At 63.2% G+C, this 57671-nt stretch carries 50 protein-coding genes and 1 pseudogene (2 of these 51 only partly in view); 16 read left to right on the top strand and 35 right to left on the bottom strand.

All coding sequences use genetic code 11. The features are described from left to right. The 3 genes from A5707_RS22215 to A5707_RS22205 all read right to left on the bottom strand — a co-directional run. On the bottom strand, positions 1-482 hold the 5' portion of the coding sequence (locus A5707_RS22215; RefSeq protein WP_197495404.1) for a nucleotidyl transferase AbiEii/AbiGii toxin family protein. Its footprint begins 304 nt before the window's first position; the window shows 482 of its 786 coding nt (coding positions 1-482); its start codon is at positions 480-482; its stop codon lies beyond the left edge, outside the window. Positions 483-532: 50 nt separating this feature from the next. Then, on the bottom strand, positions 533-1546 hold the full coding sequence (locus tag A5707_RS22210; protein ID WP_065016584.1) for a hypothetical protein: 1014 nt from the start codon (positions 1544-1546) through the stop codon (positions 533-535). A 135-nt stretch (positions 1547-1681) separates the two neighbouring features. Further along, positions 1682-2557 carry a universal stress protein gene (locus A5707_RS22205; RefSeq protein ID WP_065016655.1) on the bottom strand — a complete coding sequence of 292 codons (876 nt, stop codon included), beginning with the start codon at positions 2555-2557 and terminating at the stop codon, positions 1682-1684. 243 nt (positions 2558-2800) lie between these two features. Here A5707_RS22205 and A5707_RS22200 point away from each other — a divergent pair, with 243 nt between their 5' ends. Beyond that, positions 2801-3793 carry an Acg family FMN-binding oxidoreductase gene (locus tag A5707_RS22200; RefSeq protein ID WP_065016583.1) on the top strand — a complete coding sequence of 331 codons (993 nt, stop codon included), beginning with the start codon at positions 2801-2803 and terminating at the stop codon, positions 3791-3793. Positions 3794-3866: 73 nt separating this feature from the next. Here A5707_RS22200 and A5707_RS22195 read toward each other — a convergent pair whose 3' ends face one another. The 8 genes from A5707_RS22195 to A5707_RS22160 form a co-directional block, all read right to left on the bottom strand. Further along, the gene (locus A5707_RS22195) at positions 3867-4550 is read right to left on the bottom strand and encodes a response regulator (RefSeq protein WP_065016582.1); all 684 of its coding nucleotides are present in this window, start codon (positions 4548-4550) and stop codon (positions 3867-3869) included. Beyond that, positions 4547-5401 carry a universal stress protein gene (locus tag A5707_RS22190; RefSeq protein ID WP_065016581.1) on the bottom strand — a complete coding sequence of 285 codons (855 nt, stop codon included), beginning with the start codon at positions 5399-5401 and terminating at the stop codon, positions 4547-4549. The genes A5707_RS22195 and A5707_RS22190 overlap by 4 nt, the downstream gene beginning before the upstream one ends. Position 5402: 1 nt before the next feature. Continuing rightward, complete coding sequence (locus A5707_RS22185) at positions 5403-6398, bottom strand: Acg family FMN-binding oxidoreductase (protein ID WP_065016580.1); 996 nt, start codon at positions 6396-6398, stop codon at positions 5403-5405. A 170-nt stretch (positions 6399-6568) separates the two neighbouring features. Next, entirely contained in the window at positions 6569-7069 is a 501-nt protein-coding gene (locus A5707_RS22180) for a hydrogenase maturation protease (RefSeq protein WP_331713175.1), read from the bottom strand. After that, a complete protein-coding gene (locus A5707_RS22175; RefSeq protein WP_065016579.1) occupies positions 7027-8313 on the bottom strand; it encodes a Ni/Fe hydrogenase subunit alpha in 1287 nt (428 codons plus the stop codon). Before A5707_RS22175 ends, A5707_RS22180 begins: the two co-directional genes overlap by 43 nt. After that, positions 8310-9068, bottom strand: coding sequence for an oxidoreductase (locus A5707_RS22170; RefSeq protein WP_065016578.1), 759 nt, complete (start codon positions 9066-9068; stop codon positions 8310-8312). The genes A5707_RS22175 and A5707_RS22170 overlap by 4 nt, the downstream gene beginning before the upstream one ends. Beyond that, on the bottom strand, positions 9069-9923 hold the full coding sequence (locus tag A5707_RS22165) for an FAD/NAD(P)-binding protein (protein WP_065016577.1): 855 nt from the start codon (positions 9921-9923) through the stop codon (positions 9069-9071). Then, positions 9920-11038, bottom strand: a complete 1119-nt coding sequence (locus A5707_RS22160; RefSeq protein ID WP_065016576.1) for a 4Fe-4S dicluster domain-containing protein — start codon at positions 11036-11038, stop codon at positions 9920-9922. Before A5707_RS22160 ends, A5707_RS22165 begins: the two co-directional genes overlap by 4 nt. Positions 11039-11118: 80 nt before the next feature. Between A5707_RS22160 and A5707_RS22155 the strand changes: the two genes are divergently transcribed. After that, the gene (locus A5707_RS22155; protein ID WP_082969625.1) at positions 11119-12789 is read left to right on the top strand and encodes a GAF domain-containing sensor histidine kinase; all 1671 of its coding nucleotides are present in this window, start codon (positions 11119-11121) and stop codon (positions 12787-12789) included. Positions 12790-12816: 27 nt separating this feature from the next. On the opposite strand, the gene A5707_RS22150 is transcribed toward A5707_RS22155, so the two are convergent. The 10 genes from A5707_RS22150 to A5707_RS22105 form a co-directional block, all read right to left on the bottom strand. Then, on the bottom strand, positions 12817-13494 hold the full coding sequence (locus A5707_RS22150; protein ID WP_082969624.1) for a universal stress protein: 678 nt from the start codon (positions 13492-13494) through the stop codon (positions 12817-12819). 171 nt (positions 13495-13665) lie between these two features. Further along, positions 13666-13926, bottom strand: coding sequence for a phosphopantetheine-binding protein (locus A5707_RS22145; protein WP_065016574.1), 261 nt, complete (start codon positions 13924-13926; stop codon positions 13666-13668). A gap of 4 nt (positions 13927-13930) precedes the next feature. After that, positions 13931-15118, bottom strand: coding sequence for a dihydrolipoamide acetyltransferase family protein (locus A5707_RS22140; RefSeq protein ID WP_065016573.1), 1188 nt, complete (start codon positions 15116-15118; stop codon positions 13931-13933). Beyond that, on the bottom strand, positions 15115-16092 hold the full coding sequence (locus tag A5707_RS22135; protein WP_065016572.1) for an alpha-ketoacid dehydrogenase subunit beta: 978 nt from the start codon (positions 16090-16092) through the stop codon (positions 15115-15117). The genes A5707_RS22140 and A5707_RS22135 overlap by 4 nt, the downstream gene beginning before the upstream one ends. Then, entirely contained in the window at positions 16089-17066 is a 978-nt protein-coding gene (pdhA, locus tag A5707_RS22130; protein ID WP_065016571.1) for a pyruvate dehydrogenase (acetyl-transferring) E1 component subunit alpha, read from the bottom strand. Before pdhA ends, A5707_RS22135 begins: the two co-directional genes overlap by 4 nt. After that, complete coding sequence (acsA, locus tag A5707_RS22125; RefSeq protein ID WP_065016570.1) at positions 17063-18862, bottom strand: acetate--CoA ligase; 1800 nt, start codon at positions 18860-18862, stop codon at positions 17063-17065. The genes pdhA and acsA overlap by 4 nt, the downstream gene beginning before the upstream one ends. A 7-nt stretch (positions 18863-18869) precedes the next feature. Further along, the gene (locus A5707_RS22120) at positions 18870-19118 is read right to left on the bottom strand and encodes a hypothetical protein (protein WP_065016569.1); all 249 of its coding nucleotides are present in this window, start codon (positions 19116-19118) and stop codon (positions 18870-18872) included. Positions 19119-19229: 111 nt separating this feature from the next. After that, entirely contained in the window at positions 19230-21503 is a 2274-nt protein-coding gene (locus A5707_RS22115) for a heavy metal translocating P-type ATPase (RefSeq protein WP_232000824.1), read from the bottom strand. Next, a complete protein-coding gene (gene ppsA, locus A5707_RS22110; protein ID WP_065016567.1) occupies positions 21500-23776 on the bottom strand; it encodes a phosphoenolpyruvate synthase in 2277 nt (758 codons plus the stop codon). The genes A5707_RS22115 and ppsA overlap by 4 nt, the downstream gene beginning before the upstream one ends. A gap of 127 nt (positions 23777-23903) precedes the next feature. Next, the gene (locus A5707_RS22105) at positions 23904-25397 is read right to left on the bottom strand and encodes an AAA family ATPase (RefSeq protein WP_065016566.1); all 1494 of its coding nucleotides are present in this window, start codon (positions 25395-25397) and stop codon (positions 23904-23906) included. Between the two features lie 216 nt (positions 25398-25613). Between A5707_RS22105 and ppk2 the strand changes: the two genes are divergently transcribed. The 4 genes from ppk2 (at position 25614) to A5707_RS22085 (ending at position 30770) form a co-directional block, all read left to right on the top strand. Further along, positions 25614-26453 (top strand): polyphosphate kinase 2, encoded by an 840-nt coding sequence (gene ppk2 / locus A5707_RS22100; RefSeq protein ID WP_065016565.1) that lies wholly within the window; start codon positions 25614-25616, stop codon positions 26451-26453. 119 nt (positions 26454-26572) lie between these two features. Continuing rightward, on the top strand, positions 26573-27457 hold the full coding sequence (locus tag A5707_RS22095; RefSeq protein WP_065016564.1) for a universal stress protein: 885 nt from the start codon (positions 26573-26575) through the stop codon (positions 27455-27457). A gap of 10 nt (positions 27458-27467) precedes the next feature. Then, positions 27468-30092, top strand: coding sequence for a cation-translocating P-type ATPase (locus A5707_RS22090; protein ID WP_065016563.1), 2625 nt, complete (start codon positions 27468-27470; stop codon positions 30090-30092). A 321-nt stretch (positions 30093-30413) separates the two neighbouring features. Next, positions 30414-30770 (top strand): hypothetical protein, encoded by a 357-nt coding sequence (locus tag A5707_RS22085; protein WP_156658269.1) that lies wholly within the window; start codon positions 30414-30416, stop codon positions 30768-30770. A gap of 15 nt (positions 30771-30785) precedes the next feature. Here the strand turns inward: A5707_RS22085 and A5707_RS22080 are convergent, their stop codons facing one another. From A5707_RS22080 to A5707_RS22060, 5 genes and pseudogenes are all read right to left on the bottom strand, one after another. Then, complete coding sequence (locus A5707_RS22080; protein WP_065016561.1) at positions 30786-31154, bottom strand: STAS/SEC14 domain-containing protein; 369 nt, start codon at positions 31152-31154, stop codon at positions 30786-30788. 81 nt (positions 31155-31235) lie between these two features. Then, positions 31236-32048, bottom strand: coding sequence for a universal stress protein (locus A5707_RS22075; protein WP_065016560.1), 813 nt, complete (start codon positions 32046-32048; stop codon positions 31236-31238). A gap of 36 nt (positions 32049-32084) precedes the next feature. Next, a complete protein-coding gene (locus A5707_RS24805; protein ID WP_065016652.1) occupies positions 32085-33230 on the bottom strand; it encodes a site-2 protease family protein in 1146 nt (381 codons plus the stop codon). Positions 33231-33466: 236 nt separating this feature from the next. Then, a pseudogene (locus A5707_RS22065) lies at positions 33467-34191 on the bottom strand (universal stress protein). Positions 34192-34248: 57 nt separating this feature from the next. After that, the gene (locus A5707_RS22060) at positions 34249-34995 is read right to left on the bottom strand and encodes an SRPBCC family protein (RefSeq protein ID WP_232000823.1); all 747 of its coding nucleotides are present in this window, start codon (positions 34993-34995) and stop codon (positions 34249-34251) included. 16 nt (positions 34996-35011) lie between these two features. On the opposite strand from A5707_RS22060, the gene A5707_RS22055 reads away from it, so the two are divergent. The 4 genes from A5707_RS22055 to A5707_RS22040 all read left to right on the top strand — a co-directional run bounded on the left by A5707_RS22055 (position 35012) and on the right by A5707_RS22040 (position 40198). Beyond that, positions 35012-35656: a TIGR03085 family metal-binding protein gene (locus A5707_RS22055; protein ID WP_082969634.1), complete on the top strand. Its 645-nt coding sequence runs from the start codon at positions 35012-35014 to the stop codon at positions 35654-35656. Positions 35657-35824: 168 nt separating this feature from the next. Then, positions 35825-37855: an erythromycin esterase family protein gene (locus A5707_RS22050; protein WP_065016557.1), complete on the top strand. Its 2031-nt coding sequence runs from the start codon at positions 35825-35827 to the stop codon at positions 37853-37855. Positions 37856-37881: 26 nt separating this feature from the next. After that, a complete protein-coding gene (locus A5707_RS22045) occupies positions 37882-38865 on the top strand; it encodes a 1-phosphofructokinase family hexose kinase (RefSeq protein ID WP_065016556.1) in 984 nt (327 codons plus the stop codon). Positions 38866-38884: 19 nt separating this feature from the next. Further along, on the top strand, positions 38885-40198 hold the full coding sequence (locus A5707_RS22040; RefSeq protein WP_065016555.1) for an acyltransferase family protein: 1314 nt from the start codon (positions 38885-38887) through the stop codon (positions 40196-40198). Here the strand turns inward: A5707_RS22040 and A5707_RS22035 are convergent. Both A5707_RS22035 and A5707_RS22030 read right to left on the bottom strand, forming a co-directional pair. After that, positions 40173-41456, bottom strand: coding sequence for a phosphatidylserine decarboxylase family protein (locus A5707_RS22035; protein WP_197495403.1), 1284 nt, complete (start codon positions 41454-41456; stop codon positions 40173-40175). The two genes, A5707_RS22040 and A5707_RS22035, sit on opposite strands and share 26 nt — an antisense overlap. Positions 41457-41598: 142 nt before the next feature. Next, positions 41599-42483, bottom strand: a complete 885-nt coding sequence (locus A5707_RS22030) for a universal stress protein (protein WP_065016554.1) — start codon at positions 42481-42483, stop codon at positions 41599-41601. Positions 42484-42703: 220 nt separating this feature from the next. Between A5707_RS22030 and A5707_RS22025 the strand changes: the two genes are divergently transcribed. Beyond that, positions 42704-43684, top strand: a complete 981-nt coding sequence (locus A5707_RS22025; protein ID WP_156658267.1) for an Acg family FMN-binding oxidoreductase — start codon at positions 42704-42706, stop codon at positions 43682-43684. A gap of 22 nt (positions 43685-43706) precedes the next feature. Next, positions 43707-47354, top strand: coding sequence for a trehalose-phosphatase (otsB, locus tag A5707_RS22020; protein WP_065016553.1), 3648 nt, complete (start codon positions 43707-43709; stop codon positions 47352-47354). Positions 47355-47383: 29 nt separating this feature from the next. On the opposite strand, the gene A5707_RS22015 is transcribed toward otsB, so the two are convergent. Continuing rightward, the gene (locus A5707_RS22015) at positions 47384-48790 is read right to left on the bottom strand and encodes a wax ester/triacylglycerol synthase family O-acyltransferase (RefSeq protein ID WP_065016552.1); all 1407 of its coding nucleotides are present in this window, start codon (positions 48788-48790) and stop codon (positions 47384-47386) included. A 107-nt stretch (positions 48791-48897) separates the two neighbouring features. Here A5707_RS22015 and A5707_RS22010 point away from each other — a divergent pair, with 107 nt between their 5' ends. After that, positions 48898-49341: a pyridoxamine 5'-phosphate oxidase family protein gene (locus tag A5707_RS22010; RefSeq protein ID WP_065016551.1), complete on the top strand. Its 444-nt coding sequence runs from the start codon at positions 48898-48900 to the stop codon at positions 49339-49341. 82 nt (positions 49342-49423) lie between these two features. Here A5707_RS22010 and A5707_RS22005 read toward each other — a convergent pair whose 3' ends face one another. The 3 genes from A5707_RS22005 to A5707_RS21990 all read right to left on the bottom strand — a co-directional run bounded on the left by A5707_RS22005 (position 49424) and on the right by A5707_RS21990 (position 52275). Further along, positions 49424-49855 (bottom strand): hypothetical protein, encoded by a 432-nt coding sequence (locus tag A5707_RS22005; RefSeq protein WP_197495402.1) that lies wholly within the window; start codon positions 49853-49855, stop codon positions 49424-49426. Between the two features lie 451 nt (positions 49856-50306). Then, positions 50307-51188, bottom strand: a complete 882-nt coding sequence (locus A5707_RS21995; protein WP_065016548.1) for a 3-oxoacyl-[acyl-carrier-protein] synthase III C-terminal domain-containing protein — start codon at positions 51186-51188, stop codon at positions 50307-50309. Continuing rightward, complete coding sequence (locus A5707_RS21990; protein WP_065016547.1) at positions 51172-52275, bottom strand: 3-oxoacyl-ACP synthase III family protein; 1104 nt, start codon at positions 52273-52275, stop codon at positions 51172-51174. The genes A5707_RS21995 and A5707_RS21990 overlap by 17 nt, the downstream gene beginning before the upstream one ends. 249 nt (positions 52276-52524) lie before the next feature. On the opposite strand from A5707_RS21990, the gene A5707_RS21985 reads away from it, so the two are divergent. Together A5707_RS21985 and A5707_RS21980 are read left to right on the top strand one after the other, a co-directional pair. Next, positions 52525-54171: an NAD-dependent malic enzyme gene (locus A5707_RS21985; protein WP_065016546.1), complete on the top strand. Its 1647-nt coding sequence runs from the start codon at positions 52525-52527 to the stop codon at positions 54169-54171. Between the two features lie 38 nt (positions 54172-54209). Then, on the top strand, positions 54210-55115 hold the full coding sequence (locus tag A5707_RS21980; protein WP_065016545.1) for a universal stress protein: 906 nt from the start codon (positions 54210-54212) through the stop codon (positions 55113-55115). A gap of 84 nt (positions 55116-55199) precedes the next feature. Here the strand turns inward: A5707_RS21980 and A5707_RS21975 are convergent, their stop codons facing one another. Beyond that, entirely contained in the window at positions 55200-55796 is a 597-nt protein-coding gene (locus tag A5707_RS21975) for a hypothetical protein (protein WP_065016544.1), read from the bottom strand. Between the two features lie 157 nt (positions 55797-55953). On the opposite strand from A5707_RS21975, the gene A5707_RS21970 reads away from it, so the two are divergent. Then, on the top strand, positions 55954-56772 hold the full coding sequence (locus A5707_RS21970) for a universal stress protein (RefSeq protein WP_065016543.1): 819 nt from the start codon (positions 55954-55956) through the stop codon (positions 56770-56772). On the opposite strand, the gene A5707_RS21965 is transcribed toward A5707_RS21970, so the two are convergent. Both A5707_RS21965 and A5707_RS21960 read right to left on the bottom strand, forming a co-directional pair. Further along, the gene (locus A5707_RS21965; RefSeq protein WP_065016542.1) at positions 56769-57050 is read right to left on the bottom strand and encodes a DUF1876 domain-containing protein; all 282 of its coding nucleotides are present in this window, start codon (positions 57048-57050) and stop codon (positions 56769-56771) included. The two genes, A5707_RS21970 and A5707_RS21965, sit on opposite strands and share 4 nt — an antisense overlap. A 59-nt stretch (positions 57051-57109) precedes the next feature. Then, positions 57110-57671 carry the 3' end of an AMP-dependent synthetase/ligase gene (locus A5707_RS21960; protein ID WP_065016541.1) on the bottom strand. Its footprint extends 1280 nt past the window's final position, so 562 of the gene's 1842 nt are visible here — the last part of the coding sequence; its start codon lies off the right edge, out of view; it ends in the stop codon at positions 57110-57112.

The raw sequence follows: 57671 nt of genomic DNA, 5'->3' as shown, positions 1-57671 counted from the left end.
ACCTTCGCGAGCAGGAACCCGGCCAGTCCGGTGACGTTGATTTCGGCCTCTCGGCGCGTGCCGTGGTCGTTTGCGCGGATCGTCTGAATCACGATGTCTCGGGCGGCATATCCGGTTCCGCGCAGGTTCGCCGCGCCGAGATGTTTGCAGCCGGTGAACTCGACCGTAGCATTGTTCCGCTCGTCGTCGAGGTCAGCCAGCAGCTCGAACTTGACTGTGGCGCGTACACCCTCAGCGTCGTTTAGCTCCCATCGCCAGACCCGTTCGTCATCGGGCTCGAACCCGGTGTTGAGCAACGCCTCTTCCAAGCGCGCCGCTTGAACTGAGCCACCGGCGATCTCTAGGTTGACCTGAACGTCTACGTCGGACGTTCCCGCGTGCCGCTTTGTCGAGTTCGAGCAGAGCAGTGCAGGTACCAATCCCCCAAGAAGCACAAACTCTGGGCGTCCCCCGTAGTGATGCACCACGCGTACGAGGGCCACTTCAGCGGCTCTCCTGGCCGCGGCGGTCCGGAGAGGTTGTACGTCGTCATTCATAGCGTCATCTCCTCACGTAAGTGTTCAGCCGCGTCTTCGCCGCGCACCCCGCTGATTCGCAGGTCGGCATACGCGCGAGGCCACAGCACGGAACGGAACCCGTCGGCGACCGTCTCGGAGAGTTTTGCCCCGGCCGGTGTGGGGAACGGGCGGAGCACCAGGCGGCCGCCGTCCATCTCTTGCAGGCCAGCCGCGAGCGCGGCTCGGCGAACATCACTCCATGTCTTGCCCGCCACGTAGATCTCCAAAGGAGCCACCTCGGTCTGCACCGGCGCGAGCACACTCGCCGAAAGTGCGCTTGTGGCAGCCCAATCGATACCGGTCGCCTCTAAATACTGACCGGTCTCGATGGTGCCGACGGTCGTGTCTCGCCATAGAACACCGACTCGGATGGAGATCGGTGACCGTAGCCGCGCTGCCGCCGCCGCGTACGCGTCGAGGAACTCGTCGCGATCAGCGACGCGCCGCGCGGCGCTGGGACCGCGGGCAGCAGAGCTGACCAGATGGCCGTCCTTCTCGAGGAATTTCAGCGCCGTCACCGCGCTGCCCATCGATATCCCGGTGGCCTCGATAACCGAGTTGGCGGTCGGGGTTGCCCGTTCCGAGAGGATTGCCTCGCAAACGGCGAGCGTGGCTGGCTTCCATCCGACGCGTGAGTCGAGTGGGACCGGCGGCTTGCCCTTGGTCTCGATGATGATCGTCGTCCCCGAGGCGTCTCTGATGACGATGTCGGCTGCTCCGGATTCGTCCACCCAGCCGACGCCGGCTTTCTTGGCAGCGGTGCGCGCTCCCGGTGACATCCGCGGCGCGGCGATCACGTCGGGTCTGGGCGTATCGTGCAGGGCCGCTTCGACCTGCTGCGGCCAGCCGACCGTTAGCCAGCGGACCAGAAGATCCTTATTGTCCAAAGTCACGATCAGATCGCGGTTTGGGCCGTCAGCGCTGCGCGCGCGCAGCGCGGTACGAAGCACGGTTTCCAGCGCGCTGACGACCCTCTCCTGGTGCGCCATGATTACCCACTATACCTCAATTAAAAGCCGTACCTCACTAATCTAGTGAGGTACGGCGTCCAGCTGAGGTATATTGAGGAGGCTAGCATCTAGCTGTACAAGAGCTTGAGCTCGGCGATCGGCAGTGCGTGGCTTCTATGACTCGCGTGCCACGATCACGGGTACGCGTGCCGAGTGCACGACCGCGCCAGCGACGGAACCAAGCAGCATGCCTGCGAAACCACCGCGACCATGACTTCCGACTACCACCAGTTGGGCATCCGCTGACTGCTCGACGAGCTGATGTGCAGGCTGATCGCAGACTACAACGCGACGAACATTGACATCGGGGTAGCGTTCCTGCCAGCCTGCAAGTCGCTCGGCCAGACTCAGCTCTTCCTGCTGTTTGACGATCGCCCAGTCCAGGCCGGGCAGCTCGATGATTTCCCGGTCGCTCCAGGCGTGCAGCGCTATCAACTCGACGCCTCGCCTGGACGCCTCGTCGAAGGCGATCGCCGTCGCCAATTCCGAGGCCGGAGACCCGTCGATGCCGACCAGTATTGGCGCATCTAGCGACGGTGGGTGTTCGTCATGAACGACGACGACCGGGCAGTGGGCGTGATAAACCAATCCGGAGCTGACTGACCCCAGCAGGTTCCCGGCCAGACCGCCGCCTCGTCGGCATCCCACCACCATCATCTCGGCCTCTTTGGAAAGGTCGACGAGCGTCACGACTGCGCCCGCAAACAGCATGAGCCGTTGGACCTCTGCGCGCCCGGCTGACCGAAGAGTGTCCTCGACGATGCCCGTCGCCTCATCCAAGTATTGCCGCCCGCGCTGTACTAGCCATTCCTCAAAATTCGGTACTGGACCGTGCGGCCACGTCGATAGGGCGGCGTCTACCGCATGAACGAGCGTCAACGGCGCGTCGTGCATCGAAGCCTCGGACGCCGCCCAACGGGCGGCAGCCTGAGAGGCGGCTGAGCCGTCGACCCCGACGACTATTCCCGGACGCTGCATTGGAGATGGCATGATTCGTTCCTTCGCGTCGGCAGGGTAGAAGCATTCATTCACGACGCTAGGGCGATCACCAGCATGAGGCAGGAGCCTTTCGTCACCTACCGTACGGCCATAAGGCCCCGAGAGCTGGGTGTTGCTGCGCCCATCAATCCGCGGGGTTCCGAAGTCCCTTCATCCATGGGTCTTTGGCCCCTAACGCGGCAGCCTTCGCTTCGACAGGGTTAAGGAAAGCCGATCTGAGAAGGGGAAACAGGAATGAGTGCGGCGTTCCCGAGTGCGGAGACCATTCGGACGGCCCTGACGTTGGCGACCCAGGCACCGTCGGTGCACAACACGCAGCCATGGCGGTGGCGGGTCGGTGATCACAGTATCCACCTGTACGCCAATCATGACTTGCAACTGCGCAGCACCGATCCAGACGGACGCGACCTGATGATCAGCTGCGGGCTATCTTTGCATCATTGCGTTATTGCTTTCGCCGCACTGGGCTGGCTCGCCAGAGTGCACCGATTTCCCAACCCTGACTACATCGACCATCTCGCGGTAATCGAGCTTGCACCGTACCCGTCGACCGATGCCAATATCGAGCTGGCTGCAGCGATTCCGCGTCGGCGTACCGATCGCCGGAACTACAGTTCACGGCCGGTCTCCGTAGAAGATGTCGCATTGATGGGCGCTCGCGCTGCACGCGCCGGTGTGATGCTGCGCAAGGTGGAAGCACTGACTCATCTAAGTGAGCTGGTAGCTCAGGCAGCTGCGCGGCATGCCGAGAGCTTGGACTACCTGAACGAATTATCCACGTGGAGCGGTCGCTACGCCTCTCGGGCCGGCGTACCGGCCCGCAACACACCGCACTCGGATCCAGCAGCGGTGATCCCGCGACGCGTGTTCGTCGGTCCGGCTTTACATGAAACATCCACTGCGCCAACTGTCTTCGACAATGCGGTGGTTCTGGCGCTAGGCACCCGTGATGACGACGCCCTGGCGCGACTACGCGCTGGAGAGGCCACCAGTCTGGTGTTGCTGGCCGCCACCGCGTCGGGGCTGGCAAGTTGCCCGATCACAGAACCGCTGGAAATTGCCGAGATTCGCGAGGAGGTGCGCGCCGACGTCTTCGGCACCAGCGGATTCCCACAGATGCTGCTGAGGATCGGTTGGCCGCTGGCCGACGCCGATCCGATACCGGCCACGCCGCGTCGCCCGCTATCGGATGTCGTCACTCGGCTGGACGGCAGGCCGTTCGAATAGCTCGACACGGACTCGGTGCACCGAAGGGAAGTTTTTGCAGCGCAGCGGAACGAGCATCCCGGGTCGGGGAGTGTTATTCGTCGACGTGCCGCGGGCGGTCAAGCTTAGATGCGAACACCGCTGCCTGGGTTCTACGTTGCATTCCGAGCTTCGCCAGCAACCGAGACACGTAGTTCTTTACGGTCTTCTCGGCGAGGAACATCCGGTCGGCGATCTGTTTGTTGGTCGACCCTTCGGCCAAGAGACCTAGCAGCACACGTTCCTGCTGGGTGAGACCCGACAGCGGATCGGGCTGTGCTTCGCCGCGAAGCCTAGCCATCACCGCCGCCGCTGCACGGTTGTCGAGTAGCGAGTTTCCGGCGCCGACGTCTTTGACGGCCTTCGCCAACTCCATGCCCTTGATGTCTTTGATGACGTATCCGCTGGCACCAGCCAGGATGGCATCGAGCATTGCCTCGTCTGAACTGCACGAGGTCAGCATCAGACAGCGCAGGTCCGGTATTCCAGACAACAGATCGCGGCAAAGTTCGATGCCGCTGCCGTCGGGCAACCGCACATCCAGCACGGCGACATCCGGCCGCACGGCGGGAATCCGCGCCAGTGCCTCACGTACCGACCCGGCTTCGCCCACAACCTCCAGCTGGTGATCGGCGTTCAGCAGATCGATCAGACCGCGCCGCACAACTTCGTGGTCGTCAACCAGGAACACCTTGACCGGGCCGACAGTCGCGGACAAACCGGAGTCATCGAGGTTCATAACCACCACTGTCGGTCGCAAATCATCAGAGCGCAATGGGCGGCTTCCAGCGCAGCGCGTCCCGACGGGCTCCAAAGGACGTCTAGTGGACCAGGCCGCACGGGACCTACCACAACCAGTTGGACCGGTGTGGCCTTCCTTTGCAGATGCTCCAAATAGTTGAGCAGACTGCTGTGCTCATCCACTGGCTCGATGTCGAGGTTCGGATGGTTTCTTCGCCAGTGCGTAAATCGGTGCTCAAGCTCTGCTTTCACCCGCTGGCTGCGATCGGCTACACCATCACTCGTGTCGGCGCTCCGAGGCTGCCGCATACTGAAAACACGCAGCGGCGAGGCTCGAAGTAGCGCTTCTGCGACACTTCGCTCAACAACGGTGTTGCTGGCCGGCGATCCGTCCACGACCGCGAGCACCAAACCAGGTCCAGCGGGGTTTGCCGGCACGATGGCCACCGGACAGTGCGCACCAGCCGCCACCGCCGACGCGGTAGATCCGATGTGGCCCGCAACGGCATGTGCAAGGCCGGCAGAGCCAAGACAGACCATGGCTGCCGACCTCGAGGCCTCCAGCAACGCGGTCCGCGGATGGGCATGCACGATTTCGGACTCCAGCTTGACCGGCTTGCCCATCGATTCGATGGTGGTGAAGACGTTGTGAACCGCACGCTCGGCGGAGGCGACTTCGGCCGCGGTGTCGTCGGGATCGTTGCTGACGGATTCGATTGCATATAACAACTGCAGGGGAACATCGCGGTCGATGGCCTCGTCGACGGCCCATATCGCGGCTTGTACCGCCGAGCGTGAACCGTCGATGCCGACAACAACGCATGGGCACGAGGAGTATGGATCACGCATTTCAGTTCCTATCGCTCGCTATCTGAAAGACATCTGCGAGGGGTCGCCGCGGTGTCGGCGGTGGAGCTTGCTCCACGGTGGGGGCCAGCCCGACGCGGACCAGGATTTGGGGCACTATGTCGTCGTCGCCCACGAGCCTCCCGACGATTTCACGGGTAACCCGCAGCTCGGTGAAGTGCGTGAGCGGGCAGGTGGCGAAGCCGGCCATCGTGGATTCCAGCAAAACGGTGGATAGCACTTCGCCGGTTGCCAACGCGTCGCGGCGAGTGTCGGTATCTGTGGATAGCACCAGCACCGTCGCGTGGTCTTCCGGAATTTCGGTGCGCCGTTCGTGGTGATGAGCGGCAGGGAATACCCGTCCGACGTCGACCCGGTCGCGTTCGGCCACCGAGACCAGAGAACTGTACGGAATGCCTTCGGAGAACTCGAACGGTGCTGTCCACCGGGCTAATTCAGAGTGATAGTTCGAGTCGTAGAGCCGCAGCGACTCGGTGAACTGCGAGGCCTGCGCCAATCGTGAACGCACATCGTCGGACAGCACGTCGAGACGCACGTCGTCGCGGTCGATTGCGTTGCGCAGGACCGGTTCGAACGACTCCCAGTTGGCTGGCGGCGCGAACGGCAGCCGGTCACTGCGGCGCTCACCGATCGCACCCGCGCGACGATGATGCCCGTCGGTCACAAAGTCCATCGGGACAAAGTGGACGGATGCCAGATGGTAGGGATTGTTGGGGTTAGGGAATCGCTCGACGATGGCTTGCCAACCGGTCGCCGCCATCGCCACCCGAAGGTGGCCTAATGCCGCGCCGCAACTGATGACCGCCTCCCGGCCGGACCGGTCGGATGGCAACACACGGCTGGAGTCGAGGAACAGCTGAAGTTCACCGATGCTGGTCAGCGTCCACTGCCACGGCTGACTGTTGTGCAGCGACGGGGCGCGACAGGCTGTCCGCACGGCGCCTTTGATGATTTCGGTTTCCACCATGGTGGCAGGCATCTCGACCTCCGCTCTTTATCAATCACCAATCGTTCTCTGTGAAAGCAGGCGGCGGCAGGGCCATTGGTCCATTGCGCGGCGCCATTGGGCCCTGACGAGAAGTTGGAATCGGGACGGTCAGCGGTGTTCGAGCGCGTTGGGGACTTTGGTCCTCAGCTGACTTGGATGGGTCAGCAGCCTTTGCGGCGGTCGAGCACGGCGAGTATCGAGTCGATCACCTTGGGTACCGCGGCCGCGACCGCCGGAGTCAGTCCGACACCGTGCCCGGTATCGGCGACGTCAATGGTGAACACCACCAATTCGCCCGGCATCCGGCCGAGGGCGCGACCCAGCGCAGCGGTCTGCGCCAATCCCAGCGTGTGTGAGCTGACTGCCGCTTCGACGCGAAGATCGGCCGCCGACCAACGCCGGATACGGCCGGGCGTTGCATCCTGGCCGGCCGCCGCATCTACCACCACGGCATGCGCGGCGCCGCTCCAGGCATCCAGCACTGCCGCCGGTTCGCCGGTTGCGGTCATCACGCGCACACCTGGCATGCCGCATTGCGCGATTCGTTCGGCAACCGCGAGGCCCACGCCGTCATCGCGGCGGAAGCTATTGCCGATCCCGATGACTACGGCGGTATCGATCAATGCCGCTCGACCGTCAACGTCAGGAAATGCGCTGAACACGAGATGCAGGGGTCGTAGTTGCGAATCGCCCGCTCGCACAACGATGTCAGCGTGTCATCGTCCAACGCCATGTTGGCGGCTACCAGCGCAGCCATGTCGTGTTCGATGGCGGCCTGGTTCTGGGACGTGGGCGGGATGATCGTCACCGCCCGGATCAGACCGTCGTCTTCGATCTCATAGCGGTGATACAGCAACCCGCGTGGCGCCTCGCTGACGCCATGCCCTACGCCGGCCCGGGCGGGCACCTCGACGAATGGTCGGGGCGGTCGTTGGTACTCGGCGATGATGCGCAGCGCCTCCTCGAGTGCGTATACCACCTCGACCGCTCGAGCGATGATGCTGCGGAACGGGTTTCGACATTCGTCACCCAACCCGGCGTCGTCCGCGGCTTGTCGGGCGATCGGTGACAGTGCAGTCGAATTCAGCGAGTAGCGTGCCATCGGGCCGGTCAGGTAGCGCCCACCGTCCAAGGTGGCATGCAGGGCGGTGGAGTGCGGCACCTGCGACTCAGCCACGTGATCGAGGAATTGGTCAACGGGGAAGGCTGGTCCAGCACTGCGCGCGATAGTCCCGTTCTCGATGGCGTAGTGGTTCGGGTCCGTCAACGCGAGCACTTCGTGGTCGAATTCGAGTTCAGGGAAGTCGAATTCGGCGACGGCGTGCACGGTGTAGAGCGCATTGTCCATCGCGTGGCGCAATATCTCACTCAGTGGTTTGAGCTCGTCGCGTGAAGGAACCGAATAGAACCCGCCCAACCGTACGTTGATCGGGTGGATGGCCCGCCCGCCGAGCTGCTCCATCAGTCGGTTACCAGCCTTCTTCAGTGCCAGTCCGCGTTCGACGAACTCGCGGCGCTCCTTGGATAGGCTGATCGCATCCGGATAGCCCAGAAAGTCCGGCGCATGCAGCAAATAGATGTGCAGGACGTGGCTGTGGATCCATTCGCCGCAGTACAGTAGCCGCCGCAGCGCCACCAGCTCTGGGTCGACCGTCACCCCGCACGCCGACTCGATGGCGTTGCAAGCGCTGACCTGGTAGGCGACCGGGCAGATACCGCATACCCGAGCGGTGATGTCCGGCGGCTCAGTGTAGGCGCGCCCACGAAGGAACGCCTCGAAAAACCGGGGCGGCTCATAGATGTTGAGCTCGGCGCAGTCGACGGCGCCGCCAGTCAACCTGACTCGCAGGGCGCCTTCCCCTTCGACGCGGGTCAGCGCGCCGACATTGAGTGTGCGAGTGCTCACTGGTCGTTTCGCTTCGCCGCGAAGTTGGTGACATTGAACGTCGAGAACACCTGCTCGACGTCGTCGTTGGACATTCCATCGCGGTGCAGCAGCGGGATCAGCGCCGCGGAGTTGTGTGTGGCGGCGGGGCCGAAGCAGCCGTAGCAGCCGCGGTGATACGACGGGCACAACGCCCCGCATCCGGCGTGCGTCACCGGACCCAGGCAGGGAATGCCATCGGCGACAAGCACACAGGTCACCCCACGCATCTTGCATTCGGTGCATACCGTCTTGGCGGGCAGCCGTGGTTTGCGGCCGACCAGCAGCGCGCAAAGGGTGTCGAGCAGCTGGCCCCGGTCGATCGGGCAGCCCTGCAACTGGTAGTCGACCGTAACGTGCGCCGACGCCGGAGTCGAGGTGGCCAGCGTGGCGATGTAGTCGGGGTGCGCGTAGACGACGGAGGCGAATTCCTTGACATCGGCGAAGTTGCGCAGCGCCTGCACACCACCGGCCGTGGCGCAGGCCCCGATGGTGACCAGCACCTTGGACTGTTCGCGAATCTCTCTGATGCGCCGCTCGTCGGCAGGGGTGGTGATTGAACCCTCCACCAGCGACACGTCGTAGGGTCCGCCGATGACCGCGCTGGAGGCTTCCAGAAAGGTGCTTATCTGCACCTGCTCGGCGATCGTGAGCAGTTCGTCTTCGCAGTCCAGGAAGGTCAGCTGACAACCGTCGCAGGAAGCGAACTTCCAAACGGCCAATGTCGGTGGGCTCATCTACAGTTCCTTGATCCGCAGCAGCGGTTCGGCGATGTCGTAGGTCACGACCGGCCCGTCGCGACACAGCAGCAGCGGGCCCAGCTGGCAGTGGCCACACCAGCCGATCCCGCACTGCATGTTGCGTTCCAGCGAGACCCGGATATCGCGGGCCGCCATGCCGTTGTCGAGCAACGCTTGGGCACTGAACCTCATCATCGCCTCCGGCCCGCAGATCAACGCGGTGGTACGCCCCGGATCCAATGTCAGCCGACGCAGCGGTTCGGTGACCAAGCCAACCTGCCAGGGCCACTCGGGTCCCGCGGTGTCGACGGTCAATTCAGCTTCCAGCAGCGGGTTTTGCGCCCACTCGGCTGCCGCGTCACGAAACAGGAAATGCTGCGGTGTTCGCGCCCCGGCGACCAGCACGGCTCGCCCATACCGGTGCCGCTGGGCTAGCACCTGCACAATCACCGGCCGCAGCGGTGCCAGTCCGCAGCCGCCTGCGACGATCACCAGGTCGCGACCGGTGCACGATTCCAGACCCCAGTCGGTGCCGAACGGCCCGCGCACCCCGACGACCGTGCCTACCTCGGCGTCGTGGAGGGCGCGGCTAACCGCTCCGACCAATCGGATGGTGTGCCCGAGGGTGTCGTCGGCATGGGACGGAACACTGCTCACGGACATCGCGATCTCGCCGACCCCGAACGCGTACAACATCATGAACTGGCCTGGCGTCGGTGGCGCCAAGCGTTGTTCGAGCGGCTCCAGGTGGATCGTTGCCGACTCGAAATTCTCGACGACCCGGCTGCGCACGGAATGGGGGACCGGCGCCATCGGCGAAGACGCCGACGGCCAAGCCGCGACCTCAGTCATCGCCCATCATCGGGTCTTTCCTGCCAGCGATCATCGGCCAGCCCCGCGAGTGCGTTCATTTCCTCGGTGATATCAATTCCAGTGGGACACCACGCGATACAGCGGCCGCAGCCCACACAGCCGGTGCTGCCGAACTGGTCGTGCCAGGTTCCGAGCTTGTGGGTGATCCAGTGTCGATACCGCGATTCACCCGATTGCCGCACGCTGTCGGGATGGGTGTAGGTGAAGTCGAATTCGTAGCACGACGCCCACTGCATCCAGCGTTCGGCGTGCTGGTCGGTCAGGTCGGTGACGTCCTCGGTGCTGGTGCAAAAGCAGGTGGGACACACCATGGTGCAGTTGCCACAGGTCAGGCAACGGCCCGCGACGTTCTCCCAGCGGGATGATTCGCGGGAGACGATCAACAGCTCGCGCAGGTCGCCCTCGGGCATCTGACGGCCCATATGTTCCGCTGCCTGGCTGACATCGCATCGCGCCGAATCGATTTCGGCTTGCTCGGCGCCGCGATGGGAGAGGGCGGCCAACACCTCGGCGCCATCGTCGGTGCCGACGTCGACCACATAGTGGCAGCCATCGTCCTCGATGCGCTCGGTGAGCGCGAGATCATAACCAGGCCCCGCCTCGGGTCCGGTTCCCATCGATGCGCAGAAGCACAGCCCGCCCGGCTCGGTGCAGTTGACGGCCACCACGAAGATCCGCCGCACCCGGCCGACAAAGCCTTGGTCGGGATGTGTGCCCACCCCGAGCACACCGTTGAGGATCTTGATCGCGGACAGGTCGCACGCCCGCACCCCAATGAACGCATACCGGGGCTGCTCGTCGGGTTCGGTGCCATCCGACGACCACAACAGCTGCCTGGGCGGGTGCAGGAACTGCTTCCAGGACTGCGGGCCGGCCGAGTGCCCGAACAGCGCGGCATCGTCGCGACGGCGGAGCCGGTAATACCCCGGTGCTACGTCGACTCCCCAACCTTTTGGCAGATCGTCTGCCGAAGTCAGCTCTGCCAGCACGATCGCGTTGTCCGAGAGCGTCGGACCTACCACTCGGTATCCGCGCTCGATCAAGACGGACACCAGTTGCTGCAGCCCGGCGGTATCGATTACCGCGCTGTCCATGCGCTCCATGGTGCGCGCAGCCGGTCCAAAATACGTGGTTTTCGTGCAGCGACAAGGCTGCGGGGACTATTTTTGCGGTCATGGAGCGTGGCGCGGGCGAATCCGCGTTCGCACAGCTGGGCCAACGCGACTTGGTACGCCGAATGCACGAGCAACTCGACGAGTTGCTGGCTGCCCGCGACCAGATGGAATCTTTGCTGCGAACCATTAGCGAGCTTGGTTCTGATCTGGATCTCGAAGTGACATTGCATCGGATTGTCCGCGCGGCGATGGAGCTCACCGGCGCGCCTTGCGGGGCGCTTGGCAGGTATGGGTCCGAAGGCACCGTGACCTCGTTCATCCTCGAGGGTCTTGGTGCTGACACCGCACGATGGCTCGGAGATCTGCAGTTGGGCCAGGCCCTTCGGATCGACGATCTAGTGACGCATCCCCATGCGGCCGGACTCGTCGCGGACGGCCCGACGATACGGGCGTTCCTCGGCGTGCCGATCAGCGTGCGCGAAATCGTCTTCGGGAATCTCTACTTGGGCGACGATCAACCGGGCCGCGTTTTCTCGGAGTCTGAAGAAATGGCGGCGCGAGCATTGGCCTCGGCAGCTGGCGTCGCCATCGACAATGCGCGGCTGTTCGAGCGAGAACGCACAGCCGCGAAGTGGATGAAGGCCAGCCGCGAGATCATGACCGCGTTGCTGTCCGCGGAACCACAAACCCAGTCGCTGCAGCTGATCGTGGACCGAGCCATGGAATTGTCCGATGCCGAGCACGCAATACTGGTGGTTCCGACCGAGCCGGATCTTCCGCCAGACGAAGTCGACACCCTCATGGTCGCCGCTATAGCAGGGCAGTACAACCCGCAGGCGATTGGCCAGCCGATACCGGTGGAAAGGTCCACCATGGGCGGGGTCGTTCGGAGCGGCACACCTTTGATTACAACCTCATTCCGATACCCCATCAAAGGATTCACCGACCTCGGTGAACGCTCGGCGATAGTAATACCGCTTTGTGGGGACGACACGGTGCTCGGAGTGATCGCCGTCGCCCGCAAAGCGGAGAAGCCGCCATTCGAGCACGAATATCTCGAACTCGTCAGTGATTTCGCCAGACATGCCGCAATTGCGCTGACGCTGGCGAGGAGCCGCGAAGACTCCCGCGAACTGGAGATTCTCGCCGACCGCGAGCGGATCGCGCACGACCTACACGATCATGTCATCCAGAAGCTATTCGCCGCGGGATTGGATTTGCAGGGCACCATCGCGCGTGCGCGCTCCCCGGAGGTTGTGGACCGGCTGACGGGTACGGTCGACGACTTGCAAGCCACCATCGAGGACATCCGAGCGACGATCTTCAAGTTGCATACGGCCGGCGCGGCGGGCGCAGATTTTCGGGACCGAATCCAGAACACAGTCGCCGAGCTGACCGACGACCGCGACCTCACCACCACAGTGGAGATGTCCGGAGCGCTGAGGGCGGTCACCGGCGATCTGGCCGACCACGCCGACGCCGTCGTGACCGAAGCTGTCAGCAACGCCGTTCGCCATGCCCAGGCCCGTCGGTTGACTGTGCGCATCCTGGTAAATCATCAGTTGCGCATCGAGGTCCTCGACAACGGCTGCGGCATCCCGCCGGACAATCAGCGCCGCAGCGGGCTGACGAACATGCAGCGGCGGGCGGAGCAGATTGGCGGCGAGTGTCGGATCACTTCGACACCCGGTGGCGGCACCAGCGTGTTCTGGTCGGCGCCGCTGTCCTGATTGGGCGGCGCGCGTCATCAGTCTTATTTAGCTTGCCACGATGACCGGCGTCCGCGCGGCGTGCGCGACGGCCGCACCCACCTGGTCCCAGCCGCCGACAATAGCCAGTTGTGCGGAGTCCGACTGCTCGATGAGCCGAGAGACCGTGTCGTCGGAGATGACGAGTTCGACGCCTCGGCGCGATGCCTCTTCGCGCGCGAGTAACGCAGCCGCTACTGAGCCGCCATACCGGACGAGGACGGGCGCGTTCTCCGGATGCTGCACCGGTCGGGCTTCATGGTGGACGATCGCGACCGGGCACTGGGATCGACGCAGAACGCCGGAACTAACCGAGCGGTGTAGACCGCGCCACCACGCGCGCTGGCGGCGCGAACCCACCACGATCATTTCGGCGTGTGCGGACATGCGAACCAGGGTCGCAACCGGACTTGCGGACGTCACCATTGTGTTGATGCTGAGTGGATCATCGCGTGGGCTAATGCCATCGACGATGGCGAGTGCGTCCTCCATGATCCGACGGACCCGCTGATTTGGGCGTTCGCGCGTGAGCTTATGACAACTCGGCGCCCGAGCGGCCATATGCACAAGGGTCAGCGCAAGTCTACGCAGCTGCGCGTCGCGCGCGGCCCACTCAACAGCGGCTCTCGACGCCGGTGATCCGTCCACACCGACGACGATCCCGAGATTCTTTCTGTGCGATCGCATCTGATCACCTCCGGTCGGGAGTCTTCGTCGTCAACCCTCGATGACACTTAATCGCAGTGCCAACTGCAGGTACTAGAGCCCATAGCCCTTAGCGCCAAGGGCTATGGGTCATATACCTGCACTTGTAACTTCGCCATCAAAAGGGGTTCAACGCCGCGTGGGACTGCAGCCTCACCGGTTCTCGGGCGCCCCGTGCTCCTCGACATAGCGAACGACGTCTGTGAGGGTCCGCAACGACGCATAATCCGCCTCGGGGATGTCGACATGTAAGCGCTTGTGAATGCCGACCAAGAAGTTGAGCCAATCCATCGAATCCAGGTCCACCTGGTCGCGCAGCAACAGATCGTCGTCAAGCTCGGCCGGATCCACCTCCGGGGCGATGTCCGTTAGCACCGATAAGACTTCTGCACGAAGGCTTTTCGTAGTTGTCATGGTGTCATGTCTCCAGGGATTCGGGGTGTTGGAGTAGCTCGTCGATCGCCGCGAGGAACAATGCACCGCGGTGGCCGTCGGTGGCGCGGTGATCCGCTGAGAGTGTGGTTTGCACCGTGGTGACGACATGGATTCCGCCCTCGATGACACACACTCGCTGCGCCGGTTTGCCGAAGCCCACCAGCGCCACCTGGGGCGGGTAGATCACTCCGAAAACCGCATCCACTCCACGGTCCCCGAGGTTGGTCACCGTAATAGTGGGATCCGACATTTCCGAGCTGCGCAGCGAGCCGGCCCGCGCGCGGGCAACCAGATCGGTCAGGTCACCCATCAAGTCGTCGAGCTTTTTGTCGGGCACATCGTGGATGGCTGGCGCGACGAGACCGCCGCCGCGCAAGTTGATGGCCACCCCCGCGTGCACTCCCTGCGCCGGCTGAAATGCGTCGCCTTGCCAGAATCCGTTGAACTCACCGTACTCACGGACCGCCAAGCCGACGGCCTTCAACTGCAATACGGTCGGCAGCACGCGCTCCGTGATGGGTCGCTGGGCATTGCGTTCGGTCAGCCACGTCAGCGCTTTCTCCAGCCGAATTTCGTGGGCCAGATAGTAGTGCGGGATTTCGCGCTTGGACCGGCTCATCGCGGCCGCAATCGAGCGCCGCATTGCCGCAGCCCGATCTGCCGCTGCGGTCTTGGGCTGCTCAGGTTTTGCCGATGCGGCAGCGAGCTCGACGTCGTGGATTGTCACCGCACCTTGCGGTCCGGTGCCGCTGACGGCGGTGATGTTGATACCGAGCGAGTTGGCAAGCCGGCGTGCGGCGGGAGATATCCAGCGGCGGTGAAGCGGTTCGGATTTCCCGCCGACCGGTGTAGGTTTTCGTGCTGGCGGTGCTGTGCCCGGTTGCGCTGCCTTGGCTTTGCGGGCGGTCTTCGTTGGCCGGGCCGGTGCGGATTCGCCGGCTTCCATCAGCGTCGCCAATACCGTGCCCACTTCCACGGTTTGGCCGACGGGAACCATCAGCTCACCGACCACGCCCTCATGCCAGCATTCGATTTCGACTGCGGCTTTCGTGGTTTCGACGACAGCGACGACTTGGCCTTTCGACACTGTGTCGCCTGGCTTGATCAACCACTCATTTAGGGTGCCCTCGTCCATGTCCGCGCCAAGTGCGGGCATCTTGAACTCGATCATGTGCCATCCCCGAACAGGGCTTGCGCGGCCGCGACGATCTTGTCCGGCTGAGGCAGCGCGGCCTGCTCGAGGTGCTTGGCGTACGGCATTGGCACCTCGGCGCTACAGACCCGGCCAATTGGAGCGTCCAGGTCGAAAAACGCATTTTCCACGATTCGCGCGCTGATTTCGGCGGCCAGACTGCCGGTCCGCCAGGCTTCGTCGACCACTAGGGCACGATGGGTTTTGCGCACCGACTCCAGAATCGCATCGGTGTCAAGCGGTCGCAGCACCCGCAGGTCGATGACGTCGCAGTCGATTCCGGCAAGTGATAACTCGTTTGCGGCATCCAACGCTTTGGGTAGCGATCCGCCGTAAGTAATCACGGTGGCGTCCGATCCTTCGCGGCGCACTGCCGCCCGCGAGATGTCGGTGCTGGTCAGGCCGTCGACATCAGCGGAGGTGTTGTAGAGCTGCACGTGTTCGAAGATCACCACCGGATCGGGATCGGCCAGCGCAGCGCCGAGCATGCCGTAGGCATCGGCCACCGTGGCCGGCGCGATCACCTTGATGCCCGGGATATGCGCATACCAGGGTTCCAGGCTGTGTGAGTGTTGGGCGGCCAGCTGCCGGCCCGCCCCGGTGGCCATGCGGATCACCAGCGGCACCGAGAACTGGCCGCCGGACATGTGCCGCAATGCCGCAGCGGTGTTGACCACCTGATCGAGTGCCAACAGGCTGAAGTTGACGGTCATCACCTCGACGATCGGGCGCAGCCCGCCCAACGCAGCGCCGATTCCGATGCCGACGAAACCCAACTCGGACAGCGGTGTATCGCGCACCCGGTCCGGCCCAAACTCGTCGAGCAAACCTTTCGATGCGGCGTAGGTTCCGCCGTACCGGCCGACATCTTCACCCATCAGCACCACCCGGGGGTCGGCGCGTAATGCGTCACGCAAGGCGTCGTGCACGGCGGTTCGGTAGCTGGTTTTCATCGCGCCGGCTCTACGACGGGGGTCAATACATCACGTTCGAGATCTTCAACGTTCTCCCATGTTCCGGCTTCGGCGAAGGCCACCGCTTCTTCGACTTCGCGGCTGGCGGCTTGCTCGATCGTGACGATGTCGTCGGCTACCAAAGTGCCGTCCCGCAGCCACCGCTCGGTGAATGCGGGAATCGGGTCGCGTTTGCGCCACAGCTCGACTTCGGCCTTGTCCCGGTATAACTCGGGATCGAACATCGAATGGGCACGGAACCGGTAGGTGCGAAATTCGATAAAAAACGGCCCCCCGCTGCCGCGGATGTGATCGACGCCGTGCTGGGCGGCATCGCGGCAGGCGATGACGTCCATCCCGTCGGCTGCGATGCTGGGCACCTGGTACGAGGACGCCTTGGCGGTGAGATCGGTTTGTGACTGGGCGCGATTCAGCGCGGTGCCCATTGCGTAGAAGTTGTTCTCGCACAAGAACAATACGGGTAATTTCCACAGCGCTGCCATGTTCAGTGATTCGTGGAAAGCACCTTCGGCGACCGCTCCGTCACCGAAGTAGCATGCCGTCACCCGGTTTCGGTGCAGCATCGAATCTGCCAGCGCCAAGCCAACCGCCAGCGGTAACCCGCCGGCCACGATGGCGTTCCCGCCGTAGAACCGGGTGGCTGCGTCAAACAGGTGCATGGACCCACCGCGGCCGCGCGAACAGCCCTGCTGCTTACCGAACATCTCGGCCATGATCGAGTCCATCGGAATGCCGCGCAACAGCGCGTGCCCATGTTCGCGATAGGTGGCCACCACCGCGTCATCGGGACCCAGCACGCTCAGGGAGCCGGCGGCGACGGCTTCCTCTCCGACGTAGAGATGCAAAAACCCGCGAATCTTGGCTTCGCCGTAGAGCTTGGCGCACTCTTCTTCCATCCGGCGCACCCGCACCATCGACGACAGCAGTGCTCGGGCCAACTCACGGTCGGTCATAGCGACACCTCCTGACCGGTGTGCTCGGCCGGGGATTCGATCGTGGAAGTGTCACCCTCGGGCAGCCCGAGTTCGCGTGCCTTCAGCAAGCGACGCATGATCTTGCCGCTTCGAGTGTGCGGCAAGGTTTCGACGAACTCGATTTCCTTCGGTGCGACCGCCGCCCCGAGGCGCTTTCGGGCCTGCCCCAACAGTTCGCGGCGCAGTTTATCGTCGGCGGTGTAGCCGGTCTTCAACAGCACGAAGGCCTTCACCACCTCGCCGACCGTGGGCTCAGGCTTACCGATCGCCGCCGCCTCGGCGACGGCCGGATGGCTGGTCAGCGCGTTCTCCACCTCGGTCGGCCCGATCAGGTGTCCAGCCGACTTGATCACGTCGTCGGCTCGTCCGACGAACCAGAAGTACCCGTCTGCGTCGCGCTTCACCAAGTCACCGGTCAGGTACAAACCGTCGGTGAAACATTTGCGGTACCGCTCGTCCTCATGCAGGTAGCCGCGAAACATCGATGGCCAACCGCGGGCCAGGGCGAGTTCACCCTCGGCTCCGGGCGCGTCGACGACGGTGACGGTGCCGTCGTCGTTGCGCTGCACTACATACGCGTCGACCCCGGGAAGGGGCCGGCCCATGGACCCGGGTTTGATGTCGAACGCTGGCGTGTTCGCGATCATGATGCCGCCGGTCTCGGTCTGCCACCAGTTGTCGTGAATTGGCAAGCCCAGCACGTCTTTTCCCCAGATGACCGCCTCAGCGTTCAGCGGCTCACCGACACTGGCGATAAACCGCAGCCGCGGGAAGCTGTACTGATGGGCGAGTTCCGGCCCGGCCTGGATCAGCATGCGCACCGCGGTGGGGGCGGTGTACCAGACCGTTACACCTTGAGACTGCAGAATCCGGTACCAGCGCTTTGCGTCGAACTCCGCTTCGTCAACGATCGAGGTGACACTGTGCAGCAATGGGCTGATCACGCCGTAAGACATTCCGGTGACCCAGCCCGGATCAGCTGTACACCAGAAAATATCTTCGTGATGCAGATCGAGTGCGTACAAACCGGTGACGTAGTGCATCACCACCGCGCCATGCGCATGCAGCGCACCCTTGGGTGTTCCGGTGGTGCCGCTGGTGAAGTGAAGCAAGGCGGGATCGTCGGCGGTGGTGTGCTCGATTGGTGCTTCGTCGTCGGCGCCATCCATCCATTGCCAAAAGTCAAGCGAATCGGGTACGGCGTTAGGGCCTCCATAGCCGTCGACGATGAAGATATACCGCACCGAGGTAAGGCGGCTACGGATTCCCGCGATCTTGCGCTGGTAGATCGCCTTCGTCGTGACCAGCACTTGGGCCTCGCCGATACCGACCCGGGTAGCGATGGGTTCGGGGCCAAATGCTGAAAACAGCGGTGAGACAACACAGCCGTCGCGCAGCGCGCCCATGATCGTGATATACAGCTCGGGTGTGCGGCCCATGACGGTGAACACCCTGTCGCCCTTGCCGATACCGAGAGAACGCAGCACGTTGGTGAAGCGCCGGGACAGCCGGGTCAATTCGGCGTAACTAAGATCCCGGGTGGCGATGGCGCCCTCCCAGCTGCTCTCACCGATGAACCGCAACGCTGGTCGCGTCGCAGATGGGCCGTCCGCGTGTCGATCCACTGCGGCATAGGCGATGTTGCAACCATCACCGCCCATGCCTTTGCACAGCGCCGGAACCTGCGACCAGTCGAAAACTGCCCGTGTCTGTTCGTAATCCGACAGATGCGGCGTAATCGTCCAATCGGCAGGTGTCTTGCGGATGATCTTCACGGTGCTCCTAGACAGGCTCTGGCCGAATTTTTTTGCTTCGTGCCGTAGCGATATTGGCCATCACCAGGTCCAAGAGTGTCGCGCAGAGCGTTCCGTCATCGGCGATATTGGTCAAGCCGCGGTGCACCAGGTACGCAGCCACACGCCGGTCAATCGGCCAGTCTGCAAAACCTGGTCCCGCATACCGAGAACCGAGGAACTCACATGCCAGCGCATCCAATTCGGCTTCGAGTGTTTCGGCGGCAGGCTGCGGCATGGCGATTCCTCTCTTTGCGACGACACGTCGATGGTCGTTGTTGATCAGCGCGAGGACCTAGTGCCGAAAGTCATCAAGTCAAAGGGCAGTCGTCCCCTGAACGCAGCAGTCTCAGGCGCTCGGCAGCAGCACGAAGTAGTTCTCCTCTTCTTGGACGAAGTGCAGGGATAGCAGCGCGTGCAGCCCGTAAAGACAGGCCAGCAGATCATCGATCTGGTCGTCGCGAATACGGCCCTCGGCTTGGGCGATCTGGACGTGGGAGTGCAACTTGCCTGCCAGGCGGTCGATCTCGGCGTGCATGCGGCTCATCGTCGCGGTGGCCTCGGGGCTGCCCAACGGTGTGGCCAGTGCGGGATAAAGGTTACGGTCCTCAGCGCGCTCGTGTGGCAGCAAGGTGTGGCGCAGAAACTCGTCGGCACGGCGCAGCGCGGGCAGCGCCGCGCGACGTCCTCCGCTGCTCACCCGCTGGGCGGCGTCGCGAAATATTTCGAGGCTGTCCCGCATCTGGTCGTGTTCGGCGGAAAACCTGCGGATCAGCTCCTCGGCCTCGGAACCTAGGGCCGTTATAGCCTCTGCGCCTCGCAGCGCCCGCAACGCGTTGAGGATCACCGCGACGTCGATGGCCTCTTGCAACAGGGCGCCGAGGACCGGTGCCAGTACGCCGGCCGCCGCGAATGCCATCGCCAGTAGCGACAATCCCATCCCTGCGATGGCGCTTTGCAGCGCGATCCCCCGCGAGCGGCGGGCGATCACCATCGCATCGGCCAGCCGCTCAAGCCGGTCGGTGGTCAAGACGATGTCGGCGGCTGCCGAGCTCGCCGTCGCGCCGTGTGCTCCCATCGCAATGCCGACGGTGGCTGCAGCCAGCGCCGGTGCGTCGTTCACCCCGTCGCCAACCATCACGGTGACAGCTCGCTGTGCCTCCGATCGCACGGCGGCCACTTTGTCAGCGGGGGATTGGCGCGCCCGTACCTCGTCGAGTCCGAGTACCACGCCGACTTGCTCTGCGGGAGCAGGGCGGTCACCGGTAAGCATGATGACCCGGCTCATACCGGCAGCCCGTAGCCGCCGGACGGTGCGGCACGCGTCCGGCCGCAGCGGGTCGGTCAGCAAGATCGCGCCGACGAGTTGGGCATCGACAAAGACCCACGCCACCACAGCGCCATCCAAGCTCGCGCGTGACAGCGCCGCGGCGGCCCATGGCGGCGGCTCGCAAGGAAGTTCGTGGCCGCCCACGCTGACCACGTGTCCGTCGACGGTTGCGGTGACTCCTATACCCGCTTCCTCGGCGACGTCTATCGGCATGCTCAGTGACAACTTCCGTAATGCCGCTTCGTCGGCGATCGCACGAGCGAGCACGTGCGGTGAGAACTGGTCGGCGGATGCGGCCAGTCGAAGCACCTCGGTGACCGTCCAACCGGGAGCTACAACAACATCGGTGCCGCGCGGATGGCCGGCTGTCACGGTTCCGGTCTTGTCCAGCACCAGGGTGGTGGCGCGGCCCAGGCTTTCCAGCGCTCCGCCGCCGCGGATCACCAGCCCGAGACGCAATGCCCGTGACATCCCGGACACGATCGCCACCGGCGCGGCCAAGATCAGCGGGCACGGTGTCGCGACGACGAGCACCGCCACTGCACGGGTGGGTATACCGCTGAACAGCCATGCTGCGCCGGCCACTAACAGCGTCGCCGGTACGAACCACGCGGCGATGCGGTCGGCAAGGCGCACCACGGGTGCGCTTTCCGCAGCTGCCTGCTGGGCCAGGCGCACGATGCCCGCATAGGTGCTGTCTGCGGCGGTCGCCATTGCCGTGATTTCGATGACAGCTCCGGTGTTAATGGCGCCGCTGCGTACCCGCTGTCCGGCGTGACGCTGAACGGGAACTGACTCACCGGTGAGTGTTGACTCGTCGAAAACCGCTGATTCGGAAACGATTTGCGCATCTACCGGCACCATCTCACCCGGGCCGATTACCAGCAGGTCACCGGCCACCAGGTCGTCAAGCGGCACGTTTGTGACACCGTCGGCGGTGCGGCGCCACGCGAACTGTGGTACCCGATCGAGCAGCGCATGGAGGTCTTTGGCCGCCCGGCGCTCTGCTCCGGCTTCCAGCGACCGGCCAGTGGCGAGCATGACGCCGATCAGCGCGCCGGCCAAGTATTCGCCGACGGCCAGCGTGCCGGCCAGTGAGAGCACCGCGATCACGTCCACACCCAGCTTGCCGTGTCGCAGCGTTGCGGCCACCCACCATGCCGCCGGTATAATTGCAATGACTGTGCCCGCAGCCCAGCATATTTCAGCAGCGCTGCGGGCCTCGAGCAACCAGGCGACGCAGCCGCCGATCAGTGCGGCGAGTGTGACTGCCAGCGGAACGCGGATCGTCACCTGGAGTCGCCACCGCGTGCCGATTCCAGCAGCAGACGCTGCTCAGCCGCGGCGACCCCGCGCCGCGCCGCGGCTGCAGCGTCCGGGTTCACCGACACCGATGTGATGCCCAACCGAACCAGGTGTTCGGCGAACATCGGATTGGTAGATGGCGCCTGCCCACATAGCGATGACGAGATACCGAACTTGCGTGCGATGGCGATGATCTGGCCGATGGCATCCAGCACCGCTGGGTCGGACTCGTCGAACAGTTCGGCGCACACGTCGGAGTCCCGGTCGACACCCAGCATCAGCTGGGTCAGATCGTTGCTGCCAATCGACACGCCGTCGACACCCATCCCGATGTAGGTGGGTAGCCAGTACAACACCGACGGAACTTCAGCCATCACCCAGCGATGCAGACCGCGCTGGCGACCGAGTGGGCTGGCGTCGACCAGCGACAAGCATTCCTCGAGCTCCCAGCGGGTCCGCACGAATGGAATCATGAGGTGCACGTTGGGGTTTTGCTCGCGAACCCGGGCGATCGCCTGAAGCTCCAGCGCGAAGAGGTCCGGTTCTTTGACATAGCGGTAGCAGCCGCGGTAGCCGATCATCGGGTTGTGTTCGACGGGCTCGTACTGCTCACCGCCGACGAGACCACGGAATTCGTTGCTGCGGAAGTCCGTCGCACGATAGATCACCGGCCGGGGTTTGAACGCTGCCGCAATGCGGCCCACCGATTCCGCCAGCGCATCGACCAGGCCGGCCTGTTCACCGTGTGCGATGAGATGGCGTGGGTGTCGCCCGGAAAGCGCTTGGGTGAGCATGAATTCGGCACGTAACAGCCCCACCCCGTCCACGTCCTGCGATGCGACTGCCGCGGCGGTTTCCGGCATCGCCAGGTTGACGTAGACCTTTGTGGCGGTGACAGGTGCCGCAGCGACGGGCGGTGCGGTCCGGTCGGCGATCGAGACCTGTGGGGTGGCGGCGCGTCCGGCGACGATCTCTCCGCGCGTGCCATCGACGGTGACCACCGTTCCGCTGCGAAGGGTCGTGGTGGCGCGCCGCGCGCCGACCACACACGGCACACCCAGTTCGCGTGCCACGATCGCGGCGTGACAGGTCATTCCTCCGGTTTCGGTAACCAGTGCGGCGGCCCGGCGGATGGTCGGCAGCCAGTCAGGGTTGGTCATCGGCGCGACCAGCACCTCACCGTCGGTCAACCGAGTGCCCTCTTCCGGGCGGGTCAGTACCCGTACTGCGCCGGAGGCAGACCCTGGCGCGGCGGGAAGACCACGTACCAGAACCTCGCCGCGGCGCGAAGCGCCGGCGGCTGCGCCAGCCAGCACCGTGATTGGCCTGGCTTGCACCAGCCAGGTTTTACCCGACGAAATCGCCCATTCAACATCTTGCGGGCAACCGTTGTGCCGCTCAGTGGCGATCGCCAACTCGGCGATCCCGCGCAACGCGTCATCGTTGAGAACACGGGAGTTGGCTTGTGCCGGGCCAAGTTCGACGACGGCGTCGGTGCCGTCTGGACCGGAAACGATCTTGAAATCTTGGTATCCGACCTGAGAGTCGACGACTTGCAATGTCTGCCTGTCGATGACATAGGTGTCGGGCTGCACCTTGCCGGACACCACCACTTCGCCCTGTCCCAACGCAGCTTCGATGACGATGTGATCAGCGCCGGTGCTGGGGTCGTTGGTGAACGCGACCCCGGCTTGCTCGGGCGCGACCATCTGTTGGACCACCACCGCCATCGCCGGATCGGCGGTGAACCCGCGGGTGGCCCGGTAGGTGAGCACGCGCGGAGTGAACAGCGAGGCCCAGCAGCTCTGCACTGCATCGATGAGCGCATCGACGCCGGCCACGTTCGTGATCGTCCTATTCATACCTGCGAAAGACGCATCGCGGCCATCTTCTCCGGTGGCGGAGGACCGCACCGCAACCACGACGTCGGTGCCGAGCCGCTGGTATGCACTCACTACCTGGTCGCGAACGATGTCGTCCACGCCCGCCTTGGCCACTAGGGCCCGCATGCGCTGACAGAGTTCATCCAGACGGCCAGCGTCGCCGACCCGTGTCAACGCCTCGGTGTGCAGCGCAGCAAGGTCTGCGTCGACGCCGCCGGCCGTCATCGAATCCAAATAACCCACCCGCATCAGTACGAAGCCACCGGGGACCGGCAGCCCAGCTGCCACTAGCTCACCCAGGTTGGCGCCTTTGCCACCGGCGTCGTCGGCGTCGCCGATCCGTAGCGAGGCGATGTCCCGAACATATTGAGTTCCCATGGCTTCTCCCGGACGTGGCGATCAGTAGCAGGGATGACGCTAGTAACGCAGCGGGCTTTGAGCAGCGGCCAGTGGACACCAGCGCGTGTGACGAAAGTCCCTCATAGCGGTCAGTTTGCTGGGCGCACTAGCAGAGGCCACGCCACAGATCCTCGGCGGTGCGAACCGCCTCCGATGGGGCACGGTTGGTGTCGATGCGGTGCGCCTCGGGCCATCGCTGAGCATCGTCGGCCAAAGCGCACGCGATCTCGGGGGTGGCATCGGAAACGCTGCCCGCCTTCCTGGCACCCACCCGTCTTGCGGCGGTACGCACCGGTGTCTCGCATCGCAGCTCCAGGATGGCGGAATGTGTTTCAGCCGCGACCTGCCGCGCCTGGCTGCGGCGACGGGAATCTCGCCAGGTTCCATCGAGGATCACTGACCGGCCATTGGCCAGATGCAGGGCTGCGCGGCGCAGCACCTCCGCATAGACGGCGCCGACGTTCTCCTCCGTGTACAGTCCGGCGTCGAGCATGCGGGTCCCGCCGCTGATAGCCCCCGAACTTTGCATGTCTCGGCGCACTTCGTCGGTAGCGACTACGTACGCCCCGACCTGCTGCGCCAGCCCTTGCGCCAGGGTGCTCTTGCCGGTACCGGGCCCACCCCCGACGATGGCTAGCCGCACCGCGCCGGCGTGCAGATGCTGGAGCGCGATATTGATGTGGCGCAACGCATCTGCATTGGCATCCGGGTGACCCTGGCTAACTCGCACGCCGTCGACTTTGGCTCGTACTAGCGCTCGGTAGGCAATGTAAAAATCCGTCAGCGACTGCGGCGCTCGATCGGCGGCCAGCCGACTGTACTGATCCAGGAAAAACTTGGCGAGATCGTTGCACCCCAGGAATTCCAGGTCCATGGCCAGAAACGCCGCATCATCGATCATGTCGACGTATCGAAGGTGATCGTCGAACTCCAGGCAGTCCAATATCTCCGGGCCGTCGGGCAGGCAGAAGATATCGTCGGCGAGCAGGTCGCCGTGCCCGTCGACGATCCGTCCTTCTGCGATGCGTCCGGCGAACAGCGGGGCGCGGCCGGCCAGGAATTGCGCGGCCAGATGATCGGCCGTATCGAGACGCTGCGGTTCTACGACCGTGTCGGCGAATTGCTGCAACTCCGCGATGTTGGCCTTCCACCGGGCGTTGACAGCATCGACGGTGCCCTCCCCCGCGACGGCTCGGCCGCGTCCGGCGGTTTCATAGAATCGGGCCAGCACCTCCGCAATTGCAAGGAGCGCGTCGGTGACCGGTTGCCCGCGTCGCACCATGCTTGCCAGCCGAAACGCGTCGGGCCGGCGCCGCATGACGAGCACCGGTTCGGCTGCGTCGCCGCAGGGCATCGTCAGGTGCGCGACACCCAAATAGCTTGCGGGGGCTAGCCTCCGGTTGAGTTTCAGTTCACGCTGGCATGCTTGCTCACGGAGTTCCGGCGTACTGAAATCCAGGAAGTCGGTGCGTATCGGTTTTTTGCACTTGAAAGCCAAATCGCCGGCCAGCACCACCAGCCCGGTGTGGGTTTCGCGTACGGCGGCATAGGGCTCAGCCGGTGTCGGTGGCGGTCGGCCCGATCTGTCGGTTTGCCCCATGAGCGCAGTGTGCTCGTTAATGCGGCCTGGGCGAAGTGGTCCCAAGGCCCAGTTAGCCGGGTAGTTCGGCACGACATGAGGGACTAAGGACCCTGGCATCTGTTAACCGGGTCGGCGACGGTCGAGCACAGGAAGGACCGAAGTTTAGAGTTTCGTCCCTTGAAGGTCACGGCGGGAAGAGAAGTGAGCGAAGCAACTGCCAGCGGGGCGCCGGTAATGACGAAGAAGCGCAAGAAGCCGAAGCCGTCGACCCGTAGAATTCCCAACGATGTCTATGCGGCCGAATTGTTCCGACTGCAAACGGAGTTCGTCAAGTTGCAGGAGTGGGTCCGCCATTCCGGCGCTCGTATCGTAGTGATCTTTGAAGGCCGCGATGGTGCCGGCAAAGGCGGCACCATCAAGCGGGTCGTCGAGTACCTCAATCCGCGGATCGCGCGGATCGTAGCGTTGCCCGCACCGACTGACCGTGAACGCGGCCAATGGTATTACCAGCGTTATGTCGCCCATCTGCCCGCCAGGGGCGAGATCGTGCTTTTCGATCGGTCCTGGTACAACCGTGCAGGCGTCGAGAAAGTCATGGGTTTCTGTACACCGCAAGAACACGCGCTGTTTCTGCGGCAAACACCACTCTTTGAACAGATGCTGATCGAAGACGGGATGGTGCTGCGAAAGTATTGGTTTTCGGTGTCCGACGAGGAACAGCTGCGCCGCTTCAAAGCCCGGCTCAATGACCCGGTCCGCCAATGGAAACTAACGCCGATGGACCTGGAATCGGTCTACCGGTGGGAAGACTACTCGCGCGCCAAAGACGAGATGATGGTGCACACCGACCTCCCCGTGAGCCCGTGGTATGTGGTGGAAGCTCATGTCAAAAAGCACGCCAGGCTGAACATGATGGCCCATTTGCTGTCCACGATCGACTATCACGACGTGGCTAAGCCGATAGTCATGCTGCCCACCCGCCCGGTGATAAGCGGCAATTATCAGCGGCCGCCGCGTGAACTGTCGACCTATGTTGATGACCATGTGGCCACGTTGCTGGGCGACCGCGAATAGCTGCGTTGCAGTTCCGTTTAGGTAAGCGTGGCCCGCGCAGATGGGGGCTAACGACCCTTCCGGGACAAGATGAATGTAACTAGCCTCGCTTTTGCACGAGCCGAATGGAAGGAGGCGGGATGTCTGAAACAGAAACCAAATACGGAATTGTGGTCGGCGTCGACGGTTCGGCGGAGTCACGTGCCGCGGTGCGCTGGGCAGCCCGCGAAGCATCGATGCGCCACGAAGCCGTCACGTTGGTGCATGTCGTGCAAGCCGTAATTGTCAGCTGGCCGATCGGAGCACAACAGGCCGCTATCGCGAAATGGCAAGAAAGCAATGCGCGCGACGTTATCGTGCAGGCGCGCAATGATTTGACCGACGCCATGGATAAGCCGCAGCCACTGGAGGTGCGGACCGAGATCCTGTATGCAAATCCGGTACACGCGCTTGTCGACGCCTCGCAGGAGGCTCGGATGGTGGTCGTGGGAAGCCGCGGGAGGGGTGTGCTCGGGCGCCTTCTGTTGGGTTCGGTCAGCAGCGGAGTGCTCCATCATGCGTACTGTCCGGTAGCGGTTATCCACGCCGATGAAGTGTCAGCAAGTGCACCCGAAGGCCCGGTGTTGCTGGGTATCGACGGTTCACCCGCGTCCGAAGGTGCCACCGCCTATGCCTTCGAGGAGGCGTCGCTGCGGGGGTTGTCGCTCGTCGCATTGCATGCATGGAGCGATGTCGCGGTCTTCCCGATCCTCGGCATGGATTGGCGTACGTATCAGGACCAAGGGCAGGAGGCACTCAGCGAACGTCTGGCCGGCTGGCAGGAACGATACCCAGATGTCCGGATCGAACGGCGACTCGTCTGTGATACGCCGGCTCGCTGGCTGATCGAGGAATCTCAGCGGGCGCAACTGGTGGTGCTCGGTAGCCGCGGCCGCGGCGGTTTCGACGGTATGCTCCTCGGCTCGGCTAGCGCCACGGTGGCGCAGTCGGCGAGGGTTCCGGTAGTCGTGGTCCGTACCCGGTAGGGCTATCGCGATGGCAGATAAAACCAGCGCCACCCAAGGGCCGCCCTGGCAACTGGTGCATGGTCGGGTGTCGATCAAAACCGGCTTAGGTTCACGGGAGGCCGCGCGTCGGCTGCAGGTGTACGGTCCGAACGAACTGCCGACTACTGCCACTCGACACTGGTTGCGCAGTCTCATCCGGCAGTTCATCCACCCGCTGGCGCTATTGTTGTGGGTTGCGGCCGTCTTGGCGGCGGTGTCGAAATCCCCTGTACTCGCGGCTGCGATCGTCGGCGTGATCGTCCTCAATGCGGTGCTGGCATTCGTCCAAGAACAACATGCGGCGCGCGCCGTGGAGGCACTGAGCGCGTATCTGCCCCAACGAGCCTGGGTGTTACGTGGTGGACACCGAACCCAGGTGCTTGCCCGCGAGCTGGTACCCGGCGACGTCCTCTTCGTCGAAGAAGGCGACCGGATTCCCGCTGACGCTCGGCTAATCCGGGGCAGCCTTGAAATCGACATGTCAGCGCTGACCGGCGAATCCAACCCCGTCGAGCGGGAGACCGGCCGCGCTGTTTCTACCGAGCAACCCATCGATTCGCCGCTGTTGGTGTTCAGCGGGACGACCTGTGTGGCGGGCTCGGCGGTCGCAGTTGTGCACGGCACAGGTAGCCACACCGAGCTGGGTCGGATCGCGGCGTTATCGCGGACAGTCCGTACCGACATGAGCCCGTTGGAGCGGCAGGTCCGTCGAGTGGCATGGCTGATTGCCGGCGTCGCAATTGCCGTAGGTGTGTTGTTCCTGCCGTTGGGCTTGCTGGCGGGTCTGACTCTTAATGCAGCGCTGCTGTTCGCAATCGGGCTACTTGTGGCCAACGTCCCGGAAGGGCTGCTGCCCACGATTACGCTGGCGTTGGCCGCCGGGGCCCGCTCGTTGGCCCGGCAAGGTGCGGTGATCAAACGGCTGTCGTCGGTGGAGACCCTGGGGTCGGTCGCGACGATCTGTACTGACAAGACCGGAACCCTGACACAAAACCGGATGCAGGTCGTCGAAGTGGCTACGGTAGATGACGATCAAGCTCTGCTCGGTGCGGCAGCTCGGTGTACGACCGCCACGCTGGGCGCCGGCCAGACCGGGGACCCTACCGAGATCGCTTTGCTCGAATATGCGGCTCAAAATGGTATCAACGTTGACGCGCAGGCGCGGGATAGTCAGCGTCGCAAGCTTTTCCGCTTCGAATCCCAGCTAATGCGAATGTCTACTTTGGACAACGTAAATGGCCAATTGGCCCTGCATGCCAAGGGTGCGCCGGAGCGCATAGTGCCGCTCTGCACGCTCGATGGCGAGCAGCGGTCGTCGTGGGAGCGTCGGGTCGATGAAATGGCCGAACGTGGATTGCGGGTGCTGGCGGTCGCAACCCGCGATATGTCCCACGAGAAACCAGACGTCGATCGTGACACGGCTGAGCAGCGGCTGGTGTTTCTCGGCCTGATCGGTATCCTCGATCCGCCGCGGCCCGAAGTGGCTGCCGCCGTGCGGCAATGCCATACCGCCGGGATCCGGGTACATGTCGTCACCGGTGACAACGGGCGGACTGCTACCGAAATCGCACGCCGGATCGGGATCGGCGCGCACCGCGTGGTCGACGGCGTGGCACTGGACCAGATGAGCGAACCACAGCTTGACGAATTGCTCTCCAGCGGAGAAGAAATTGTCTTCGCTCGTGTCTTGCCGGAAGCGAAATTGCGCATCGCCGACGCGCTACACCACCTCGGCAATGTGGTGGCGATGACCGGCGACGGCGTCAACGATGCGCCCGCCCTGCGGCGCGCCGACATCGGGGTTGCCATGGGCCGCAGCGGTACCGACGTCGCCCGCGAGGCAGCCACCATGGTGATCACCGACGACAACTTCGCCACGATCACCGCGGGGATCCGCGAAGGACGCCGAGTCTTCGCCAACATCCGCAAGTTTGTGTTGTACATCTTTGCGCATGCGGTGCCTGAAGTGGTGCCATTCATGATCTTTGCGCTCTCTGGCGGTGGTATCCCGCTGCCGCTCACCGTGCTCCAAATACTGGCGATCGATCTCGGGACTGAAACCTTGCCGGCGTTGGCTCTCGGGCGTGAGCCTGCCGAGCCGGGTCTAATGCACCAACGACCGCGGAGTCAATCAGAAAATGTGATCACGCGTCAATTGCTTTGGCGCGGATGGGGATTGATGGGAAGTCTCTCAGCCGCGCTGGTTATGGCCGCGTTCTTTGCGGTGTTGTTGGACAGCGGTTGGCATTATGGCGACCCAATTGGAGATGGGACGCCGCTTCATCATGCATACCTACAGGCCACCACAATGTCATTCGCGGCGATCGTCGCATGCCAGGTTGGTACTGCGTTTGCCTCTCGAACCGCCTGGGCCTCGCTGCGCTCGGTGGGGCTTACCACCAATCGGTTTCTGCTGGGTGGCATTGCCTTCGAGTTGATCTTCGCCGCGGCGGTCGTCTATACACCGGCGCTGCAATACATATTCGGAACCACGGCGCTCAGTGGCTGGATGCTACTGATGCTCATCCCCATGCCCCTGGCGGTCTGGGGTGTCGACGAGCTCTATCGTTGGTGGTCGCGATTTCGGGACCAAAGACCCGCAGTTGGAGGCTAATGACCCTGCCAACCCACCGGTGGTAGCGCATACCGTCGAAACTGCGCAACGTAACCGAGCGGGAGCGATGAGATGGCGACTTATCCCACCGGACAGCCAAACCTGCCGGGCCGGCCACCGTATGAGCAGGGCGGTGCCCCGGCCGCAGCGGCGCCTGCGCCTGCTGCCACCACATCGCGCCGCCGGGCCAAGTGGATCATCGCAGCAGCAGGCGTTACCGCTCTCACCTGGTTTGCCGGTGGCGCGGCTGGCATCGTCGTGACCAGGGGCGCGGAGGAGCGCACCCCCCCGTCGCAGCCGACCCTGTCCAGTATTACCGCGATGCAGCAATGGTGGTCAGCGACACAGGACGACTTCAACGACATGCAGAAGTCAGCAGGCGACGTACAACAGGCGATGACCATATTCCGTCCGGGCGCGCTGGCGGCGGCCTGCCAGCAGGTGCATGATTCCGCCGAGGTTGGGCTGCAGAGCCACCTGCCGAGTCCGGATGCCGAACTCACTGCCGAAATCCACGCGGCCATCGAGGATTATCACTCCGCTGCACACATGTGTCTCGCCGTGGCAGCAGGGTCGCCGGTTGACTATGACGGCGAGTTCCTCTCATCGATGAGTCAGGCTGATAAGCACCTACGCGCGGCTCGAGACATCGTCAAAAGGACACTTAGCAGCATCTGACTGATGGCGGGTGCATCAGCCGGCGGCCCACTCCTTCGCGCGTTCGAGTTCGTCGAGACCGAAGACCGCGAGCTCGCCGGGGACTATCCATGCCAGCGCATGCAGCGTGTGGGCGACCCATTCCTTATCGGTCACGATCGCGATTCGCTTGAAGGCCGAATGATGGGGCAAGACAGTGCCGAAGCCCAATTTCAGGTCCTCGGTCAACCCGCCGGCCCCGAAGCCCTCGTAATCGGATGCGATGACCTCCACGATTCGCACGTCCCTGGCTTTCAGCAGGTCGTCTATGGCCGGTTTGAATTCGCGCAAGTCGTCACCACGTAGCCGGCCCGAAACGCGAATGCCGGTGACCCCGTTCGGCATATCTGGCAGCACTTCAATCATTTTCCACTGTCCTCCCTCGGTTGGCCGAAATGACGTGTTCGGATCTGCTTTCGGGCTGTGTCGTTTCGCTCGGTGAGTCTCTCATTGACGGACGATCAGCACCGAGGCTTCGCTGCGCCGGAAGACAGGATGCGGGTGCGACCCAATGATCTCGGCGAGTCGGCCGGCGTCGTCGCTGCCGATAACAGCAAGCGGAGCCCAGCTCTCGTCGTTGTCGTGCAGGAAGCGCGCAACGTCCGCGCCTGTGGCCACCGGGTACACATGGACGTCCGGATACCACCGTCGCCAGGGCTTCAAGCGGTTGTCGAGGTCGTCAGACGCGGTGTCGGTCATTCCCTGGCGAGTGGCGCCGATGGCCAACACCGGCAGCCTGCGCAGCTGTGCTTCGCTCATGGCTTGGTCGACGACGGTGTCGTTCGCGTTATTGGCAACGGCGACCACGACCCAGTTAATTTGCTTTCGCGACTGGTCGGGCTGTGAACGAATCACCGCCACCGGGCAATGCGCCTGTTCTGCGACATCTGTTGCCGTCGACCCCAGCAGCGCGCGCGAATAGCGGCCGATGCCAACGGAACCGACGCAGAGCAGGTCGGCGTCGCGAGATTCCGAAACGAGAATGGCGGCGGGCTGTCCACGGTGAATCTCGGTTTCGACCTTTACCGGCAATCCCGTCGCTTCAACCACGGCTTCTGCTGCTCGAAGCGACGCTTCAGCGTGTTTGAGGTCGCGGTAGTAGTCTTCGTTGGAGGGATGAGTGGCCTTGATGGCGGCCAGCAGTCGTAGCGGGATACCCCGGTCGAGGGCTTCATCGACTGCCCACTGCGCGGCGTGGATCGACGCTTGGGAGCCGTCTATACCCACGATGACAGCCGCTTGATTTTCACTGGCGTTCATGGCTCCTCCTGTTTTCCGAGCGCACTCGATGAGCGGTTAATACCCGTCGGCAGCGGAGGCGCGGGGCCGCGCCAACCGATACACGTCGACCAATCGCGTGAGATCACTCGCAGTGACGATGCCGACGACACGGCCTCCGTCGACGATCAGGGCGCGACTTTGTCCATCGGTGCTCAGGCGCTCCAGCAGCGCGGTGACCGGTTCGTTCGGCGCCGCTGTTGGCACGCGGTCCAGCGGTACGGCGATATCATTCACCAGGGTTTCGGACCGTCGACTCGGCAGAACCTGACGTATTTGAGCCAGCGTGATGAGGCCTGAGATCGACCCATCGGCAGCCTTCACCGGATACGCGGAGTGCCGATCACCAAGCAGATATCGTTCGATGAAATCTTCCACCGTAACCTCGGCGGGCGCCGTATGCGGGTGAGAAGTCATCGTATCGGCCACGCGCACCCCGGTGAGCGCGGTCCGGGCTAAGATCCCCGTTTCGTCGGTGTGAGCCGCGGTGAAGATGAACCATCCGATAAACGCCAACCAGATGCCCGCAACAAAGGCCCCCGCAAGAAATTCCAGGAATCCGAAGCCGATCAGGATCATCGCGACGGCGCGCCCGGCCCGCGCCGCGCCGAGGGCAGCGCGAACCGGATCGCCGTGCCGTCGCCACAGCCAAGCTCGCAGAACCTGGCCGCCGTCCAGCGGTGCACCCGGCAGCAGGTTGAACAGGCCCAGCACCAAGTTGATGCCGGCCAACCACCATAGGACGCCGGTCACGATGTGGGCGTTGCCGATGGTGCTCAATCCCGCGGCGGCAGAGGCGAATCCCGCTGCCAGTGCCAAACTGGTCACCGGGCCTGACACCGCGATGCGAAAAGCGGCTTGCGGAGTCTTCGCTTGACCGCCTAGCCGGGTGACACCTCCGAATAGCCACAGTGTCACGTCGATTACCCTGACGCCGGCGCGCCGGGCGACAATCGCATGGGCGAGCTCATGGGCCAGTAACGAAGCGAGCAGCACCACCGCACCGCATGCCCCAGCGATCCAGTAGGTCGCCGTCGAATACCCGGCAACCCTGGTGGGCAATGTCGAGGCCAGGCTCCAAGTAAATAGCCAGAGGATGACCAGTACGCTCCAGTTGGCGCTCACCGGGAACCCGGCGATTCTGCCAAGCGGAATACCGACCATATTCAAACCTCCGATAGTTCTGTGGCGCAGAGCTTGTCGATGGCCATGGTTTGCACTAGCGCTAGTGGGCTGGCTGTCATGACGTAGCGAGCGGCGCGCATGGTGCCCTTCCCGTTAGTTGGTCAAGCTCGAACGTAGGACGACGCGGGAGGCGCTTGTAGGGTCGTTGGTCCTCTGGTTTCGCAGGCCTTCGACCCGGTGACATCGGCTTTGGTGGTCTGCACGGTTTTGTCGGCTCAGTGGGGGCGGGCCACAATCACCGGTACCCGGGCCGCTTGCGCGACTGCCGTGCTCACCGATCCCAGCAGCATTCCTGCGAATCCACCGCGGCCATGGCTGCCGACGACGACGAGTTGGGCGGACTCGGCAGCATCGAGTAGGTGCCGGGTCGGACGATCCGCAACAATTCGGCGCTCCACACTTACGTCGGCGTAGCGCTCTTGCCAGCCGGCCAAGCGCTCGGCCAAGGCTTCGACCGCGCCAGCTTGCTGGGCCGACCATTCGGTGCTGCCGAGGTCGGACAAATCCGCGTCGCTCCAGGCATGCAGAGCGATCAGTTCCGCGCCGCGCCGGGAAGCTTCGTCGAATGCTGTCGCGGTCGCCAACTCTGATGCCGGCGATCCGTCGATGCCGACCACTACCGGCAGTTGATACGGCTGTAACGAGTGCGGAGCCTCGTCGTGAATCACTGCGACGCAGCTGTGAGCGTGGTGGATCAACCCGGTGCTGACCGAGCCGAGTAAGACCCGATCCAGCAGGCCCTGTTGGGTTCAGCCGCGACGGGAGCAGCGCGTTGGCCGAATAGCGCGGGCCCCCAGGGTTGGGCGAAGATGACATGGACGATTGTCAACGGGACATTGCGCATGATGGCCTCGCGTGCCGCCCACCGCGCGGCATTCCTCGATGTCGAAGAACTGTCGACGCCGACCACGATTCCCAGATGGGTTGGCTGATTGGGCATCTGGTTTTCCTATCGGAGATCTGGGCGGAGACTGCTTCGCCGTCTTGTGATCGTGGGTCAAACGACGTTCGCGGCGCCGGCCCCTGCAATCTTCAGCGACGCAGGATGTGTTTCGGCACGGCGCTTTATCCCGATCATCATGCCGCGCGTCAGCAGTGCCGTGACCGGGCCCGCGAATTCGGCGGCCAATATCTCACCGGGGTGCCGTAATCCCGACCGGAGGCGAATAATCAAGCGGCAGCGGTCTTTCCAGTGCGGCATGATGTGGAACGACCACACGACATCCCATGGAAGCTCAGGCGACGCCGCTCGTAGAACGATCCGCTGTTGCGGAACCAAGTCCACGACGCGCAGCGCCACACCGTCGCGTAGACCCATCCAACCCGAGGGTGCCAGTCGGACGGCGTCATCGATATCGAGTCGCTGCCATTTTGGGTGAATCCGGTCGGCGTTATGGAGCCGCAGTCCGATCAAATTTCCCAGCGTCTCGAAACTGTAAAGTCCCGCGCGATCTTGGCCAATCTGCACCAGCCAGGGCCAAACCTCGTCGATAGCCGCATCGATCGAAATCGCCCCAGTCGTCTGCGCCGCAGGGGCTCGCACCAGCTCATCGCCGGGCAGCGTCGTTTTGCACTCTTCTTTGGTGGCACCCCAATTGCGGTAGTAGCGGCGGGCACCGTATAGCCACGTTCCTAACAGCGCCAGGCGGATCAGATTGTGCTTCATGGCACAACGCTCGGAGATATGCCGGGGGAAACCTAGGGCCGGAAGTCCTTTGTTGCCCAGTAGTCCGCTGCTGGGCAACGTAGACTGTGGCGACATAGCTAGTCTTCCGCTTGACATGCAGGAACGCCGTGAGCTCTGTGATCTGCTCGACGAGCTCGGTCCTTTTGCTCCAACGCTGCTCCAAGGCTGGAGTGCCCACGATCTGGCTGCCCACATCGTGTTGCGAGAGCACGGCCTGGTGGCCGGCCCATGCATCGTTCTGCCGGGTCCTTTCCGACGGTTCGCCGAGTCGCGTAGGGCCGGTTTGGCCGCGCGCAGCGAGTTCACGTGGCTCATCGCGCGGATCCGGTCCGGCCCGCCCGTCGGAATTTTCCGCATTGGATGGGTCCGCGACTTGGCGAACCTCAACGAGTTCTTTGTTCACCATGAGGACGTTCGGAGGGCCAATGGGCAGGGGCCTCGCAGCCTTTCGCCAGAGTTGGATGCCGCCTTGTGGCGTAACGTTCGCCGCGGGAGCCGCTACCTGACTCGGCGGCTTGGGGAGTGCGGCCTCGAGATTGAGTGGCCTGGAGACGCCGAGCGGGTGACGGTTCGATCAGGAGAACTGATGGCTCGGCTGAGCGGGTCGCCGGGCGAACTCCTCTTATATATCTTTGGACGTCAAGCTGCAGCGCAGATCGAGGTGAGTGGGCCACCGCAGGCCGTTGCGGCGGTTCGCCGCACGCACTTCGGCATGTGAGTTCATTGCCGCGTCGCACCGTGGCCCGCTTTTCCGTAGTGGCGATGAAGTGCGGACGAAGGGCCCGCAAACCCGGGACTTCAGTCCCTACTGGGCCGTCGGTGCTGGTGGTCGAATCGGTGCGTACCTGGATCCGGCCTATCCATAGCACACGGCAGGTTTGTGAGCATGACCAAAGCAATGCGTATCGGCAACAACGCACCGGACCGCGTATTTCGCGACCGGCGCGAAGCGGGCCGGGTTCTGGGCAGCCTTCTGCAGGCCTACCGCGAGAGGCCCGATGTGGTGGTATTGGGCCTGGCTCGTGGCGGGGTACCGGTCGCGTGGGAGGTCGCAGCTGCGCTACGGGCGCCGCTCGATGCGTTCATCGTGCGTAAACTCGGTGTACCGGGTCACGAGGAATTCGCTGCGGGCGCACTGGCCAGCGGTGGTCGGGTGGTGATCAACGACGACGTCGTACGAGGCCTGCGGATCACCCCTCAGCAGTTACGCGATGTCGCCGAACGCGAGGCCCGCGAGCTGATCAGGCGCGAAACGGCCTATCGCGATGGCCGCCCACCAATCGACGTGACCGGAAAAACGGTGATCCTCGTTGACGACGGGCTGGCGACTGGCGCCAGCATGTTGGCCGCAGTTCAAGCCCTGCGCGATGCCGAACCGGCCCAAATCGTAATTGCGGTACCGGCGGCGCCTGAGTCCTCCTGCCGCGAATTCGCCGGCCTGGTCGACGACATGGTCTGCGCATCAATGCCTAGCCCGTTTCTGGCGGTAGGCGCGTCGTTTTGGGACTTCCGGCAAGTTAGCGACGACGAGGTCCGTACACTGCTGGCCACCCCGCCGGTGCGAGAGACGGTGCCGGTCGCAGAGACGGCGGCCGAGAACATCCGACGCTTCGCCGTTGACGCACCGGGTGGTGTTCCACCGCGAGAAGCGTTGTCGGAGTTGGTCGGTGACGCGCGCATCGTGCTGATAGGGGAGGGCTCGCACGGTACCCACGAGTTCTACGAGGCCCGAGCCGAAATCACCAAGTGGCTGATCGAGGATCAGGGGTTCTGCGCGGTGGCTGCTGAAGCCGACTGGCCAGATGCCTACCGCGTCAATCGTTATGCGCGCGGGCAAAGCGCGGACACCACCGCGGAGGAAGCATTGCGGGGTTTCGAACGCTTTCCCTCGTGGATGTGGCGCAACGCGGTGGTCCGCGACTTCGTCGAATGGCTGCGGGCCAATAACCAGCGGTGCGAAGCAGGCTGTGGCCGCCAAACCGGCTTCTACGGCCTGGATCTCTACAGCCTGCATCGGTCAATGCATGAGGTGGTCTGCTACCTCGACAAGATCGATCCGGTGGCCGCGGCCCGCGCCCGAGCGCGCTACGCGTGCTTCGACCACGTCTCGGCTGATGATGGTCAGGCGTACGGATTCGGGGCTGCTTTCGGAGCCGGGCCATCATGCGAGCGCCAGGCTATCGAGCAACTCGTCGATATCCAACGCAACGCGTTTGACTACGCACGCCGCGACGGGCTACTCGCCGAGGACGAGCTGTTCTACGCGGAGCAGAACGCACAGGTGGTGCGCAATGCGGAGCGCTACTACCGCGCGATGTTCAGCGGGCGCGTCACATCATGGAATTTGCGGGACAACCATATGGCCCAAACGCTGGAGGCGCTACTGGCGCACCTAGATCGCCACCAGGAGCCCGGGTCTGCGCGAATTGTCGTGTGGGCACACAATTCTCATGTCGGCGACGCGCGGGTGACCGAAGTGTCTGCGGACGGTCAGCTGACGCTGGGCCAACTCGTCCGCGAACGCTTTGGTGACGACTGCCGATTGATCGGGCTGAGCACTTACACCGGCACCGTGACTGCCGCCAGCGAATGGGGCGGCGCGGCCGAACGGAAAGCGGTTCGGCCGGCGCTGCCGGGCAGCGTGGAGGAACTGTTCCACGAATCTGGTAAAGGCGCGTTCATGGTGTCTTCAGCCGGCGGCGCGGCAACAGCCTTGGATGTGGTCAGGCTAGGCCGCGCCATCGGCGTGATCTACCTTCCCTCGACCGAAAGGCAAAGCCATTACTACCACGTCCGTCCGATGCATCAGTTCGACGCGATGATTCACATCGAGAACACGCACGCGCTCGAGCCGCTCGACGCGACAAGCCAATGGATCACCGGCGAGACGCCGGAAACCTACCCAAGTGGTTTGTAAAGCCAGTGGAGTACCGGAGGTACACGATGGATACAGTCGCGGCGCCCTATGGCCATCGGACCAAAATCGTGACCTTGACGATGAATCCTGCCCTCGACATCACGACCAGCGCAGAGCAGGTGCGGCCTACGGACAAGATCCGTTGCCAGGGTGCCCGCTATGACCCTGGCGGCGGCGGCATCAACGTGGCGCGGGTCGCGCGGGTGCTTGGCGCTCCGGCCGTAGCGGTTTTTCCCGTTGGCGGCCAAGCCGGCGATATGCTGACCAATCTGCTAGCCGAGGAAGGGGTTCCGTTTCACGGAGTCAACATCGCTGGTATCACCCGGGAGAGTTTCACTGTCAATGAAGAAAGCACCGGACAGCAGTACCGGTTCGTCCTGCCAGGACCACGGCTGAGCTTCGCCGAACGCGCTCAGTGCGTCCACGATCTGCGCTATATCGCGAAATCCGCGCAGTTCGTCGTGGCGAGCGGCAGCTTGCCGGTCGGTGTACCTAACGATTTTTATCAGTGCGTCGCAGACGTCTGCCGAGACATCGGAGCGCGGCTGATCCTGGATACGTCGGGTACCGGTCTGCAGCACGTTACGTCGGGCGTGTTCCTCCTCAAACCGAGCGTACGAGAACTACGCGAATGCGTGCGGCGCGAACTGACGGCGGAACAAGACCAGATCGACGCGGCGCGCGAACTGATCCAGCGTGGGTTCACCGAAAATGTCGTGGTATCAGTGGGCGCTGAGGGCGCATTGTTGGTCACGCGACAGGACAGCCAACGGTTTCCGGCGATTCATATGCGTTCGGGTAGTGGTGTGGGCGCCGGGGACGCGATGGTCGCTGCGATCACGGTTGGTTTAACGCGTGGATGGCCGCTCGCCAAATCCGTTCGCTATGGAATCGCAGCCGGCGCCGCCATGCTGATGACACCTGGGACCGCTGTCTGCAATCGCGGCGACGTCGAGCGCATTTTCGACCTCGTCGCCGCGCCTGCGGATCTCGACGCGACGTGCCCTTAGTTGCGACGGGCGCGAACTGATGGACCAGCCCGATACCGCCCGACAAGTCCGCGATCTGGCGGTGGACTTCTACCGGGTATCGGGTGTCAGTCTCATTGTGCTGGGCCACTGGCTCGCTGCCTGTGTGACCTATCGCGAAGGCGAGTTCGGTCGGCAGAACCCGCTGGTCGACCAGCCTTGGACACAATGGTTGACCTGGCCCTTCCAGGCAGTCCCGGTGTTTTTCCTCGTGGCCGGTTACGCGGGTGCCGTGTCGTGGATGCATCGGTGCGAACTCGACGGAATCCCGCGCCATACCTGGCTTCGGCATCGGCTGGCCAGGGTGCTAGGTCCGACTGCGGTTTACGCCGGACTGGTGTCGCTAGTTGTGATGATTCTCGCTGCTTGTGGCGTGGCCCGGCCCGCGCTCGACTACGCCGGTTGGGCGGTGGCGATGCACCTGTGGTTCCTCGCCGTCTACATGGTCGTGGTATCACTGACGCCCATGGCGATTGCCGCACATCGTCATTGGGGGCTGCGCGTGCCGATGACGCTCGCAGCGGTACTCGCGGTGACGGACGTCGTCTCGATACACGGAGGCGTGCCCTACATCGGCGCACTGAACTACCTGATGTGCTGGGGTCTGCTGTATCAGCTCGGAATCGCCTGGCACGGCGGAATGTTAGCGGGTACCAGATCGGTCGTGCTCGCCGCCGGGTCCGCGGCCGCGCTCGCATTGCTCATCGGGCTCGCGCACTATCCGGTCAGCATGATCGGTGTTCCCGGCCAAACGGTGGAGAACTCGTCGCCGCCCTCGGTGGCAATGCTGGCATTTGCATGCGCGCAGACCGGTGCGGCGATGGCGATCGCACCCTTGCTCAACCGTATGCTTCGCCCCGGTGTCGTGCAGCGTGTGCTGCACACCGCAAACGCCAATGTGATGGCCCTTTACCTCTGGCATATGGTGCCGGTCATCATCGTGGCACTTGTGGGCTACCCCTTCGGACTGTTGCCGCAACCGATTGAAGGGACTGCGGCGTGGTGGCTGACCCGGCTGGAATGGGTGATCATCCTGGCCATGCTGACAGCGGCCGAGATGTCGGTGTTATGGTGGCGGCGAAGCTTTTTCGCGGCGCCATTACCCATGGTGGGAGTGTCGCTCACAACCCGGTGGGGCGAACCGGTTATGCTGGCCGGCGCCGCCATGGCGGCCTATGGTATCTGGTTGTTCGCTGGTGCAGGCTTCGCTCCATCGGGCCGCTTTCCGTGGGTCACCGGGCTGATATTCGGTGTTGGCGTCGTCCTAGTGGCGTTGCGTCCTAGAGAGGTCAACCAGCGGCCGATCGGCGGGTAACCCGCTCCGAGGCAACGGCGAGCTTCGAGCGAACAGGGACCTGCGGCATATTTGAATCGTTCGCCCGCGGAATGGCGGCAAGGGCGAAATCGGCGATCACGCCTGGGCGAAAGACGAGGCAGTAGGTCGACCCTCCGAACTGGAAGTAGCCGAGTTCCTCTCCTTTTGCGACGTGGTAGCCGGGCACAATGTTCTGGTCGATGAGGCAGGACGAGACCTCGGCTATCCCGACGCCGACGAAAGCCAGCAGGCCGATGACCGGATCGTCGGCCCGGATGAGGATGATCGCGCGCGCCGCGACATGCGCAAGGTAGGGCTGTGAATCCGGGGGTAGCAGCACGTCCCAACTCTCCGAAACGGCCTCTGAATAATAGGTGCCCCCTTCGACAAACGCCCGGACAATCGTCCCGGCCACTGGGCTATTCCAACGGTGATAGTTCATCGCCGTTAGAAATGCCTGATAGACAGTTCCGTCTACGAACTCATCAACCGATTCATCGTTGGCAAGCATATTCTGGAGCGAGTACGGCTGACTTTTAATCCAGAAACGATCGTGTCGCTTGACCCCCGTGGCGATGCGGTAGGGCGTCGACTCGCAAGCGCTGATGATCACCTTTTCGTTCTCCGGCGAGGCGACCGGGCGCTTACCGTCCTTGAAGCGCCGTGTGAAGAAGTCGTTCCAGGAGCCAAAGCCCCAGTGCGCGTCCTGTGGATCGTGCTCGAATTGCTCGATGCTGATCGCGCGGCGGGCGGCAGGGCATTTCCAGCCGGATGGCGAATCGTTGAGCACATACAGCGAGGCGGCGCTGTCGAGGAATCCGCACCAAGCGGTCAAGATTTTTTTGAGCATCGCGTTGATCCGCGCGTCGCGGAAGGCCGCGAATCCCGCCGGTGTGCCCATCGTCCAGTCGAAAATTGCGCACAGCGGCAAGACCACCGCGCTCTCGCCATATTCCGGTGCCATTGTCAAGACCCCGTTGATCAGCCGTAGCATCTGCTCGAAGCTGTGCAGGTGGCGGTTGCGGTACGGCTTGGTGCGCGGCACCTGTTCGATCATCTGATGTACGTACATGTGCACGATCGGATCGGTGTCGACCAGTCGCTGAAATTCCGTGAGTACGGGATGCATCGCGACCCGCTCGCCTTGCGCCTGCACTCGCTCTCGGTGACCGGTAAGCCACGATTCCAAGTCGCCGTGATCGCGCGGCAGCCAACCGGCCCGGCGATGCACATCCGGCGAATCGTGCAGAGTCGTCACAAGTACCAAATCTAACGGCGATGGCCTGGATTGATCCTGAAACGTTCGAATGCCCGGCTCTCCGGTTCGCCCGATCATTGCCGTGAGTCAGTTGTCGGGCGAGTACTGCATCAGGCCGAACGGACCCGAAACGCGCTGTCGGCTATGACTCGCGAGCGATGATGATCGGCATTCGGCCCGAGTGGGCCAGCGCCGCGCTGACCGACCCCAGCAGCATGCCGGCAAACCCGCCCCATCCGTGACTACCGACAACCGTCAACTGTGCCGATTCCGACTGCTTTATCAGGTGATAAATGGGGTGGTCGCATTCGACCAGGCGTCGCACTCTCACCTCGGGGTAGCGGTCTTGCCAACCGGCCAGACGCTCGGCGAGGATCTCCTCCGCTTGGGGTTTCATCGCGGGCCAGTCGATAGGGGGAAAATCGTTCACTTCGACGTCGCTCCAGACGTGCAGAGCGACGAGCTCCACACCCCGCCACGAGGCCTCGTCGAAGGCGATCGCGGTCGCGAGATCCGACATCGGCGATCCGTCGATGCCCACGAGCACCGGTGCCTGGGCCGGATGCGTCATCAAGGGGTCTTCGTCGTGGATGATCGCAACCGGGCAGTGCGCGTGCTGTATCAAGTTTGAGCTCACCGAGCCGAGCAGCGTGCGGGCTAATGCCCCTCGCCCCCGGGAGCCCACGACGACCATCTGGGCCTCTTTAGACAAGTCGACCATGGTCGGAACGATGGGTGCGAACACCACCGCGCTTTCGATCTTGACCGGACCGCCGCTTGGGGTGCTCTGCTGTGCGATCTTGACCGCGTCGTCAATGATCGCCTGCCCCCGCTCTAACTGCCACCGCGCAAACGCCGTGGGCATCGGCGCTTTCGGTAGCGTCACTCCAAGGGGCTTGACGGCATGCACGATCGTGAGCCGGACATTACGCATCGCGGCGTCGCGGGCCGCCCAATCGACGGCGTAGTTCGAGGCAGGTGATCCGTCAACGCCGACCAAGATGCCCGGACTTGTCGGGGCAGACATTTTGCGTCTCCTCACAACTAGGACAACGGTCACTGCGGCCGTTACCGCCAACGTTAGGAGAATTCGATTCCTTGGTTCAGGAGGCTTAAGTCACTCGCGACCTCGCCATAAGCCCTCGATGTGGGCGCGGGCCAATGGTCTTTCCGTCGGGACCAAGGACTCTGCGGACCCTGCGCAGCGACGGCTAGGGTCGACGGCAGAGCGCAACCAAGGAGCCGACATGCCTCAAACGGTGCCCGACATCGCCGTCATTAAGACGGCGGTGCTGTTGGCATGCCGCGCTCCATCGGTGCATAACAGCCAGCCGTGGAGCTGGGATTTCAAAGGCCAAGTGTTGCAGCTTTTCCTCGATCAGCACCGGAGGGTGCCTAGCGCGGATCGTTCCGGTCGAGAGGCAATTATCAGTTGCGGCGCGGTCCTGGATCATCTTCGTGTCGCGATGATGGCGGCCGGTTGGCACGCGATTGTCGATCTGTTTCCCAACCCCAACGATTTGGACCATTTGGCGTCGATCGAATTCACACCACTCGATTTTGTCACCGACACTGCCCGCCAGCGCGCAGACGTGATCCTGCAGCGGCGAACGGATCGGCTTCCCCTAGGTCGTCCCACGTACTGGCTGTCGTTTGAACCAGTGTTGTGCAGCTGTGTCGACGAAGGCATTGCAATGGTCGATGTGCTCGCCGATGACGCGCGGCCGCAACTGGCCAGAGCCTCGCAGCTCACCGAAGCGCTGCGCCGCGACGATGCGTCATATCACGCCGAACTCCAATGGTGGACATCACGATTCGCGTTGTCTGAAGGCGTGCCGCCAGACGCGCTGGCTTCCGACTCGGAACGCCGACGCGTCGACGTGGCGCGCGACTTTCCCGGTCGTGGTGCGGCCGAGCGTCGCACCGACGTCGCCGTGGACTGGTCAAAGATCGTTGTGCTGTCCACTGCTGAGGACAGCCGCCGCGACGCACTAGGTTGCGGCGAAGCTCTGTCCACGGTGCTGCTTGAGTGCACGATGGCCGGTATGGCGACTTGCACACTGACCCATCTGATCGAAATAGACCAAAGCCGTGACATCGTGCGTGGGCTTATTGGCGGACGCGGGGAGCCGCAGGTGTTGATCCGCGCTGGGATAGCACCACCCATGGAAGACCTTCCTGCGGCGACACCGCGACGGCCGCTCGGCGAGGTATTGACAATCCATTAGCACCGGGTTCGAGGCGGTGGTTATGACGGTGACGGTCGATCCGCGCTACTACGACGCGGTGGTCTTCGATCTTGACGGCGTAGGGACGGATGCGGCAGTGGTTGCTTCCGTCGTCGCACTCGTACGTAAGTTGCGCGACGCCGGGGTGCGAACGGGCGTGCATTCGTCGCGCCCTGATTGCCAACAGGGCGTCACTACTGCCGGTGTTATTGACGACGTGTTTCCTGTTCAGGTTGAAGGCGCCGGGGCCCCGGAGGCGACCGTATTGCTCGAGACCGCAAGGCGCCTCGATGTGCCGGCCGGCCGATGCATCGCCATCGAAGGTTCCGCGGCCGGGGTGAGCGCAGGCCGTGAGGCGGGCTTCGGCCTTGTCATCGGTATCGACAGAACTGAGGGTGGCGACGAGCTGCGCCGAAACGGCGCTGATGCGGTGGTGGACGACCTCGCGGGTATCGCGGTGCGATCCGGTGATCGCCGGATTTCGACGCTTCCCGATGCGCTGGCATCGTATGGCCAAATCGCCGCGGCGGCCGCGGCTCGACGTGTCGCGGTACTGCTCGACTTCGATGGAACCATGTCGGCCATCGTCGACGATCCCGACGCCGCCACTTTGGTCGAAGGCGCCGCGGACGCGCTTGAGGCGTTGGTCGCCCAGTGCGACGTTGCTGTGATTTCCGGACGTGACCTGGCCGACGTAGCCTCGCGTGTCGGTCTGCCGGGCATCTGGTACGCGGGCAGTCACGGCTTTGAATTGACCGCACCTGACGGCACCCGGCAGCAATACGAAGCCGCTGCGTCGGCCGTCGATGCGCTCGGGCGGGCGGCAGCCGAATTGCGGGCACGGTTTGCCCAGTCCCACGGTGTTCGCGTGGAGCACAAGCGATTTGCGGTAGCCGTCCATTACCGCAATGCCGCACCGGATGCGGTCGGCGAGGTGACAGCCGCCGTACATGCAGTGGGCCAGCGCAGTGGCCTTCGGGTCACCGCCGGACGCAAGGTCGTCGAACTGCGGCCGGATATCGCGTGGGACAAGGGCACCATGCTGCAGTGGATCCTGCACAGGATCGCCCAGCCCGATCCGGTCTTGCCGGTCTACATCGGCGACGATCTCACCGACGAGGACGCGTTCGACGCGGTGCGAGACAATGGCGTCGGGATCGTCGTGCGCCACGACGAGGACGGCGACCGCCCCTCGGCCGCCCGGTTCGCGTTGGGCGGTCCCGACGCGGTTCGCGAATTCCTCGATCGGTTGGCACAAGAGCTAGCCGCTGCGCGCGACCAAAATCGTAATCCGTGGACAATCACCTTCGGGGGGTATGACCCTGGTGCCGAACTGCTGCGCGAAGCGTTGTGCACGGTGGGCAACGGGTATTTCGCCACGCGCGGCTGTGCACCGGAGTCAACGGCGGGAGACGTTCATTATCCGGGCACCTACGCTGCCGGCATCTACAACCGCCTCACTGACTGCATCGAGGGCCGGACGGTCAGCAACGAAAGCCTGGTGAACCTGCCAAACTGGCTGCCGTTGACATTCCGGATCGAGGCCGGGCCGTGGTTCGACACCGGCAATGTCGAGCTGTTGTCGTATGTGCAAACCTTGGACCTGCGGCGGGCGATATTGATCAGAGAGTTCCGCTTCCGTGACCCCCAGGGTCGTGTCAGCGCGGTGACCCAACGCAGATTCGTATCAATGCACCAACCCCACGTGGCCGCCTTGGAAACAACGGTGAGTGCCGAAAACTGGTCAGGAACAATCGAATTTCGGTCGACAATAGATGGGGACGTGCAGAACCGCCTGGTAAAGCGCTACCGAAATCTGTCCGGTAAGCACCTGGCAGTGACTGCAGTGGGCGAGTTGTCCGATGATTCCGTGCTTTTGGGGGCTATCACGGTGACATCGCGGATACCGGTCGCCGTCGCGGCTCGCACCACCGTGTGGTGTAGCGGCACGCTCGTGCGCGCCGACTATCGTCCGGTACAGGATTCAACCCGCATCGGTCACGAAATCGCAGTCGACCTGACGGTCGGCCAATCGGTGACTCTGGAGAAGGTCGCCACCATCGTCACCGGCCGCGACCGAGCGATATCCCAACCTGGCGACGAGGCTGAGCGAGACCTACGCCAACTCGGTCGGTTCGCTCAGCTCCTGCGAAATCACAAACTCATGTGGGGACAACTGTGGGAACGATTCAACATCGACATCGGTGACAACCCCGACGAACTCCGGATCGTGCGCCTGCATTTGTTACACCTGTTGCAAACCCTCTCACCACGCACTGCTGACCTCGATGTCGGGGCGCCGGCGCGGGGACTGCACGGCGAGGCCTACCGCGGGCACATCTTCTGGGACGAATTGTTGATTTTTCCGGTCCTGAACATGCATCTCCCGATGGTCACCCGATCCCTGTTGCAGTATCGCTATAGGCGGTTGCCTCAAGCCCGCCGCGCCGCCGCCGAAGCCGGCTACGCCGGTGCGATGTTTCCCTGGCAATCCGGCAGCGACGGTCGGGAAGAAAGTCCAGAGCTGCACCTGAACCCGCGATCGGGCCGATGGAACCCCGACCCCAGCGCCCGCGCCCACCACAGCGGCATCGCCGTCGCCTACAACGTCTGGCAGTACTACCAGGTGACCGGCGACATCGACTATCTGGTCGACTACGGTGCGGAATTGCTCGTCGAAATCGCCAGATTCTGGGTGAGTATGGCCAGCTTCGACAGCGCGCATGAACGCTATGTGATCCGCGGCGTCATCGGACCCGACGAGTTCCACTCGGGCTATCCCGGACGCTTCTACGAGGGCGTCGATAACAACGCCTACACCAACGTCATGGTGGTCTGGGTGATTTTGCGGGCGATGGAAGCGCTCGAGTTGCTGCCGTTGTCGGACCGGATCGATCTGTTGGAACGGCTCGGCATCGACAGCCCGGAAATCGGCCGATGGCAGGACGTGACCCACCGCATGTTCGTGCCGTTTCACGACGGCGTGATTAGCCAATTCGAGGGCTACGAGCAGCTGGCCGAGCTGAATTGGCCTGCGTACCGCCGGCGGTACGGCAACATCGGTCGTCTGGACCGGATTCTGGAGGCGGAGAACGACAACGTCAACCACTACAAGGCGTCGAAGCAGGCCGATGCGCTGATGCTGTTCTATCTGCTCTCCGCCGACGAGCTCCGTGAATTGTTAGCTCGACTCGGCTACCGATTCACGCCGGAACAGATCCCGAAAACCATTGACTACTACCGGTCCCGCACCTCACATGGATCGACCTTGAGTGCCGTCGTGCATTCCTGGGTGCTGACCCGCGGTAACCGGGACCAGGCGCTGAAATATTTCCGCCAGGTCCTGCTGTCTGACATCGCAGACATTCAAGGCGGTACTGCCGCCGAGGGCATTCACCTGGCTGCGATGGCCGGCAGCGTCGACCTGATCCAGCGATGTTTCACCGGCCTGGAATTTCGCTCCGATCGCATCGTGCTGAGTCCATTGTGGCCGAAAGCACTTGGAAAACTTGCATTTCCGTTGCGGTATCGCGGTCATCGTCTGCACCTGGAAGTCAACGGACGCCGGGCTAAGGTCAGCTCGGACTCGGAGCAGTCTTATGCGATCGACATCGAGTGTCGTGGCGAGGTACAGCGTCTGGTGCCTGGTCATACCGTCAAGTTCTCGTGAGGACGCACCCAACGCGATACCTCAAACCGTCAGGCGGGCTTTCGAGTGCCGGCACCTTTGCGCTGGCGTCGACGGGGCAGGCTGAGCTCCGTGAGTCGAGCAACAGCGTGTTCGATGCCGGTACTGAGCCGATCGACGTCGGGTGCGTTGTCGTGGTCAGCGGTGATACCGAAAACAAAACTGTCCGCGTAGCTCACCATCGCGATGCCGGTGCGCAGGCCCAGGGCAATCGGTGGCACCGGCAAAACCTCCAGCACCTCACGACCCATCAGCTTTTGCCGACTACGTGGCCCGGGAACATTGGTCGCCAAAGCGGCCACCGCACGCTGCGGCAACCGGGTCAGGAACCGAATGGTCCAGGCCGACAATGCAAATGGCATTGTATCGGCCATCAATAGAAAGGCGCTGGCGCCTTCCCGCTGGCCACTGTCCTTGGTTTTCATCATCCGGCAGTGCACGATTTGGAGTTGCCTGACCGGGTCTGGTTCGTCGATGGGCAATAGCGGTAGCATCGCCGAGGCACGGTTGTCGGTTCGGTGTAAGTCTTTCATCGACCGGACCGACACAGGGACCAAGGTGCGCAACGAATTATGGCGCGGCTCTTCTCCGCGACCCAATAACAGATTGCGGTAGCTGTCGGTGATTGCGGCCAGTGCCACATCATTGAGCGTGACATCGAAAGCCCGGCAAACCTTTTGCATCTCGCTGAGTTTGACTCGGGCCACGGTGTAGCGCCGCAGGGTTGTCACCGGCCCAGTCAGCGACGACCTGGGCGGTGAACTCAGCAGACTCGACGTCAGCTCGGTCACGCCGACCGCGGCGTGTTCTGCGGCAGCGGCCGCGGCGACCGCGACATGCCAAGTCCCCGACAACCAGGCCAGCAGGTTCATGCTCAGCGCGGGCACGTGCAGCGCTGGCCTTTCTGGCTCCTTGGCAGCGCGAATATTGCCCGCGAAAGTATCGCCCGGACCACCGTCGCTGAGCTGTGCCAGCATCTGGGTGGCGGCAATGCCGTCGGCGATGCAGTGATGAAGTTTCACCAGGACCGCCCACCGGTCGTCGGTGAGGCCTTCGATGATCCAGCACTCCCATAATGGACGCTCACGATCGAGGCGCTGTTGCATGACTGTCGCGATCATCCGGAACAGTTCGGCGTCGGCGCCGGGATCCGGTAGTGCGACACGATATACGTGATGCGAAATGTCGAACTGTGGGTCTTCCGCCCATTCGGGTGATCCGAGGTCGAGCGGATGAGTATGGAGTATTTGGGTGCAACGGGGGATCGCGCGTATGCGCTCGGCGAACGCCGAGACGAGTTCGTCGTATCGGGGAACTGGTCCCGCAATGATCGACACCCCACCGATCGCCAGACTCACGTGCGGGTCGGAGTCCTCAGCCGCCAAAAAGCTGGCATCCAGAGCTGTCAAGTGCTCCATGAGGCCACTGTCCACCCTGTCCGCTGCCACGAACAGGGTCGGAAGTCCTCCGCTTCGGGGACGAAGGGCGCTGTAAGAACCACCCGAGGCGGACATATGGTGACAAGGTGACTAACGAGCGGTCGGATTGCAAGCCGGTCACCCTCCTTTCGGTCAGCGAAAGCTGGGATCGGCTGGCAAGTGTGGCGTTAGGGCGTCTCGTCACAAGCGTCGACGGGCAGCCCGAGATCTTTCCGGTCAACTTCGTCGTCCAGCGCCGCACCGTGCTCTTCCGCACGGCGGAGGGCACCAAGCTGGTCAGCGCTGCCATCAACAATCGGGTTCTTTTCGAGGCCGACGACCACAACGTTGTTGAGGGCTGGAGCGTTGTCGTGAAGGGCACGGCCCGCATGCTGCGTACCGATGAGGAGATCGAAGAGGCGCAGCGGGCGCAGCTGCTACCTTGGACCGCTACGTTGAAACAGCACTACGTTCGGATTCTCCCGACTTCGCTGACGGGCCGTCTTTTCCGGTTCGGCCCCGAACCCCGCCCGGAAGGCCTATCGAGCTAATCCCGGAAGTCGGTCGCAACACGAGGTTGATCACCGGAACTGACCACCGCGGGTGCTGCGGTGGTCAGTTCCGGGGGTTCGATCATGCGGCACGCGGCAGATCCGGAACCGAGCCTGTCGCTTGCGCCGTGGACCGGGTAGGTGTCGGGGCCCAACCGACGTAGGTGAGGTACAGCCCTATCAGTCCCATGATCACAAAGCCGGTCCACCACCAACTCGTCGCATCAAGGGCAGAGTCGGCAACCGAGACGTAGGTCTTGGGAAAAGCCATCAGAAACACCCCCTTGAGGGCCGTCAACCATCCCATTGCTGAAACGAGGACAGGGGCCGCACCACGCCAGTACTGGTGAAGCGCGACGACGATCAAGCCGCTCAGCAGAACGAACGCGCCAGTGACCCAAGGCCATACGAAGTTCGCGTCGAACTCCGAGAGGAGGGTCCGCATATCCGACGTGCGGGCCACAGTTGTGGCAATCACGATGACAAGGAAGGGTCCAATCACCCGGGCGAACATGCGCGTCCTGGTCTGGGCCTGTTGCGAAGTACTCATTGCCATACCTCTTTCCGATATTTGTCATGCCGGGATATTTGAATCCCATTGGGATATCTCACTATTGGACGGCCGGCCGTGAAAGGGACCGAAGTCCCGGATTGTTGGGACATTCGTCCCCTCCGCGGACCGAAACCGGAGGCACGAAATGGCGTTTGTGCGACAACGACGGATGACGAAACCAGCGCCACAGCGCTGACACCACGATGTAGGCCTGCAGCCGAGCCAGCTGCCGATGTTCCGGGATGCGCGAGTGCGCCCAGCCGGATCCGGGCTGCCTCACCGTGACCGAATCGCGTACACCGACCTTCATCACTTATCCCTTTCGCGCCGATTGGTTCTAGCGTTGCCGCACCGTGAGCATTTGGGGTAGAGCAGTACGCCACCAGCGACTGGGCCGAAAGTCCATTGGGCGCTAATGTGCGAGAGGCTGGCGATACAGCGCAGCACCAGCAATGATCCCCGCGCCCGCCGCGACGAGCAGAACCCGCGCGCCGGCCGGCAGACGGCCGGTGGTGCGGTGCAGCGCTGCTACAAGTGAGGCGGTGTGGATCTTTTCGTCAGCTGCGACGGTGATCCGTTCCAGCGGAACGCCGAGTTGTGCCGCAAGCGCGGTGTGGTACCCGCGAAGAGCTGGTGCGGCGACGAGGGCGTCGATGTCTTCGAGTTCGAGCGACGATTTATCGAGACATCCTCGAGCCGCTTCGGCGCCGGCGGCGGCGAGCCGCTGACCGGTGGTGGCGGAACTGTCGAATCGAAGCACATTGCGTGCGTCGCCGAATCCGACCGTGGCGCGAAAGTTCTCGCCATCGTCGGGGCAGTTGGTCCAGTGAAATTGACCCAAGCCGTCGCCGTCCCCGCTCCAGCCGCATAACAGGGCTGCACCCGCCGGCGAGAAGGGGAAGTGCTCGCTCATACCGTGTCCGGGGTCGGCATCGCTGGTCACGATGAGAGCGCGGTCGATCGTATGCGACCGAAGGAATCCGTCGACGACCTGCAGTGCGGTGAGTACCCCGCAGGTACCGTTGGCAACGTCGAAGGAAAACGTGCCGTGCGCACCGGCGTGCGGATCCTCCACGTTCGCGCCGATGTCCTCCTGGATGAGGGCCGCAAGCGCCGGTTCCCCAAGGTTCCGGTCGCGATATATGCCAGCGTTAACCAGGAGGTTCACGTCGTCGGCGTCCCGCCCTGCCCGGCTCAGGCATTGCCTGGCCGCCAACACCGCCAAACGCAGCGCGCTGTGGCGGGTTCGCCAACCGCCGCCGGTGATGTTGAACTGCTCAATGACCGTGCCCATAGCGCTTCACCAAATCCTCGTCCAGGGTGAGCAGAACGACCCCGATTTCCAAGCCGGATGCCAACGCGATCAATGCGACGGTCTCTCCTGGTTGGATGTGCCCGGCTTCGAGTTCTTCAACCAGGGCCACGGTGTGGGTGGTGGAGGCCGTGTTTCCGTAGCGATCCACGGTGATCACCGCATCATGACGGGGAGACTCGCCGAACGAGGCTGACATCGCCGCCATACCTTTGCGGATTGCACGTGCGGAGGTTTGATGGGTGATCACGTGGTCGATGTCATGAATCGAAATACCGGCTGCGTCAAGGACTTCATGCAACAACAGCGGAGTGTTCGAGATCGCCGCACGATGAATGCCCCGAGAATCGGTGAACATCCGTGCGCCCGGGTCGCGGCCCTTGGGATAAGCCAGGCAGAGGCGGCTGTAGTCGGCAACGGTGGTGAAGCCGGCTAACAGCACCCCGGGCGACCCGGCGGGAGCACGTTCAAATAATAGTGCCGCGCCCGCGTCGCCCAACGTCAGCGAGGCCAGTTCTTTGCTCATGATGTTACGAATGTGCTTGGCGGCGTTCTGGCCGAGTTGGGAGATGTATTCGCCGCTGACCACCAGCCCTCGCTCGACGGCGCCCTGCCGGATCCAGTTGTTGAGCACCGTGACACCGGTCAGCATCCCCGCACATGCATTGGAGACGTCGAAGGTCATTGCCTTCTCGGCGCCGATCGCCCGGGCAACGGCGCTGCTCATCGACGGTTCCAGCCATTGGGTGAGGCCGCCGCGAAACTTCGTGATGCTGCAGTTGATCACCACGTCGATCGATGCTGGGTCCTGCTTTGCTTTGGCCAGACAGCCGAACGCGGCCGAGGTTGCCAGACTGTACGAGTCCTCGTCTCCGACGGAGATTCTACGCTCATGTATACCGGTCAGTCGTTCCAGGTCGATGTGCGTGTGATGCCTTGTGGTTGACATCAATTCGTCAGTTGTGAGATGTGTCGGCGGCAAGTGTCGGCCGGCAGCGGCCAGCCGGGTACTGAAGGGCGCTGTGATCCCGTCGTCGGAGACGTCCATCACTAGCCAATGGCTGTCCATCGGAGCAATCACCTCCCCTTACGCGCGGTCCGCCGAGCTCGAACTCGACGTTAGAGAATCTGTGGCGAGACACCAGGGCCATAGGTCCTCCACGAGGTGGGCCTTCGGACTTGACTGCCAAGCGGCACGGGAGAAACGGCGCCGACCCGGAGTCCAAGGTCCCTAGCGACGGCTCGATTTGAGCCATACGGTCAAGGCGCGTAATAACTGCAGCGCATCGGTGGGAGTGGTGGTTGAAAGGATGTGCCGATGAGTGACGACCGTGTGCCGCGGATCCCCCAGGTACTGGTCACCCCGAGCCTCAACCGAGGCGTCGGCTTTACCTACGAGCAGCGGCGACGGCTGGGGCTGAGCGGTCGGCTTCCGCCGGCGGTGCTCACACTTGACCAACAAGCAGAGCGGGTATGGCACCAATTGCAAAGCCTACCTACTGATTTGGGTCGCAATTTGCTGCTCGAACAACTTCATTACCGTCACGAGCTGCTCTACTTCAAGGTGCTGATCGATCACCTTCCCGACCTCGTGCCGGTGGTGTACACGCCCACGGTCGGAGAGGCCATCCAGCGCTTTTCCGATGAATATCGTGGACAGCGCGGACTGTATCTAGGTATCGACCGGCCGGGTGAGATCGCGGAATCTTTCGAAACATTCGGGCTCGGGCCCGAGGGCGTCGACTTGATCGTGTGCACCGACGCCGAATCGATCCTGGGCATCGGCGACTGGGGTGTGGGCGGTATCCAAATCGCCGTGGGAAAGTTGGCGCTCTACACCGCGGGGGCCGGTATCGACCCGCGCCGCTGCATCGCGGTGTCACTTGATGTCGGCACCGACAACGAACAATTGCTCCGCGACCCGTTCTATCTGGGCAACCGCCATGCCCGGCGCCGCGGGCCCGAATACGACCGGTTCATCAGACGCTATATCGAAACCGCTCACCGGCTATTCCCACATGCGATGCTGCATTTCGAAGATTTCGGGCCGGCGAACGCGCGAGCGATCCTGGGCAGATTCGGCGGGGATTACTGCGTGTTCAACGACGACATGCAGGGAACCGGTGTGGTGGTCATGGCCGCCGTGTACGGCGCACTGAAGGTGACCGGCGTCCCGATGCGTGACCAGAAGGTCGTTGTTTTTGGCGCCGGAACCGCCGGTATCGGGATCGCCGACCAGATCCGTGACGCGATAGTGGCCGATGGCGCCACCGTCGAAGAGGCCGCATCCCAGATGTGGCCGATCGACAAGCAGGGCCTGCTGTTTGACGACATGCACGATTTGCGTGATTTCCAGGTTCCATACGCCAAAAGCCGGGGGCGGCTCGGAGTGGCCGCCGAAAGCCACGTGGGTTTGGTTGATGCCATCAAGATGGCCGAGCCCACCATCCTGGTGGGCTGCTCGACGGTGTACGGCGCGTTCACTCGGGAGGTCATTGAGGCGATGGCGGCATTCTGCGAACGGCCGCTGATCTTGCCGCTGTCAAACCCGACCTCCCGCATGGAATGCACACCGGCCGAGGCGTTGGCATGGTCGGGTGGCAAGGCGCTGCTGGCCAGCGGTAGTCCGGCACCTCCGGTGAAATTCGCCGGGGTTACCTACGTGATTAGCCAAGCCAACAATATGCTGGCGTTTCCCGGTATAGGCCTGGGTGTGATTGTCGCCGGCGCCAAACGGGTGACGCAGAATATGCTGCACGCCGCCGCGAAGGCGATTGCGCGCGAGGCCGACCCAACAACTTCGGGCGCTTCACTATTACCGGGTATTCAAAACTTGCGAGCGGTGTCGGCGATGGTGGCCCAAGCTGTCTATCAGGCCGCCGTCGACGACCGGGTTGCCACCAGGGTGCACGACCACGTGTCCTTAGCGGTTCGGGAAGCGATGTGGCAGCCCGAATACGATTAGAGCCCCCATGGGGCGAACGTCAGGGAGGGGCCAGTGGAATGGTCAGCCGTGCAACAAGTTTAGATATCATCGTGGGCGTCGATGGTTCATCAACGTCCGACAGCGCTGTTCGGTGGGCCGCCCACGAGGCCAGGATGCGCAAGGTGCCGCTCGTTCTCGTTCATGTCGTCGTTACGCCGGCGTGGGGTCCGGCGCCTTGGCTCTTGTCGACCGCCCCGCTGCCTCTGCCCGCCGAGGAGGACCGCGCACTAGACGAGTCGGGCCGAAAGATCATCGCCGATGCCATCAAGATCGTCGAAGACAACAGCCATGGTGCGCTTCCGCAAATCAAGAGCGAGCTGTTCTACTCTGTGCCGGTATCGACGCTTGTCGACCTGTCCAAGAAAGCGCAATTGGCGGTGGTTGGATCGCGCGGGCAGCACGCTTTGCATCGTCTTTTGCTCGGATCGGTCAGCACCGGGTTGGTGCATCACGCACACTGCCCGGTGGCGGTGATACACGACGAGATTCCATCCGCACCGGACCGTTCCAAGCTGCCAGTCGTGGTCGGTGTCGACGGATCGCCGGCGTCGGAATTGGCAACCGAGATCGCGTTCGACGAGGCGTCACGGCGGGGTGTGGACTTGGTCGCCCTGCACGCCTGGAGTGACGCGGACGTATCAGGAGTTTCAAGTATCGAATGGTCGGCCCAACAAGCTATCCCGCAGGAGACTTTGGCGGAGCGGCTGGCTGGATGGCGGGAACGATACCCGGACGTCGTCGTTCATCCACGGATCGCATGGGACAAGCCTGCCCGGCATCTCCTCGATGAGTCCGAGTCGGCCCAGCTCGTCGTCGTCGGCAGCCATGGACGCGGCGGATTCACCGGAATGCTGTTGGGGTCCGTCAGCACGGCAGTGGTGCAAGCGGCCCGCGTTCCCGTAATCGTGGCTCGCCGCCACTAACGGAGCGGCTCCTGCTCACTTTGTCTGATGTGATGCGAATGTTGGTGCGCGGTACGTATTCCGTCGGAAAGTTGTGCCGAGCAATCATTGTGCCCAGTTGGTGCGTCCACCGTCGTCCTCCACGAGGTACCAGATATCCCTTTCCCACTGCGCGTCACGCGTGTAGTTGATGCGAGTGCGCACGGTATCTAGCGCCGACGCGGCGGCCAGCGCGAGGCTGAGCCAGGTTACGATTGCAATAACCATCGCGTCGGTTGCAGCGCGCGATATCGGCGATGGCGCAGTGGTCCGGTTGCCGTCGTCGTCCACCCAAATTGCCAGCGGGTCACCGGCTTTGACGAAGCTATCCCAGGTGATCTCGGCGGCGTGGTCAGTGTCGTTCAGATGCCATCGCGCGGATACGGTGTAGGGGATCTCCCGCGGAGCAATCGTCGTGTCAGCGTCTTCGATGGCAATCGCCACGACAGCATGTCTGGTGTGTGCCTGGTCGGCGTATTGCTGGGTGCGGGCATCGTGCACCACAGTGCCGAGTGCGCCCGCACATGCAGCGCCAACCAGAAGGACCAGGACGGCTAGTACGATCGCAATGGCCTCGATGCGATCACTTCTTCGGACCACTGGGTTGCGGCTGAACATCCGAAGAGGCGGCCATGCCGTAGGACGAAGCACGAAATTCTCCATGGCTGCTCCATAGCTCGTTACGAAATCCAGCATGGTTGACCGCCAAGCAAATCCGTAGAGTCCAACGTCCACCCCCGAAAGGGTCCTTCGGCTCCTGTTCGGGAGGCCAGCCCGCCGATAGCGTCGGCGGTGTCGGCTAACTGATCGGGAGCATGCAATGGACAACACGAAGTCACCCGGACCAATTGTCGTTGGCATCGACGGTTCAGCGGCAGCTAACCAAGCGGCCGAATGGGCTATCAAGGAAGCGATCCACCAAGATGTGCCGCTCCGGATGGTCCACGTCATTCAAGCCGTAGAGGCGGCCGATGTGCCGGCCAAGACTTTTGCGCTGGAACGCGAATATGCCGAGAGCGCGTTGCGTGCCGCGTGTGCGATGGTCGAGGGAACCGGCATGCCCGTGAAGATCGAAACCGCTGTACTTCGGGGAGACATCGCTTCAGCGCTGATCGCCGAGTCGAGCAACGCGTCGCTGGTCTGCGTCGGATCGGTCGGAATTGGTCGCATGGCGAGCAGACTGCTGGGTTCGACTGCGGCGACACTTGCCGAACAGGCACACTGCCCGGTGGCAATCATCCGGCACAACGAACATGCAGTGCCGCACCAGTGCGGCTTTATCGCTGTGGTGGTCACGAGTGGCGCCGGCAATGAGGAGGTCGTGCGCTGGGCCATGGAGGAGGCTCGCGTGCGCTCGGCCCCTGTTCTGGCACTGGGCCTTCGGCGTTGGACGCGTTTTGGGCTCGGCTACGCTGGCCTCTATCGGCGCCTCGATGGGTGGCTACGAAAATACCCTGACGTGCAGGTGGAAGTCGGTGTCACTCGTATGAGCCTGCGGCGATATCTCGAGGGCTACAGCGATGCAGTCCAACTCGTCGTCATCGGCAGCGGAAGCGCTGAGACGGCAGCGCAGCTCGTGGGCCCGCACGCTCCAGAGTTCGTTGCCCACGCCGATTGCTCCGTGCTCATCGTGCGCTAGTGGAAGATCACCACTGGCTCGTGCGTGACGTCGTTGATGTCGGATGCTGTTTCGGCGAATAGCTGGTCCGCCAGATCTGTGAGGGCTCGCGCGACCGCGAGTTCATCGCCGATCGGCGGGATATCGCGGTCGGCCGGATTCCGATGAGCCAGACCGGTTCCGATCAGCTCTTGATCGTGCCGACGAAGCCTGGCTGTGGCGCGAGTACTTTTCGGGTGCTTGTCTATCGCCACCTCAACCGTCCACTTCTTCGCCTGTCGAGGATCGCGCTTGCTCATGGTCGGTTCTCCTTGTTAGTCGTTGTTGTTCACTATTCGAATCTGTTCATCCCGCCAACTCATTCCTTGTAGAGAGCCGACAATTGCTCCGCGAACTTATCGACGACAACCTTGCGGCGTAGCTTCATGCTCGGTGTCAACTCGCCGGATTCGATAGAGAGTTCCCGATCGATGATCGTGAATCTTTTGATCTGCTCCCAGCGGTTCAATTCCTGGTTCAGCGCGTCGACGTATTCCGTGATCAGCGTCCGCGTCTGCTGATCATGTGCAATCTCGTTGAAGGCCTTATCCGCCAGCCCATGCTTGCCGGCCCACTGGGTGATCGCCTCGCTATCGAGGCCGACCAGCGCCACACAATATGGTTTGCCCTCTCCATAGATGATCAGCTCAGCCACATACGGGCAGAGACCCTTGAATCTCGCCGCAATCGCCGATGGCGCAACGTATTTGCCCTGCGAAGTCTTGAACATGTCCTTCTTGCGGTCGGTGACCCGCAGAAACCCGTCAACGTCGATTTCACCGATGTCGCCGGTATGCAGCCAACCGTCTTGGTCTAGCGCTGCGGCGGTGGCATCAGGCAGGTCGTGATAGCCGTGCATCACACCGGGGCCCCTCAGCATG

Source organism: Mycobacterium kyorinense, from assembly GCF_001672775.1.
Lineage (GTDB): Bacteria > Actinomycetota > Actinomycetes > Mycobacteriales > Mycobacteriaceae > Mycobacterium > Mycobacterium kyorinense_A.
This window is presented reverse-complemented; position numbering and strand designations above follow the sequence as displayed.

Excerpts from the sequence above, each read along its gene's own strand:
- A5707_RS22210 (WP_065016584.1), bottom strand. The coding sequence starts at position 1,546 with ATGGCGCACCAGGAGAGGGTCGTCAGCGCGCTGGAAACCGTGCTTCGT.
- A5707_RS22205 (WP_065016655.1), bottom strand. The coding sequence starts at position 2,557 with ATGCCATCTCCAATGCAGCGTCCGGGAATAGTCGTCGGGGTCGACGGC.
- A5707_RS22200 (WP_065016583.1), top strand. The coding sequence starts at position 2,801 with ATGAGTGCGGCGTTCCCGAGTGCGGAGACCATTCGGACGGCCCTGACG.
- A5707_RS22195 (WP_065016582.1), bottom strand. The coding sequence starts at position 4,550 with ATGAACCTCGATGACTCCGGTTTGTCCGCGACTGTCGGCCCGGTCAAG.
- A5707_RS22190 (WP_065016581.1), bottom strand. The coding sequence starts at position 5,401 with ATGCGTGATCCATACTCCTCGTGCCCATGCGTTGTTGTCGGCATCGAC.
- A5707_RS22185 (WP_065016580.1), bottom strand. The coding sequence starts at position 6,398 with ATGCCTGCCACCATGGTGGAAACCGAAATCATCAAAGGCGCCGTGCGG.
- A5707_RS22170 (WP_065016578.1), bottom strand. The coding sequence starts at position 9,068 with ATGAGCCCACCGACATTGGCCGTTTGGAAGTTCGCTTCCTGCGACGGT.
- A5707_RS22165 (WP_065016577.1), bottom strand. The coding sequence starts at position 9,923 with ATGACTGAGGTCGCGGCTTGGCCGTCGGCGTCTTCGCCGATGGCGCCG.
- A5707_RS22160 (WP_065016576.1), bottom strand. The coding sequence starts at position 11,038 with ATGGACAGCGCGGTAATCGATACCGCCGGGCTGCAGCAACTGGTGTCC.
- A5707_RS22155 (WP_082969625.1), top strand. The coding sequence starts at position 11,119 with ATGGAGCGTGGCGCGGGCGAATCCGCGTTCGCACAGCTGGGCCAACGC.
- A5707_RS22150 (WP_082969624.1), bottom strand. The coding sequence starts at position 13,494 with ATGCGATCGCACAGAAAGAATCTCGGGATCGTCGTCGGTGTGGACGGA.
- A5707_RS22145 (WP_065016574.1), bottom strand. The coding sequence starts at position 13,926 with ATGACAACTACGAAAAGCCTTCGTGCAGAAGTCTTATCGGTGCTAACG.
- A5707_RS22140 (WP_065016573.1), bottom strand. The coding sequence starts at position 15,118 with ATGATCGAGTTCAAGATGCCCGCACTTGGCGCGGACATGGACGAGGGC.
- A5707_RS22135 (WP_065016572.1), bottom strand. The coding sequence starts at position 16,092 with ATGAAAACCAGCTACCGAACCGCCGTGCACGACGCCTTGCGTGACGCA.
- pdhA (WP_065016571.1), bottom strand. The coding sequence starts at position 17,066 with ATGACCGACCGTGAGTTGGCCCGAGCACTGCTGTCGTCGATGGTGCGG.
- A5707_RS22120 (WP_065016569.1), bottom strand. The coding sequence starts at position 19,118 with ATGCCGCAGCCTGCCGCCGAAACACTCGAAGCCGAATTGGATGCGCTG.
- ppsA (WP_065016567.1), bottom strand. The coding sequence starts at position 23,776 with ATGGGAACTCAATATGTTCGGGACATCGCCTCGCTACGGATCGGCGAC.
- A5707_RS22105 (WP_065016566.1), bottom strand. The coding sequence starts at position 25,397 with ATGGGGCAAACCGACAGATCGGGCCGACCGCCACCGACACCGGCTGAG.
- ppk2 (WP_065016565.1), top strand. The coding sequence starts at position 25,614 with ATGACGAAGAAGCGCAAGAAGCCGAAGCCGTCGACCCGTAGAATTCCC.
- A5707_RS22095 (WP_065016564.1), top strand. The coding sequence starts at position 26,573 with ATGTCTGAAACAGAAACCAAATACGGAATTGTGGTCGGCGTCGACGGT.
- A5707_RS22090 (WP_065016563.1), top strand. The coding sequence starts at position 27,468 with ATGGCAGATAAAACCAGCGCCACCCAAGGGCCGCCCTGGCAACTGGTG.
- A5707_RS22085 (WP_156658269.1), top strand. The coding sequence starts at position 30,414 with ATGCAGCAATGGTGGTCAGCGACACAGGACGACTTCAACGACATGCAG.
- A5707_RS22080 (WP_065016561.1), bottom strand. The coding sequence starts at position 31,154 with ATGATTGAAGTGCTGCCAGATATGCCGAACGGGGTCACCGGCATTCGC.
- A5707_RS22075 (WP_065016560.1), bottom strand. The coding sequence starts at position 32,048 with ATGAACGCCAGTGAAAATCAAGCGGCTGTCATCGTGGGTATAGACGGC.
- A5707_RS24805 (WP_065016652.1), bottom strand. The coding sequence starts at position 33,230 with ATGGTCGGTATTCCGCTTGGCAGAATCGCCGGGTTCCCGGTGAGCGCC.
- A5707_RS22050 (WP_065016557.1), top strand. The coding sequence starts at position 35,825 with ATGACCAAAGCAATGCGTATCGGCAACAACGCACCGGACCGCGTATTT.
- A5707_RS22045 (WP_065016556.1), top strand. The coding sequence starts at position 37,882 with ATGGATACAGTCGCGGCGCCCTATGGCCATCGGACCAAAATCGTGACC.
- A5707_RS22040 (WP_065016555.1), top strand. The coding sequence starts at position 38,885 with ATGGACCAGCCCGATACCGCCCGACAAGTCCGCGATCTGGCGGTGGAC.
- A5707_RS22030 (WP_065016554.1), bottom strand. The coding sequence starts at position 42,483 with ATGTCTGCCCCGACAAGTCCGGGCATCTTGGTCGGCGTTGACGGATCA.
- A5707_RS22025 (WP_156658267.1), top strand. The coding sequence starts at position 42,704 with ATGCCTCAAACGGTGCCCGACATCGCCGTCATTAAGACGGCGGTGCTG.
- otsB (WP_065016553.1), top strand. The coding sequence starts at position 43,707 with ATGACGGTGACGGTCGATCCGCGCTACTACGACGCGGTGGTCTTCGAT.
- A5707_RS22015 (WP_065016552.1), bottom strand. The coding sequence starts at position 48,790 with ATGGAGCACTTGACAGCTCTGGATGCCAGCTTTTTGGCGGCTGAGGAC.
- A5707_RS22005 (WP_197495402.1), bottom strand. The coding sequence starts at position 49,855 with ATGTTCGCCCGGGTGATTGGACCCTTCCTTGTCATCGTGATTGCCACA.
- A5707_RS21995 (WP_065016548.1), bottom strand. The coding sequence starts at position 51,188 with ATGGGCACGGTCATTGAGCAGTTCAACATCACCGGCGGCGGTTGGCGA.
- A5707_RS21990 (WP_065016547.1), bottom strand. The coding sequence starts at position 52,275 with ATGGACAGCCATTGGCTAGTGATGGACGTCTCCGACGACGGGATCACA.
- A5707_RS21985 (WP_065016546.1), top strand. The coding sequence starts at position 52,525 with ATGAGTGACGACCGTGTGCCGCGGATCCCCCAGGTACTGGTCACCCCG.
- A5707_RS21980 (WP_065016545.1), top strand. The coding sequence starts at position 54,210 with ATGGTCAGCCGTGCAACAAGTTTAGATATCATCGTGGGCGTCGATGGT.
- A5707_RS21975 (WP_065016544.1), bottom strand. The coding sequence starts at position 55,796 with ATGGAGAATTTCGTGCTTCGTCCTACGGCATGGCCGCCTCTTCGGATG.
- A5707_RS21970 (WP_065016543.1), top strand. The coding sequence starts at position 55,954 with ATGGACAACACGAAGTCACCCGGACCAATTGTCGTTGGCATCGACGGT.
- A5707_RS21965 (WP_065016542.1), bottom strand. The coding sequence starts at position 57,050 with ATGAGCAAGCGCGATCCTCGACAGGCGAAGAAGTGGACGGTTGAGGTG.